This window comes from Microcystis flos-aquae FACHB-1344 (assembly GCF_014698375.1).
In the GTDB taxonomy this organism is placed as follows: Bacteria; Cyanobacteriota; Cyanobacteriia; order Cyanobacteriales; family Microcystaceae; genus Microcystis; species Microcystis aeruginosa.
Window position 1 is genome coordinate 1 of record NZ_JACJSW010000141.1, and the last position, 42,758, is coordinate 42,758.

Here is a 42,758-nt window from a genome sequence, read left to right on the forward strand (position 1 = left end):
TACTTACTAAAGGCATGGTTCTTTCCTCCTCAAATTGTTTGATTTTACTCTCTAAACTTGACTGTAATTCAGGGGATAAAGTCATCATATTATCGATGATTTCAAACAGTTTAATTATCTGTTCTCTCTCGAACTCCTTTTCATATAATCCCCTGATTAACTTCCATTTCCACTGTTCCCGTTGTGGCAGCTTCCCAGTAGTCGCTTTTGTTTTCAGGTGTGCCATGACGATTATAGCAAAGGGATTGCTACTTGTTTCTAGTTCTGTCCATCTTTCCTCATAGTCCAGTAATTTGACTGTTGGGAATTTGAGGCTGACTTCACAGCCAGCGATAGTATAATTATAGGAATCTGGTCGCCAATTTACTCGTTCATCTCCTAATATAGCGAGACTGATAACTGGTTTCTGATACAAATCAAAGGCCCGATAGTTATAAATATACATCCTCTGAGGGAAATTTTCTTCGTATTGGCTTTGAATTTCAATATGAATCAAAATCCAGACTTCTTCACCCCTGAGTAACCAGACTTTATAGAGTTTGTCAGCGAAACGTTTTTTTGTCTTTGCTGAAGCGGTAATCCGTTTGAGTTCTTTTTCTAGGGATTCGGGAATTTTTGTCCAATCAATTAATTGGTAAACTTCAGGAAAGAAGAAATGTAAAAACGCTTCAAAATACTCGGTTAATGCTTCTTTCCAGGGTTCATCATAATTGGCGGTTGTTTGGTTCATTGGAGAAGAAAGTTACTGAGACTATTGTTATAAAAGTTGATGCAACTCATCAAAAGAATTAACGGTTAATGCCGATTTCAGTAACTCGTCTAAAATCGATAATACAGAAATTTTATCAACAGCTTGCTCAATTTCTATTGGAATATCACCCAATCGCGTTTTCAGCACCGTTTTAACATAGTTACGAGCCTTTTCTAACGCTCCAATTTCCTTACCAATTTCCTTACCAATTTCCTTGCCGCGTTCTATCCCTCGTAACTCCATATTACTCATTAAAGGCATGGTTCTTTCCTCCTCAAATTGTTTGATTTTACTCTCTAAACTTGACTGCAATTCAGCGGATAAAGTCATCATCTGGTCGATGATTTCAAACAGTTTAATTATCTGTTCCCTCTCGAACTCCTTTTCATATAATCCCCTGATTAACCTCCACTTCCACTGTTCCCGTTCTGGCAGCTTCCCAGTAGTCGCTTTCGTTTTTAGGTGTGCCATGACTATTATAGCAAAGGGATTGCTACTTGTTTCTAGTTCTGACCAGTTTTCCTCATAGTCCAGTAATTTAACCGTTGGGAATTTCAAACTCACTTCACAGCCGGCGATAGTATAATTATAGGAATCTGGTCGCCAATTTACTCGTTCATCTCCTAATATAGCGAGACTGATAACCGGTTTCTGATACAAATCAAAGGCACGATAGTTATAAATATACATCCTCTGAGGGAAATTTTCTTCGTACTGGCTTTGAATTTCAATATGAATCAAAATCCAGACTTCTTCACCCCTGAGTAACCAGACTTTATAGAGTTTGTCAGCGAAACGTTTTTTTGTCTTTGCTGAAGCGGTAATCCGTTTGAGTTCTTTTTCTAGGGATTCGGGAATTTTTGTCCAATCAATTAGTTGGTGAACTTCAGGAAAAAAGAAGCATAAAAACGCTTCAAAATACTCGGTTAATGCTTCTTTCCAGGGTTCATCATAATTGGCGGTTGTTGGGTTCATTTGAGTTGTTTGCTTACTCGTAGGCTGTGAAGCGCGATAGCGTAACGCACCAATTTAATAATAGAAGTGGTGCGTTACGTCGGATTGTTAATTTTGGTTTTTTGACGGAATTGATAGTCGCCTAACGCACCCTACACCTACTTAATTAAACAAAGAAATTACCCCCTGTCATGCTCCCTAAAGCTGGTAAAGTACCAGTAAATCCGGTGATATTTATTAATAAATCATTGCTGGATTGGAAGCCCGCCATGCCACCATTAATCAGAAACGGCAATGAGTCCTGTGGGGCGACAAATGACGGTGATTCGCAGTTAGAAAAAGACAACCACCGGCAACTCCCAGAGGAAATGGTTTGTCAAACCAGCAAGGGATGATTAACCAATAAAATTAAACGCCAAAATCCCATCATTAAAATCGTTATCGCTGATATTGGGTAAGTTCCCCGGTAAATCCTCAAAGCCAAAGATATTATTCCCCCTTGACCGTAAATGTTCCGCCCCATCGGGATTTGCCGACCCAAAGGAGAAGTAGGCCACTTCATGACTTATATAGTTTTCTAGGGTAGCCGCCACGTTATCGGGATTCTTGGTCAAAAATGCCTGAATACTCCCTTGCAGACTTTCTCCCAGATTGCCCCCATTGGCAATGACAAAGGGTGCGTAGCGTCGCCCCCCTTCCAACAACACATCCCCAAATTCAGCGGCGGTGGTGCTTTGGTTTGCCCCTTCCCCACTGGCCTGCAAAATGAAGTTATTCACCGCTTGACTTAAGGCGGTACGCGCATAACCCGCTTGACCGGGTTGAATTAACTCTGTCACGTTGCCATCTCCATCTAAATCGAGGCTATCAAAAACGGCTCCGTTATCATCGGCCACTGGATAGAGACCGACAACGTTATTGAAGAAAGCTCCCGTCTGTCTAAGTCCTTCCTCAATGGCTTTGACCTGTATGCTACCGGGCAAGTTACTGAAGTTGAAAACCAGAGAACCTTGTCCATTACCCGTATCTTTAAATTGGATGGTTTGGGGATTAACGGCTTGGTCGGGTAGATTGGTAATTTCTAGGGTGAAATTAACCGTTGCGTCTGGTGTGGCATTGGGAGCCGGGTTGAGGGTGGTATCCGTCACCGCAACTGTCAAGTTATAGAGGGATTGGGCTTCAAAATCAGCCTTACCGATGAAGAATAATTCCCGGCCACGAATCTGGAAACTGCTCTGATCACTGCCCAACAACGAAAGACTATTTGTCCCCAAGGCATCATCGCTGATCTGAATATCGGCAACTTTGACACCTTGACTGGTATCGGTATTTTCAGCGATCGCCTTAGTGCTATTGGCAAGAATTAGGGCTGTGGGAGCCTCATTGATATCGGTGATGTTTAAAGTTAAGGTTTGGGTGAGATCGGGGGTGACACCAACGGTTGGATCATCGACATTGACGGTGACTTCGTAACTATTTTGGGCTTCAAAATTAGGAGTAAAACCGACATAGAAAAGAGCCGAATTCTGAATTAAGAAGCGCTCCCTATCCCGTCCCGTGAGGAAGAGATTATTGGTTCCTAAACCATCATCTTCAATCAGGAGATCGGCGACTTTAAATTCTGGTGTGACATTGACATTTTCAGCTAACTCGGTGACAGCATTTTGGAAAATTAGGGCTGTGGGAGCTTGGTTACTAGGATTTTCATTAACATCATTGACAGTAATTGTCAAGGTTTTCTCAAAACTTAGTCCCCCTTGGTCTGTGGTTTTTACCCGAATACTGTAACTATTTTTGGTTTCAAAATCGGGAGAATTATTAATCTGTAATTGATTCCCTACAATCGAGAAGGCAGTATTATCTGTATCTCCTGTTCCTGCTATCAAACTATAGGTAAAGCTATTACCAGTATCGGGGTCTGTGGTAGAAAATGTTCCAATCACTGTATTAACAGGGACATTTTCATTTACTGTGGTCGCACTTAATGCTAAATTTGTCGGAGCTTGGTTACTAGGATTTTCATTAACATCATTGACAGTAATTGTCAAGGTTTTCTCAAAACTGAGTCCCCCTTGGTCTGTGGTTTTTACCCGAATACTGTAACTATTCTTGGTTTCAAAATCGGGGTAATTATTAATCTGTAATTGATTCCCTACAACCGAGAAGGCAGTATTATCTGTGTCTCCTGTTCCTGCTATTAAACTAGGCTCTTCGGGAATTGTTATGCAAATAATTAACTTAAAATAAAATTCGATGAGAGCGCCTACGCTCAAAAGTAGCTGAAATCCATATAGGGAAGGACTTAAGGCATCAACAGGTTAATACCAAAAGATAGACAATCGAGTTAAAATTTGATATAATAGCCAAAAACGAGATTATTTTACTTATGATACTTGACAAATTTGGTTCTTCGGTTTGTCTTATGCAATGGACGGGGTTATAAGGAATGAAACCCTTATAGAGACAGACATTGCTGCGATTTTTGTCAATTGTTTTCGATCTAGAGCGAACTAATCAATTAAATCTCTTGCCAGATAAGGATTTAGTCGATTTATGCCCCCCTATCGAACCATACCAAGTAACGAAGAACCCCGTAGTATAGTTTATTGACCATAGAGATTGGGGGGATTGACTGCATTCTCAATTGTATTAGAGCGTTTTTCAGTCGGCTGAGGTACAAAAGTTATGGGTTTTAGGCAAAAGGCAAGAGGCAAAAGGGAAGAAAAATAGGTGTACCTCACTAGCTTAGGAAACGCTATATTATTCCCCCTGAAAGAGGACGAATACAATCGCTCCAGAGAATAATATGATTGTACTAATTACAATAAGCGCATCATGTGCGCTCAAAATTTAATTTTCCTAAGTCTATCTTGCCTGAAAATGAGGGGTTCGCAGGCAGGCACGGATTCCGATTATATAAATAAGTATATTTCAAGTGCTGGGATTTTGTCAAGAGGAATTATCGTCACCGTCAAATTAATTTCGCCACTAAAATCAAAGGTTCTTTCCAATCAACTAAAACCCTTGTGTTTGGTGAGGTGGGAACCCTAACCGTTGTATGATTGAACAATGCGAAGACTCACAATGACTCGACCCGACGACTGGCACCTTCATCTCCGCGATGGTGCGGCAATGAAAGCGGTTCTACCCCATACGGTGCGTCAGTTTGCCCGTGCCATTATCATGCCGAATTTAAAGCCCCCAGTGCGCTCGGTGGCTGATGCTGCCTCCTATCGCGAGCGCATTCTGGCAGCAGTTCCAGAGGGTCAACAGTTCGAGCCACTGATGACAATATATCTCACCGATAATACCAGTCCCGAAGAAATCTTGGCGGCGAAAGCCTCCCAGTTTGTCAAAGCGGTGAAATACTACCCGGCCGGTGCGACAACTAATTCCGACTTGGGGGTGACGGACCTTCGTAGGTGCGATGGCGTTTTTGCCGCCATGGAGCAGGTAGATATGCCGCTACTACTGCACGGAGAAGTTACCGATGGTGATATTGATGTGTTCGATCGAGAGAAAGTGTTCATTGAGAAGCACTTAATCCCACTGATAACAAGATTTCCCAAACTGCGGGTGGTGTTTGAACACATTACCACTGCCGATGCGGTCAAGTTTGTTCTATCTGCTAACAACAATGTCGCCGCCACAATTACGCCCCAACATTTATTGTTTAGCCGAAACATTCTCTTTACCGGGGGCATTCGTCCTCATTTTTATTGCCTGCCGATTTTGAAAAGAGAGGATCATCGTTTGGCACTTTTGCAAGCGGCAACATCGGGCAATCCCAAGTTTTTTCTAGGGACCGATAGCGCGCCCCATTCTCGCTACAGCAAAGAAAGTTCCTGTGGCTGTGCGGGTTGTTATTCGGCTCTGCACGCCCTAGAGTTGTACGCAGAAGCCTTTGAGAGCGTTGATGCAATTCAGCAACTAGAAGGGTTCGCCAGCTGCCACGGTCCAGATTTTTATCAACTCCCCCGAAATACCGAACAAATCACCTTAACCAAAACCCCTTGGCGCATTCCCGATGAATTGCCATTTCCCGAATCCGGACTGGTGCCGTTACGAGCGGGTGAAGAGATAACCTGGCAATTAGGGGAATAAAAACCGCCAGTTTTAGCTTGCATATAATGTTTGTGGCTTTTATGCTCCCGTCTTATTTTGATAATAATCGCGGGTTCCCTTGGCATCTAGGGCTTCTCCGAGACGAGTAATGGCCTGGGCGTAGGCGGCGTTACGCAGAGACGTATCGAACTCCTGGGCGAAAGACCAGACTTTTTCCGCTTCTGTCACCATTCTTTCTTTTAAGCGCTCATTTATCTCGTTTAATCGCCAATAAAGACCGCTGCGATTTTGCACCCATTCAAAATAACTCACCGTTACCCCACCTGCGTTAACCAGAATATCGGGGAAAACGAGAATCCCTTTTGAGTCTAAAATGCGATCGGCTTCTGAGGTAGTGGGACCATTGGCCACTTCAAAGATATATTTCGCCCGCACGCGATCGGCATTTTCGGCGGTAATTTGGTTTTCTAGGGCTGCTGGAATCAAAACATCCACATCTAGGGCTAATAATTCTTCATTACTAATCCCATCGTGTTCCACGATATGACAGACGGTATCCTGACAGTAAATAGCAGTAATCTCGCGGTGTTCCTGTTTATACTGACGAATGCTGGCAATATCTAGTCCTTTTTCCCGATAAATGCCGCCCTGGGAATCACTTACCGCCACCACTTGATAACCGGCTTTGGCGAGGAGATCCGCCACTATGGCCCCGGCGTTACCGAATCCCTGAACGGCTACGGTAGTATTAGCGGGTTTTTTGTCTAATTTCGGCAAAAGAGAATGAATAACATGAAAAGCTCCTGTTCCCGTCGCCGTATCGCGACCGCGACTGCCTCCCATGGTTAAAGGTTTCCCCGTCACCACCGCTGGACTAATTTTACGCTGAATGATGCTGTACTGGTCCATCATCCAACCCATGATCATCTCGTTGGTATAGACATCGGGGGCAAGAATATCGACATCGGGACCAATAAAGTCGGCTATACCCTCGATATAGCCCCGGCTAAGGCGTTCTAACTCGGCTTTTGACAATTCTTTCGGATTGAGGGTAATGCCGCCCTTAGCCCCACCAAAGGGCAAATCCAGCAGGGCGCATTTAAAGGTCATCCAAAAGGCCAAGGACTGCACCTCATCAATGCTGACGTTGGGATGATAGCGCACCCCTCCTTTGCCGGGGCCGCGGGTGTCATCGTAGCGGACGCGGTAGCCTTGGAAGATTCTCAGAGTGCCGTTGTCCATACGGACGGGTATGGAGACGCTGAGACTAGCTTTGGGATATTTTAACCGCTCGATCGCATCATCGGAAATGGAGACATACTTAAGGGCGCGTTCTAGGCGACTGCTGGCATCGGTAAAGAGTGATTTCGACATGATTTTTTTCCCCCTATCTATCCCCATTAGAACATGAAAAAACAGTATATTTCGCTACAGTTTATTTTTCTTAATTAACCATAGACAGGAATTGCCAACAAGTATTCTCAAACAAGGTTACTTGAGAGATTTTCCAGTACATCAACTACCCTACACCCCACACCCCACTTCCCTATCACCCCACTCCCCCATCCCCAACCTGCAACTAAAAAAGGGAAAGAGCGATGCTCCTCCCTTTTTTGATAATTTATTCAAGACGATTGTAGATGCACAGCAATCGAGGCTGAAATTACATTAAGCCTAATTGAGCAAGGATACCTTTGTGGGTTAAGTATTCCGTAGCTACGCCAATAACGAAACCGAGCATGGCTAAACGACCATTCCAGTTTTCAGCGAAAGCGGTGAAGCCGAGTTTGTTTTCTTGCTTATCCATGGTGAATTGCCTTCCTATAATAAAATTGCGTTTGATTCAAGTGCTTGATATTAAATGTAACATAACTTCCCAAACTATGCAACATTTGTTTACATAAATTTTATTAATGTTGACCATAAACTTTTATGGGGGCAGGGTCAAGGGTGGGCAATGGCGGCCGAAAATCAAACCTGATCTTAGTTCTAGGGCTAAATAACGGTTTTCCCATCCCTGACCGAAAAAGATTACAATCAAGCGAAAGGTCAAGAATCGATCGCCATCGAGCGAGGAGTGAATATGCGCGCCTTACTGATTTATCCCGTTTTTCCGCCGACTTTCTGGTCTTATAACAAAATTCTGGAATTAGTCGATCGCAAAGTCTTACTTCCTCCCCTGGGTATGGTGACGGTGGCGGCGATTTTACCGCAGCAATGGGAATTTAAACTGGTTGATCGCAATATTCGGGCGGTGACAGAAGCAGAATGGGATTGGGCCGAAATAGTGATTCTTTCCGGCATGATTGTGCAACGTCAAGATTTAATCGAGCAAATTCACGAAGCCAAGCAACGGGGTAAACTGGTGGCCGTGGGTGGTCCCTATCCCACTTCTATCCCCCACGAAGTGGCCGAGGCCGATTTTCTGATTCTCGATGAGGGAGAAATCACCATTCCGATGTTTGTGGAAGCATTGGCAAGAGGAGAAACTAAAGGTGTTTTCCGCACCACAGAAAAACCCGATGTGACAATTACCCCGATCCCACGCTACGATCTGCTCGATTTTGAAGCTTATGATTCCATGTCGGTACAATTCTCGCGCGGATGTCCCTTCCAGTGCGAATTTTGCGATATTATCGTTCTCTACGGTCGTAAACCCCGCACCAAAACCCCCGCACAATTATTAAAAGAATTAGATTATCTCTACGAGTTAGGTTGGCGCCGGGGCGTGTTCATGGTGGATGATAATTTTATTGGCAACAAGCGCAACGTTAAATTACTCCTCAAAGAATTAAAAGTTTGGCAAGAAGAACACCAGTATCCTTTCCGGTTTAACACGGAAGCATCGGTAGATTTAGCCGCCGATCCCGAATTAATGGAAATGATGGTCGATTGTTACTTTGATGCCGTCTTTTTAGGTATTGAAACCCCCGACGAAGAAAGTTTACAATTAACCAAAAAATTCCAAAATACCCGTAGTTCGTTAACCGAGACGGTAGAAAAGATTATTAAAGCCGGATTGCGCCCTATGGCGGGATTTATCATCGGTTTTGATGGCGAGAAAAAAGGAGCGGCCGATCGCATTATTAATTTTGTCGAAGAAGCGGCCATTCCCACGGCTCTATTTGGAATGTTACAAGCTTTACCCAATACTGCCCTATGGACTCGCTTGGAAAAAGAAGGACGACTAAGATTAACGGGGAAACAGGACATTAACCAAAGTACCCTGATGAATTTCGTTCCCACCCGGCCGATCGAAGATATTGCCACGGAATATATTGAAGCCTTCTGGAAATTGTACGATCCGGAGGTATTTCTCGATCGCACCTATCGCTGTTTCCTGAAATTAGGGGCACCTAAAGCGAAACCTGCCTTTAAACTGCCTCGCCGGGCCGATCTCTATGCCCTAGCGGTAATTATCTGGCGACAGGGCTTTAAACGTTCCACTCGCTGGAAATTCTGGCAGAATTTATTCGGTATTTTGCGCCATAATCCCGCCAATGCCGAACACTATATCACTGTCTGCGCCCACAACGAGCATTTCCTGGAATACCGTCAGATTGTTCGGGATGAAATTATGGCACAATTAGCCGAATTTCAACGCCAAGAGGCATTAACAGCGGAAAAAACCGCCATAGCGGCCTAATTATTCCGAGGATGGGTTATTTACCCATCCTGAACATTTTCTGTCCTGATGGTGGACGATCGATAAATCAATAATATTCCTAGTTTTCTGGTTAAAAATTCCCTCAATCTCTGCCAAAGCAATTCAGTATAAATTCTTAATTTTCTAGATATAATTACATTTTTTCCCTAAAATGTTAGCTGGAATACTGAATAAATCGAGAAAATCTGGATAAAGCCAGTATTTTTAGCTCCTTAACCCTATAAATCAAGGGAAAGTCAATGATTACTCGTCAAGAACTTAAGAAACTACAATCCCTAACTCAAATACCCGCCCTTTCCATTCTCTTACCTACCCATCGCACCTCACCGGATAACAAACAAGACCCTATTCTCGTTAAAAATTTGGTCGATGAAGCAAAGCGCCGATTATCGGCAGAATTCTCTAAACGTGAAATCGAACCTTTGTTCGAGCGCCTCGATAGTCTAGTGGCTGAAATAGATTATCCTTATACTCTAGATGGATTAGCTATCTATATTGGTCCGGATATTGCCAAGCTTTATAACCTGCCTTTTTCTGTCCAGGCAAGAGTTGTCATCGATAAAACCTTTGCCACACGGGATTTAGTTTATGGATTACATCGAGAACAACCCTATTGGCTGTTACTATTAAGTCAGGGTTCTACTCGTTTAATCTCAGCTACAGGAGAAACTCTCGAAGAAATTCGCGATCAAAATTTTCCCTTAGAAATGACTGGACCGGGGGCCACCGCACCACTGCCCTTTGATGCCGATACCAGTTATCTAGATGATAGAATCCGGCGATTTTTCCAGCAGGTAGATAATGCTCTGGGTGAATACATTGACATTGATGATTCTTCCCCTTTGATTGTGGGTGGAGTGGTTCGTCAAATTTCCTTCTTTCAAGAAGTTTCACAGTACACATCAGCAATTGTTGGCACTTTAACCGGCAATTTTGACAAAACCTCAATGTCGGAATTAATTCCGCAAGTATTGCCGATTATGCATTCAGTGCGTCAGACTCAAAAAACTGAAGCTCTGCAAGCTTTAGATGCGGCAGTCAGCGCTCAAAAAGTTATCTCTACCCTGGGAGAAGTGTGGCGTTTAGCGCAGGAAGGTCGAGGAAAATTGTTATTAGTGGAGAAAAATTACCATGTACCCGCAGTTTTAAGCGAAAACGGTGATTTGATACTGGTGGAAAACGTCGGTGGTACGGAGGTAATCGATGATGCAGTGGATGAAATTATCGAAGTGGTATTGGCCAAGGGAGGACGTGTAGCTTTAGTCGATGAAGATTCCTTGAACGATTACCAAAAAATTGCCTTAATTTTGCGTTATTAGACCTAATGGGCCGTTTCACAAGCCCCAATACTAACCCATTGACTAGAACCATCAGACCAGTATTCTTTTTTCCAGATGGGGGCATTATGCTTGAGAGTATCAATAGCATAACGACAGGCTGCGAAAGCTTCCCCCCGATGGGGACAACCCACAGCTACTAAGACGCTAATTTCACCGATTTGTAGCTTACCGGTGCGATGGTGAATGACAACTCGATTGGTATCGGGCCAGGTTTGCCGAATTTGCCCGGCAATTTGCCGGAAAACCTCGATCGCCATGGGTTCGTAGGCCTGATAATCAAGATAAATAACCGGTTTACCGTCGGTTTGCTCCCGTACAGTGCCACTCATTAGTACAATAGCACCATTAGCCCCATCATCGGCTAATTGATATACTTCCTGCAAAGATAAGGGAGCAAAACTGACGCGAAAACTATCTGGTGTCATGGATGAGGTGATGGGGGTTGGGTGTGGGGTGTAGGGTGTGGGAATTAGGAATTAGGAAGTGGGGGGAATAAATAAAATAATCTCCTGACTACTGCCTTCCTTAACAACATAGCTATCGCTTTTTCGGAGTCAAGAGATGTTTCTATTTTTTCATCTTCATAAATATACTCAATCTCAAACCAGCGAGCCGAGTATTTTGGATGTATTTGTACTTCCTTGATATGTTTGTCTTTGAGTCTTTCAGTCAATGGGAATTTTAAGGAACCCATCCTTAACTTTAATCCTGGCAATAATCAGGGGGAAATGTCCGTCCGATCCAAAGCAGTCAGGGAGTTAAAAGTTTTCACTGTAGCTTTAGTGTATAGTGAAATATTCTCAACGTCAAGCCGTCCTAAAAGGCCGGGGTTTCAAACCGATTATTTTCGATGAAAAAATTAATTCTAGCCACGAGTAACCCGGGTAAATTAGCAGAGATAGGGGAATACTTAACTGATATCGACCTAGAATTGCAGTTAAAACCCGATGATTTAGAGATAGAGGAAACCGGGGCGACTTTTACTGAAAATGCTTATTTAAAAGCTGCTCAAATTGCCCTAACATTGGGAGAATGGTCGATCGCTGATGATTCGGGATTGGAAGTAACTGGGTTAGGAAATGCCCCAGGGATTTACTCGGCCCGCTACGGTGAAAATGATCGAGAAAGAATCGAGCGCTTGGTCAGAGAATTAGGAGATAATCAGGATCGCTCGGCCCGTTTTGTCTGTGTAATTGCGATCGCCCGTCCCGATGGTGAGATTGCCTTGACTGCTACAGGAATCTGCACGGGAGAAATTTTAACCAGTCCTAGGGGTGAAGGTGGTTTTGGTTACGATCCGATTTTTTATGTTCCCGAATACGCTTTAACCTTTGCGGAAATGTCTCCCGAATTAAAAAGAAAAATTAGCCACCGAGGACGAGCTTTTCAGCAATTACTGCCCCATCTCAAGACTCTCGCGGGTACAAATTCATTAAAGCCCTGACTTGTTCAGCATGATAAGAGCTTCTTGTCAAGGGACTCGCAACAATTTGTAAAAATCCCAGAGATTCCCCATATTCGCGCCAAGCGTGGAACTGTTCGGGGGTGATAAATTCCTGCACACCGAGATGTTTTGGCGATGGTTGCAGATACTGCCCGATGGTGAGAATATCACAATCGACGGCCCGTAAATCGCGCATTACTTGGCGCACTTCCTCGTCGGTTTCCCCCAATCCCACCATAATGCCCGATTTTGTGTAGGTAGCGGGAACAATGGCGCGAGCGCGCTGCAATAATTCTAGAGAACGCTGGTAATCACCCTGGGGACGCACGCGACGATAGAGACGGGGAACAGTTTCGGTATTGTGGTTTAAAACTTCAGGTTTAGCGGCAAGAATTAAAGCTAAAGCCTGCCAATTGCCGCAAAGATCGGGAATCAGCACTTCGATGGTGGTTTTTTGGGAAATGCGGCGAATTTCCTCGATACAACGGACAAATTGACTAGCGCCACCATCGGCCAAATCATCGCGATTGACAGAAGTGATCACTACATGATTAAGATCAAGACGTTGCACGGCTGCCGCTAGTCGCTGGGGTTCCGTGGAGTCTAAAGGTTGCGGTTTTTTCTCAAAATCGATATCACAGTAAGGACAGGCGCGAGTGCAAGCAGGACCCATAATTAAAAAGGTAGCCGTCCCCGCGTGGAAACATTCGCCGATATTGGGACAGGAAGCCTCCTCACAAACGGTATTTAAGCCTAAATCGCGTAAAACTTCCTTAACACTGCCGACTCGCTGCCATTGCGGTGCTTTCACCCGTAACCACTCTGGTTTGACCGTCACGCCTGAACTACTCCGATAATTTTTGCCTATATCTGTAATATCCTAGCAAGTCTCGACCCAATCAAGGCCGAATATGCTATGATGATTTAGCTAAAAACTTTCGGGATGTAGCGCAGCTTGGTAGCGCACTTCGTTCGGGACGAAGGGGCCGCAGGTTCGAATCCTGTCATCCCGATTAAAGACAATCAAGGTGTAATCTGTTCTATGGTTAAGTAGATAGGTGTTAAAAATTGTCAGTAAGTAGCTGGTTATAATTAAATTAAAAATGGATTTTAGGTTCGATCCCCCCTGCCCCCCTTGATAAGGGGGGTGCCGATAGGCGGGGGGATCTCCCCTTGATAAGGGGGGTGCCGATCCCCCCTTAATCCCCCCTTGATAAGGGGGGTGCCGATCCCCCCTTAATCCCCCCTTGATAAGGGGGGTGTCTGACAACTTTTAACGCCTACCTACTTAGATCATGAAAATTGAGGAATTACTCAAAAACAAACGAGAAAAAATCATTGCTATTGCTGCTAAACACGGCGCAAATAACGTGCGAATCTTTGGTTCTGTCGCACGGGGAGAAGCTGACGAAAAAAGCGATATTGATTTATTAATTGATTATTGTAGCGAACGTCGGAGTCCCTGGTTTCCTTTGCCGTTAATTCGAGAACTCGAAGCTTTGTTAGGCTGCAAAGTTGATATTGTTACCGAACAGGGACTTAAAGATAGAATCAGAGAGCGGGTACTTAAAGAAGCAATACCACTATGAGAGATGATACCGAACGCTTGCGGGATATTTTAGAAGCAATTGAGCGGGTAGAAAAGTATGCTCCACAGGGAAAAACCGTGTTTGAACAACAAGAATTAATTCAAACTTGGATTGTCTATCATTTACAAATTATTGGTGAAGCAGCTAGAGCAACTTCTCAAGAATTTCAAGCAAGATACCCCGAAGTTCCTTGGCGAGATGCCAGCGATCTAAGAAACTTAACTATTCATGAATATTTTCGTATCAATCTAGAGATTATTTGGGATATTGTTGAAAATGACATTCCTCCTCTAAAACAACAAATCGAAGCTATTTTACAGGAATTGATTTGACGAAACCCATTCCAATTATTTAAAACTGTTGGGTTTTAGGTTCGATCCCCCCTTAATTCCCCCTTGATAAGGGGGGTATCTGATAATTTTTAAAGCCTACCTACTTAGTAGGTTGATTCATGAATCAATCTACTAAGCACGACGTTTTGACAAATTTTCAGCTATTTATTCCGAGAAATCGAATTAAAACTTTGCCAGATAAGGAAAGGCAAATAATCGTGAGCCGCCGTTAGGTGATGAGTTTTTTACTCAAAAAACAGTATCTTTTTCGCCATCAAAGCAGTAATTAGCTATTCAACTAGGTCAAGATCAATTACAATGGTTAAAAGCTCAAGGAAAGGGATATGAAACAGGAATTGACCATATCTTGCGGGAAGTGATGGCACGCCAGCACCAGTGAAAAACATCGAAATAAAAATTGTCAGATCCCCCCGCCTATCGGCACCCCCCTGATCAAGGGTAGATCCCCCCGCCTATCGGCACCCCCCTGATCAAGGGTAGATCCCCCCGCCTATCGGCACCCCCCTGATCAAGGGGGGCAGGGGGGATCAGAGTCCAAAATCTATCTTCTCTTTGATTATAACTACTTAATTTACCTCCTCTAAGCCCATGTCTAGATTATTAATCAGCCAGTATCAGGCGGAAGTTGAGAAGATTGTCCAATATGGCGGCAGTCGCAAGGAAACTTCGATTAGAGTCGCTTTTCAGAATTTGTTAAATGACTATTGCAAGGCGCGGGATTTTTTGTTAATTCCGGAGTTGGATTATCGCACTAAGTCGGGAAAAGTTGTCTATCCTGACGGGACGGTAAAGGATGCTTTACGGTTAGATTGGGGATATTGGGAAAGTAAGGATCAATACGATAATTTAGACGAAGAAATTGAGAAAAAGTTAGCGAAAGGCTACCCTAATGACAATATTTTATTTGAAGATTCCCAGACGGCGGTTTTAATTCAAGGAGGAGAGGAAAGACTGCGCGTCTCCATGCGCGATGATGAGGCTTTGGATGGGATTATTAATGCTTTTATCAATTATGTACGTCCGGAGGTTGAGGATTTTCGAGAGGCGATTGCTAGTTTTAAGGAAGATTTACCAACAATTTTAGAAGCGTTGCGGGATTTAATTGCGTTGCAGTCGGAGACGAATCGGAATTTTGTGACAGCGCGGGACAATTTTTTAGAGATTTGTCGCAAGTCAATCAATCCAGAAATTAGTCTGGAAGATGTGCGGGAGATGATTATTCAACACATCCTGACAGAGGATATTTTTATCAATATTTTTAATGAGTCCCAGTTTCACCGGGAAAATAATATCGCTAGGGAATTACAGGGAGTGATTGAAACTTTCTTTACTGGTAATACCAAGCGCAATACTTTAGGGACAATTGAACGTTATTATGCGGTAATTCGGCGGACGGCGGCGAATATTTATAACCACCACGAGAAGCAGAAATTTCTCAAGGCGATTTATGAGAATTTTTATAAAGCATACAATCCGAAAGCGGCGGACCGGTTGGGAATTGTCTATACACCCAATGAAATTGTCCGTTTTATGATTGAAAGTGTCGATTATTTAGTTCACAAGCATTTTGGTAAGTTGTTGGCGGATCCAGGAGTAGAAATTTTAGATCCGGCGACGGGGACAGGAACTTTTGTGACGGAGTTAATTGAGTATTTACCGAAGGATAAGTTACGGTACAAGTATAAGCATGAGATGCACTGTAATGAGGTGGCAATTCTGCCTTATTATATTGCGAATTTGAATATTGAGTTCACCTACAAGCAGAAGATGGGTGAGTATGAGGAGTTTGAGCATATCTGTTTTGTCGATACCCTGGACCATGCTGCTTTTCATCTCAAGCAGATGGATTTGTTTGCTATGTCGGTGGAAAATACCCAACGCATTCACAATCAAAATGACCGCAATATTTCTGTAATTATTGGTAATCCTCCTTATAATGCCAAGCAGGAGAATTTTAATCAAGGTAATGCGAATCGAAGTTATGAAGCGATTGACAAGTGCATTAAATATAGTTATGTCAAAGAAGGTAAGGCACAGAATCAAATTGTCGTCTATGATATGTACACTCGCTTTATTCGTTGGGCTTCTGATCGATTAAATAAAAATGGTATAATAGCGTTTATTACTAACTCTTCTTTTATCGATGCGTTGGCTTATGATGGATTTAGAAAAGTAGTAGAGAATGAGTTTAGTGAAATTTATATCATTGATTTAGGTGGTAATGTCAGGAAAAATCCTAAACTTTCAGGGACAACTCATAATGTTTTCGGTATTCAGACGGGGGTGGCGATTAGTTTGATGGTGAAGCGAGAAAGTAATAATCTTCCTTGTCGAATTTTATATACTCGCCGTCCTGAATTGGATACAGCAGCGCAAAAATTAGAGTTTTTGTCATCGACAAAACTTAATCAGCTTGATTTTGAGCATATCATCCCAGATAAAAAACATAATTGGCTCAATCAATCAGATAATGACTTTTATCAACTGCTACCCTTGATTGATAAGGATGTCAAAAGTGGCAAGTCTGAGAAAGCTGTGTTTAAGTTGTTTTCAAGAGGTATTGGTACTTATAGAGATGAATGGGTTTATGACTTTTCAAGAGATACGCTAGAAGCAAAGATGAGGTTTTTTGTAGATGTTTATCAGAGAACTTTTAAAGATGAAAATTATCAAGAACGAAATCAGATTAAGTGGGATGGTGATCTAACACAATATCTTAGCCGTAAGATATTTAAAAAGTTTGACAATGAAAGTATTTTGATAAGTATTTATCGTCCATACATTAAACAATGGCTCTATTTTGACAAGCATTTTAATGGAAGGACTTATCAATGGTATGATATTTTAAATGCCGAGGATATTGAAAATAAATATATTGCTTTTCTCGCATTAGGAAATTCAAAGCCTTTTCATTGTCTATCTAGCAATTCAATAATTGATTTACATTTAACAGGTGACTCTCAATGTCTCCCCCTCTACTACTACGAGAAAGAAGGAAACCGCATCGACAATATCACCGATTGGGGATTGCAACAATTCCAAAAACATTACAACGATAAAACCATCACCAAACTCGATATCTTCCACTACACTTATGCAGTCCTTCACTACCCGGAATATCGCAGTAAATACGAATTAAATCTTAAGCGAGAATTTCCCCGGCTTCCCTTTTATGATAACTTCTCTCAATGGGTAGAATGGGGAAGCAAACTAATGGAATTACATATCAACTATGAAACCGTCGCACCCTACCCACTAACCCGCATTGATACTAATAATAACCTCAAACCCAAAACTAAACTAAAAGCTGACCGAGAAAAAAATTCTATCAACCTCGATGATGTCACCTTCCTACAAGATATTCCCAAAATTGCCTGGGAATATAAACTCGGTAATCGTTCGGCCCTAGAATGGATATTAGATCAATATAAGGAAAAGAAACCCAAAGATAAAACCATCGCCGAAAGATTTAATAACTATCGCTTCGCCGATTATAAAGAAACAGTAATTGACTTATTACAACGAGTCTGCACTGTCAGCGTCGAAACCATGAAAATAATAGAAGCGATGAGACATTAAAAAGATTGCTTCCGGGAAATCTTATTCTACACTCTGCCTCCAGGAAAAACTTTTTGCCGCAAACCCTAACTAAATTAGTTTGGCTCCTTTTTCTTCCAGAGCTTTATTGATGTCTTCACTAAAATTAATGGGACGGTTAACGGCTACATCCCGCACTTTATCCTTTGTATTCTTGTCTAAGTTTTTGTACTCTTTCTGTCTCTCTTGCGGGTGGGTGTAGAGTTTTTTTGCGGGTTATTCCCAAGCGTTCGGCTATTCTTGCCACTGTCGCCACACTTAACACTATACCAGTTCTTTCTAGGAATAGTTTCGATAGTTGAGCAAGAGTTGCGTCATTATTTTCCTCAATTAACTCACCGAGGACGAGCATTTGTTCTGGCGTGAGTTTTAAATGACGTCCACATCGATAAGTCTTTGGTCGAACATCTCCCGTGTCTCGATATTGTTTCAAAAGCTTTTGTACGAAACTTAGGGTTACGCAGAATCTTTTCGCTAATTGTCTTTGAGAGATGGGTTCGTTATAATAACAGTCGAGGATTTTCTGACGGAACTCTACTGGATAGGATTTCATTTTTTGTGCGGTTTAGCTATCGATGACATTATACTTCATATTTGTGAGAAAGAAAGAAAAATGTTATAGTGGGTTTTCTGGCGCGACCCAAGCGATCGCTAAAGATGTTATTATCTAGGGTCTGCTGAATAAATCTAAAAACCTTATCCAACAAGGTTTTTAGACTTTTTTTCCCTCAAAAAGTGCCGACCCTTGGAGTGATTGGGGGGAAAATTCAGGGACTTTTTCCCTGAAAATTAGGTAGTTGACCACCTGAAAATCGGTAAAACCCTACACCCCACACCCCAACCCCCAACCCCCAACCCCCAACCCCCAACCCCCACCGAAAAACTTTTTCAGCAGACCCCTATCTAGGACAGTCAACTGAAAATTCCCGCAACCTTCCTAGCCACCGATGAGAGCGATCGCTAAAGATGATATTCTTTATATTCACCATGAGGATGTGCCGGTTTACAAAAAAGGCGGTTCAGTGGTGAGAAATAGTTATTTTTGGGCGCTAAAATCGATCGCCTGTGGAGCGCGTCGGGGACAGGATTGGGAGTTCGATGCGGAGGTGTGGGTGGCGCTGGTGCGGATGTTGCTCTGTTTTGCCAATTCTGGCTATTTGGGGGATGGTGAGACAATTTTAGAGTTTACTGTCGATTCTCCTATTCCCGAACCTTTGCGGGGGATATCTACTTACTTATAGCCTCGCTGAGATAGTTAGCGGTGGATTCCACCAGGGGAATAGTATTTTCGTATAACATTCGCGTCGGTCCGATAATGCCAACACTACCGACGGGAGTATCTCCCTGTTTATAAAAAGCGGAGATAAGAGTACAAGGGCGCATGGATTCCAGAGGATTTTCGGAACCAATAGTGATTTTGACTTTTTTAGCTGATTTTTCTGGTTCTGGTCTTTGTAAAATCAGGGGTAAAAGGCGATCCTGTTCTGCTTCCAATAGATGCAGTAACATTTGTACTTGTTGCCATTGGGCGAATTCTGGCTGTCGAATGACTTCAGCGACACCATGGACGATAATCTCCGGGGTGGCAGTGGATTGGAGACTAGCGCCGATTTCTTGGCTTAATTGTTGGAGAAAATGGGTATAACGGGCAAATTCTCGCTCGATTTGCCGCCAATCGAGGTTAATTAAATCTGCCAAGCAATAACCTTTTAATTTTTCCCCGAGAAAATTAGAGAGGATTTGTAATTCTTCTGCTAATCCATCCTTCTTGTCCGTTGCCATAGACTCAGGAATTTCTATCATAACCGAGCGTGTTTGTAAACTATCTGTAACAATAATTAACATTATCTGCTTGGCTGAGACAGGGATTAATTGCAGATGACGCAGGGTATTGGTGAGGGTGTGGGGAAGAGTAACGATAGCGATATAACCGCTTAAACTGGCTAAAAGTTGGGTGGCCCGTTGCAGCAGACTTTCGAGACTCCAAGCGGGAGATTTAGCATTTTGATGCAGATAATAGCCGATTTTTTCGCCGATACGGTCATCGGGAGTCATCAACTCATCGACGTAGAGACGATAACCCCAATCGGAGGGAATGCGTCCGGAGGAAGTGTGGGGTTGATAGAGTAAACCTTCTTTTTCCAGTTTACCCAGAGCATTGCGAATCGTGGCGGAACTAACAGTAAACTTGTACTCATCGAGTAGAGTTTTCGAGCCAACCGGTTCGGCCGTGGCGATATAATGTTGGATTGTCGCCTTTAAGATATGTTGATAGCGATCGCTGAGATGGGTTCTAGCGGACATAGGGGAATAATCTTAAGATAAAGATTTATAACATTTTTTTAGACAGTATAACGCTTAATCAGTTATCAGTTATCAGTAATCCATGGTGAGAAAGGGGATAGTTTGCCTCTCTCTTTTCCCGATGGTGGCCATGAAAATTAGTAACGGGGAATATTAGGGTCGACGAGGAGGGAATAAGCATCGATGCCACCGTTAATATTCTTAACATTAGTAAAACCCTGACTTTGTAGCCATTGGCACATTTGCAGGGATCTCATGCCATGGTGACAGATAACGAGGGTTTCTGCTTGGGGGTTGAATTGGCTGGCAATAGTGGGCGACCATTCTTGGTATTGACTCAAGGGTAAAATGGTAAAATTGGCTACAGATGCCATGGCAACTTCCTCTGGTTCGCGCACATCAATAAGTTGTAAATTAGGATCATGATCGGCTAAACGGAGAGCGAGTTCATGGACGCTAATTTCGGTAATGCTCATAGATTTGGTTTTAAGAATCGGTTATCTTTCCTTTAGAGTAGCAAATCGGGGGACCCTGAGCGGTTAGGGACTTGCGTAGGAATAATATCCCAGCCAAGTGGGGGGATTTGGTCAGTGCCAGAGCGGGGGGGGTGATATGATGGGGAAAGGGCAGGTATTGAAGAGATTGATGCTTTTTAGTACGCCGATTAATCGACCAGCTGAATTTTGATGAATATTGAACAAGCCGTTATCGAAAACTTGCGAAAACTTCCTTTAGAAAAACAACAAGAAGTCTTAAACTTCAGCCAATTTCTAACTCAGATAACTTCGCCAAAAATTGAAGAGATGACCTCCCAAGAAAAAGCAGAAGATTGGCTAAAATTTCTGGAAAGTCAACCCAAGGATACCCCCGGATTACCCGATGAAGCATTAGGGCGTGAAACTATCTATGACTAATGGCTAAATATCTATTTGATACTAATATTTTACTGAGGCTGAGTGACCGAATTTCCGCTAATTATGCCTTGTACTGTATTCTCCCCACTTCCCCACCTCCCCACTTCCCCACTTCCCCACCTCCCCACTTCCCCACTTCCCCACTTCCCCACTCCCTAGCTTATGATTCCCCTACAATTAACCCTAAAAAATTTTCTCAGTTATCGCGAGGCAGTGCTAGATTTTCGCGGATTACATACTGCCTGTATTTGTGGTGCCAATGGTGCGGGAAAATCCTCTTTACTCGAAGCAATTACTTGGGCAATTTGGGGAGAAAGTCGCGTCTCGATTGGTGATGATGTGATTCATGCGGGCAGCGATTATGCGCGGGTAGATTTTGAGTTTAGTTATGGGGGAGAAATCTATAAAATTATCCGTAGTCGTCACCGGGGAGGGAAAGCTTCTGGTTTAGATTTTCAGGTGATTAATGATCAGAGTTTTCGTCCTTTATCGGGTAAAAGTATTAAAGATACTCAAGCACAGATTAATACTTATCTGAAAATAGACCATAAAACTTTCATTAATTCTGCTTATTTACGACAGGGACAAGCGGACGAGTTTATGAAACAGCCTCCCAGTGGTCGTAAACAGATTTTAGCAGAATTATTACAACTCGATCGCTATGAAATTTTAGCAAATAAAGCCAAGGATATATCGAAACAATTTGATGGACAGTCCCTCCAGATCGAGCAGCAAGTAGAAACTATCAAACTCCGTCTTCAGGAGAAAAATTCTTATCAAGAACACCTGCAAGAGTTAAGCAGCCAAATTAACCAAATTAATCAAGAACAAGAGGTAAATAATCGGCGTTTACAGCAACTACAGGGGGAAGAAAATCAGCGTCAGAATTGGGAAAAACAGCTGCAGTGGCAAAGAGAACAGGAGCGAGCTTTATTAGCAGAAATCGAGAGATTAGACAGGGAAAAAGTTAGTCTAGACAATCAATTAAATCAAATAAGGACTATTCTTCATCGCAAAAATGACATTATTACTGCACACGAGCGCCTAATCAATTTAGACAAGAAAGAGGCCAGTTTGTCAAGTCAATTGCAAGCTTGGCAACAGGCCCAGTATGATAAACAACAATTAGAACAGAAATTACAGCAAAAAATTAACGAATTTACCCTTCCCATCCAACAAACGAGCGCTCGTTTAGAAGAATTGGGAAGACAGGAACAAGAAACTCAAAAAATTATCGAGCAAGCGGGGGATATTCAAGCAGGATTAGAGAAATTAAATTATCATCGTCAACGTCTTCAGGAATTGGATAGATTAGCTTTAAAATATGCTCCTTTAAATAGCCGAAAAGCTGATCTAAATATGCAGTTGGAACGGGAAAAAGCTAAGATCAATGCTCGTCGGGAACAACTGCAAAGAAATCGGCAACAATTAGAGACAGAAATCGCTCGTATTCCTCTACTAAGAGAGGAAGCTCTCAATTTAGCCAAACGAATTAAGGAACTAGATAAAAAACAAACCTATTGTGAACGAGTTGAAGAAAAGGAAACTCTTAAACAAGTGGATAAAAAAAGTTTATTGGATCAACAGAAAAGATATGAAGAACAACTTTTAGAGTTAACTGATAAATTGGAAAAATTAAATATTCCCGATTCGGTTTGTCCTTTGTGTGAACAGAATTTAGACAGTCATCACCGTCATCAAGTAATCAGGAAAACCCATCAACATCAAGAACACATTCAAGAGCAAATCTGGTCCCTACAGGAACGGATGGCAGACTGCGATCGAGATTTAAAACGTTTAGGGGAGGAATTAGCCCAAATTAAACAAGAATTGCCAGCAAGATCGAATCTACAACAAAAATATGTGCAGTTGGAAGTCAAGTTAGAAACTATTGAAGAAAAGGAAATAGAACTAGAGAAAACCGAGGAGATGCTTGTCGAGTTAGAAGCACTTTTAAGCAGTGGCAATTATGCCCTAGAATTACAGCAAGAATTACAAATTGTCAATCAAGAAATCGCCTTTTTAAACTATGATGAACAAAGTCATGCTTTAGTCAGAGGAGAAGAAAAAAGATGGCGTTGGGCAGAAATTCAAGAATCAGAACTTAAGCAAGCAAACCGTCGTTTAGCTAATATAAAGGCCGAGAAACCTAATTTAATTAATCAATTAGCTAGACTAGAACAAGAGAAGCAAGAACTAGGTCAAAACTCCCCACTTAAACAGGAAATTAAACGCTTAGAAAAGTTTATTCAAAACTTAAATTATGATCGCAGTGAACATCAGAATATTCAAAATCTGATCCGACAATTACAGGGGGTAAGATTACAGTATCAAGACTGGCAACAAGCAGAAAAAAATTATCCGGAAATAGCCGCTAAAATCGCTGAGATTGAGCAAAGATTACAGCTGCGAAATCAGGATCGCCAGAAGCTGAATCAGGAGTTAGCCAATATTAGTCAAAAGATTGGTACTTTGACCGACTATCGCCAAGAAATAGCCGCATTATCGACTAATATTCAACAGCGAAGACAGATAATTGATGGATTGCTCTCCCAAAAAGGTCGGGTTGAGGAGAAATTACATCAACTAGAAACTTTAGGTAAACAACTGACAGAAAAAGAGGGCGATTTAGCTAAAGTTAAAAAACAATATATAGTTTATAAAGAGTTAGCCATAGCTTTCGGTAAAAATGGTTTACAAACTCTGATGATTGAGAATGTTTTACCTGAGTTAGAAGCCCAAACTAATTATATCTTAGCTCGCTTAACTGGTAATCAATTTCATGTGCAGTTTTTAACCCAAAAAAGCGGTAAAGGTACGAAGAAACAGCGACAAAAGTTAATCGATACTTTAGATATTATTATTGGCGATACCCGGGGCTCTCGTCCCTACGAAACCTATTCAGGAGGAGAAGCTTTTCGGATTAATTTCTCGATTCGATTAGCTTTAGCGAGATTATTGGCACAAAGAGCCGGAACAGCCCTACAAATGCTCATTGTTGACGAAGGATTCGGAACTCAGGATGCGGAAGGATGCGATCGCTTAATTGCGGCAATTAACGCTATATCCGCTGATTTTGCCTGTATTTTGACTGTAACTCATATGCCCCAATTTAAAGAAGCTTTTCAACATCGCATCGAAGTCCGCAAAACCGAACAGGGTTCTCAATTAATGTTATTATCCTAGGAAAAATATTGATGTAAAGATGGAAAAGATTACGATCACAGTCAAACTATTTGCTATTTATCAAGAAGTCTATCAAACTTCACAATTAAACCTCGAATTTCCTGCCCACACTTCCGTTACAGAAGTGTTACACTATATTATAGCCCCCTATCCTCAATTAGAAAGATGGCGCGATGTTACTCGTTTTGGAGTTAATCTTCAGTTTGTTTCGGGAGAGAAAATCCTTGAAAATGGCGATGAGATAGTTTTAATTCCCCCCGTTAGTGGTGGCTAAATGGGGTTTGCTGAAAAAGTACGGGCGAAGCATTCGGATAGAAAATCTACGGTTTCACCGATAGGTTATTGTCCGAATGCTTCGCCCCTACAGGACGCGGGCTGATGAAGACGCAAGGTTTTGAAGCACGATTCTCTCAAAATCTTGCACCTGTTTCGCTCGTAAAGCCACAAAACCCTTACCTTGCCTACATTTCACATTTATTCAGCAAGCCCTAAATGGAGATAGGGAAAATCACAAAAACTGCCACCTTTTTTACTTTTTCCTTGATATCCCGTGTCTAGCTGGCAAATTCCCCCATCGGTAGAGCTTCCCCAAGAGTTTTTAAAAATAGTCCAAGACTACACCCCAGAGTCGGATGGCAGCGTCGTGGCACAAATATTATGGCATCGCGGTGTCCGGGATATGGCGACTCTGGGGACGTTTCTGGATGAGAAAGCTTATCAGTCAAAAACTCCCTTTGATTTTGGGCAAGAAATGAACTTTGCCGTCAAAAGACTGGAAAAAGCCCTCAATAAAGGGGAAAAAGTGACTATTTGGGGTGATTTCGATGCCGATGGTGTCACCGCTACCAGTGTACTCTGGGAAGGATTGGGGCAGTTTTTCCCACCCTATCAACAGTTAGATTATTACATACCCGATCGCCAAAAAGAATCCCACGGCCTCAATTGTCCTGGTATCGAGAAACTAGCGCATCAAGGAACCAGTTTAATCGTCACCTGTGACACGGGAAGCACGAATATCGCCGAAATTGACTATGCAAACAGTCTAGGTATCGATATTATCATCACCGATCATCATACCCTACCCGACGAGCGCCCCGAGGTGATTGCCCTGATTAATCCCCGCTACTTTGTGGAAACCCATCCTTTCTATCATCTTTCTGGGGTTGCCGTTGCTTATAAATTAGTGGAAGCGATGTATTTAACCCTGGCAGATATTCCCAGAAAACCCCTAGAAAATTTACTCGATTTAGTGGCGATTGGTTTAATTGCCGATTTAGTCAAATTGACGGGAGAATGTCGTTATTTAGCCCAAAAAGGTCTTAAAAAACTGCAAAACACTCAGCGTTTGGGAGTTAAAAAATTACTGGATTTATGTAACAAAACCGGAGATAGACCGATGGATATATCCTTCGGTATTGGACCGCGCATTAATGCCGTCAGTCGCATTTATGGCGATGCCAGATTTTGTGTGGAATTACTTACCAGTGAAGATGAAAAACGTTGTCACGAATTAGCTGAACAAGCGGAATTGGCCAATATTCGTCGCCAAGAAATCCAACGGGATATTATTAAACAAGTTCAGAAAAAACTAGAAAGAATTGATCTTTCCACCACTAATGTAATTATTTTAGATGATCCCCAATGGCTGGCGGGAATTTTAGGATTAGTTGCGGGACAAATTGCCCAAGAATACCAGCGACCAACAATTTTATTAAGTACCAGTGAGCCACCTTTTGCTAAGGGTTCCGCTCGGTCAATTCGTGATATCGATCTCTATCAATTAGTATCCTCTCAATCCCATCTTTTACATCGTTTTGGTGGTCATCCTTTGGCCGCAGGTTTAAGTTTAACTATAGAAAATTTACCGCTATTTATTGAGGGAATTAATCAACAATTGCGACGCACAGGAATTGATTTAACTTCCCTTTCTTCCGAGATAGAAGTGGCTGCGGTGGTGACGGTTTCCCAATTGGGAAAAAGTCTATTTAGAGAATTAAAATTACTGGAACCCTGCGGGATGGGTAATCCGACACCGAAGCTATTAATTCAAAATTGTTATTTTCACAATCTTTGGCATAAAAATCTTGAAGATTTCAAAGGCAGAAAAATCGCTTATCCCCGGACAACTTTTGAGATCTGGGATAGTTCAATCGAGCAGGGATTCCCCGGTATGTGGTGGGGTCATCACAAAGACGAAATTGCTGCCGATACCCGTTATGATGCCGTAGTCGAATTAGATTTTAATACCTACAAAAATCGCTATGAAGTGCGCTTAATTGCCCTGCATCCCTATCAACAAGAATCCCTAACCTATAGCGATAAAAAAGATTTTTTAATCGACAATCGCCATCGAGAAATTAATCGAGAAGTTAGCCAATTAAATCCCCTTTTTCTCTGGGAATGTCCCCGGGATTGGACAAAACTTTCCCGGGAATATCAACAGGCAATTTTACGCGATAAAAAGTTAGTTCTTGCCTATGGTAGTCCTTTGAAAAAATCCGCTCACACTACATGGATAAACCTTGTCGGGATCGGGAAATATTTAGCTAGAACTAAAACCAGTATTTCCCGTCAACAATTACAAAACCGCTTAAACCTCAGTTATCATACCCTAGAATTAGGATTAATTTCCCTAGCAGAAAATGGCTTTAAAGTCAAGAAAAATCAAGAAAATTTATCCTTTGAATTAGTCAATCATGAGGCAAAAATTAATAAGATTGAGCAATTTCTAGAAGCGGTGGCCCTAGAAAACTTTCTCCAGCAATACTTTGCTACTGTTCCCCTAGAAATTCTGCAAACAATTCTTAATCATGAAGACTCGATCGATTTCTAGTTATAACCCTTATTTACTGATTACTGATTACTGATTACTGACTCCTAAATCCCTATCACCCTATCACCCTATCTCCTGACGACCGACTCCTGACTCCTGATTACTGGTCACTGATTACTCCTTGACCGAAGAATTTCGGGGGTTTTGCCAGGGTATAAACTTCCGTATTTTGTGCGATTGCTTGACGAATATAGAGAGGAGTTTGTAACATTCCTAGTAAACTCATGCCATCAATTAAACGTAATCCTCCCGTAGTTGTATCGCTGATTAATTCATCTACCACGTCCGGATCGGGACGAGTATTTAAAGGATGATTAGCACAGAGAGTAAAACCCCAAGGGGAACCATAACTAGGAGTGGGAGCGCAATAGGAATGAACGTAGGGAAAAACTGCTTTTAAAGTATTCACCAAACGCGCATGATACATCACCGAAGGAGGAGAAACCGGGCCAGATTGGACAACAACAATGCCATTTGCTGCCAAAACTCTTTGTAGTTTTTCAAAGTATTCTTTCGTGAATAGGGGGAAAGAAGGACCCTCTTCGATGGGATCAACCAGATCGGAGATAATAATATCCCATCGATCGTTAGTGGTGTCTAAAACTTCTAAAGCATCAGCGACAACTAACTCAAAACGAGGATCATCAAAAGTGCCTTGGTGCATTTCGGGAAGATGTTCCTTACAAGCTGCCACCACATCCCCATCGATATCGATCATCATCACTTTTTCGATGGTTTTCCAACGCAATAACTCCCGCGTTGTCGCACCTTCACCACCTCCCAGAATTAAAGCAGTTTTTGGTTCTTGGTGGGCCATCATTGCCGGTTGCACTAATGCTTCATGATAAATAAATTCATCCCCCGTACAAGATTGCCATTTGCCATCCAGTACCAAGGCTTTTCCATAGGCCCCCGATTCAACAATATACATCTCCTGAAAAGCGGTTTTTTTGTAGGCTAAAATCCGGGAAACCCCATGACTATAAATGTCCCAGGGGGTAATATATTCGTTAACCCATAGATCCGCTTTTAGTTCACTTCCTGCCATAACTAATCCTCCTTGGGGTGAAAAAGGCACGATCTACTATTATACGACAATTGACAAAATTCGATCGATAACCTGAAATGATCTCCCGGTCATCCCGAAGCTGTCGATAATCGATCGCTGAAAAACGGTAAGCTAGAAAAGATTAGCGAACAGTAAACTTCTAGCCACTAACCTATGACTAAAAACGAGACTACCGAGAAAAAGATTTTTCTCCTAGATTTTGAGAAACCCCTCTACGAATTAGAATCCCGCATCGAACAGATTAAAGAATTAGCCCAAGAAAATAGCGTAGATGTCTCGGAACAAATTAGTCAACTAGACGAACGAGCTAATCAATTACGTCGTGAAATTTTTAGCAATCTCACCCCTTCCCAAAGGCTACAATTAGCCCGTCATCCCCGGCGCCCCAGTACCCTAGACTATATTCAAGCAATCACCGATGAATGGTTCGAGTTACACGGTGATCGCAGTGGTTACGACGATCCTGCCCTTGTGGGTGGTGTTGCCCGTTTTAACGGTCGTCCCGTGGTGATTATCGGGCATCAAAAAGGCCGGGATACTAAGGATAATGTGGCTAGAAATTTCGGCATGGCTGCCCCCGGTGGTTATCGTAAAGCCATGCGTTTAATGGAACACGCCCATCAGTTTAATCAGCCAATTTTAACCTTTATTGATACCCCCGGCGCCTGGGCGGGGGTGGAAGCGGAAAAATTAGGTCAAGGGGAAGCGATCGCCTATAACCTCCGGGAGATGTTCCGTTTAGATGTACCGATCATTTGTACTGTTATTGGCGAAGGTGGTTCGGGCGGTGCTTTGGGCATTGGTGTCGGCGATCGCCTATTAATGTTAGAGCATTCTGTCTATACCGTGGCGACTCCCGAAGCTTGTGCCGCCATTCTCTGGAAAGATGCCAAAAAATCCGATAAAGCAGCAGTTGCCCTCAAAATTACCTCAAAAGATTTAAAAGAGTTAAATATTATCGATCAGATCGTTCCTGAACCCTCCAGAGGGGCCCATGCTGATCCGATTAGAGCGGCAGCCAATTTAAAAGCCGCTATTAGTGAAAATTTAGAGGCTTTATCTTTGTTAACTCCCCAACAACGGCGCGAATCTCGTTATCAAAAATTCCGCAATTTAGGCGTATTTTTAGAAGCTACAGCTTAATCAGTGAGCAGTGAGCAGTTATCAGATGTGAGTTTTCAGTGATTAGTTTGTTTTGTAGATTTGGAAGATTTCAGCTTCAGTTTAAGGGTTGCATCGACAAAGCTATAATATTGATGGCAGGTTCAAAGACACACCAGATGAAACGGGACGAGGTGCTGGCAATTCTAGAGGCACACCGAGAACAGTTACAAAAACTAGGGGTGAAATCTTTGTCTTTATTTGGTTCAGTGGCCAGGGATGAAGCTGATGCCGATAGTGATGTAGATTTGTTAGTAGAATTCGATCGACAAGGTGGTTTTTTTCAACTTCTGCAAGTACAGTATTATTTAGAAGATATTCTGGGATGCTCTGTGGATTTAGGAACTCAGGATGCCTTAAGAGAACATTTACGGGAACCTGTGCTTGAGGATCTGATCAATGCCTTCTAGAGATTGGCGACTTCGCCTTCAAGACATTTTAGAATCTATCAGTGAAATTGAACAGCGAACAAAGGCAATGACGTTTGAGGAATTTGCCAAGAATCAAACAAATATCAAAGCGGTTCTCTATGATTTTATTATTATCGGAGAAGCAACTAGAAATGTACCGAAGGAAATTCAGTCTCGCTATCCTCTTATTCCTTGGCGTTTAATGGCAGGAATGAGAAATGTTGCAACTCACGAATATTTTCAAGTTAATTTAAGTAGGGCTTGCTGAATAATGGTAAAACCCTTTTAAAATAAGACTTTTGACCTGTTAAAATCCGATGTTATACTAAATCCAGTTATTAAAGACGGATTATCTATTACCCCTATTGCCTCTCCTCATAAGTAGCCTATACTAAACGGATTTAGTATTATTCCGATTATTTCCGAGTTATTAGTGGTAAATTAATCTTACCAATTAAAAGGTCCCAAAGCCCGATCGTTGTAATCGCCACCCTCGGCAATAAAATGAATGACCATCGATTTACGGGTTAGCAGGGTATTATTAATCTTCCCACCACCATGAATTAACATTCCGTGCCAGAGAAGAATCTCTCCTTTTTTAGCAGTAAATGATTGACAGTCATAATTCTGAGCGCGCTGGTTAACATAATCTTGGTATTGGGGAATTTGAGCGGCAGTAATATTTTTAAGATTGACGGCGGGATAGTCTGGAAAAAAGTCAGTTACTTTGATATTTTTATGAGATTTAGGATAAAAAATTAGCGGCCCAGCATCGGCGGAAATATCTTCCAAGGCAATCCAAACACCGACTAAATGATTAGCAGGATGAACATAAAAAACTGCCATATCCTCGTGCAGCCCCTGCTCTGTACCGTGCAGGAAGTTGATGGAATATCTCGGTTCGCAGGATTTGCCAATAATTAAATTAACTAAATCTCTCAGATTTTGATTGTCAAAAATTGCTCGAGCAGCGGGGGAAATCTCATGAAAGGCATGGAGTCGCCAAATAGAATTAACCAAGGCTTTTCTTTGCTCGATATCTAGGGCTAAAACTTGCTCGTGACTTAAACTCGCCGGTAGATTTTCTGCTTGAATGCCTTCAATTCTTAATCCAGGGATAGCCGATTCTAGGAAAAATAAATCGGCTAATTCCGCTACTAAATTATCGATCGCCGTTGCGGGAATTAAATCTTTGACAATACAATAACCCAATTCTCGCCAATGGTCAAGGAGTTGATATTCTCGTTCGGAAATTCGCCGTTGTTGACGAGCTTTTTGCAGGGATTTTTCGGCTTGCGATCGATCTAACCAGGGTAATTCGGCAGTAGAATTGAAAGACCAGGGCAAATTTTTTAAGATATCGGCAATTTTAAGAATCATGGTGAGTCCATCTTTTCCGAGCTACTTTCGGACTATTCTAATCTATGAGTGTTCGGTCTAGTCTGTCAACAGATATATAGCGTTTTTCAGTCTGCTGAGGTACAAAAGTTATGGGTTTTAGGCACTCATGCAAGAGGCAAAAGGCAAAAGGGAAGAAAAATAGGTGTACCTCACTAGCTTAGGAAACGATATAAATTATCTGAAAAAACCCCCTAGGATGAGTTAGGAGGTTACAGGGAAAAAATTAATCAGGGTTGATGGGATTAACTGGCGCTAACTTCAGAGGGATAAACGCTAACTTGACGGCGACTTTTATCCTTGTATTCAAATTTGACCACACCATCAATTAAAGCGAATAAAGTATCATCGCCACCACGACCGACATTTTTACCCGGGTGAACTTTAGTACCCCGTTGACGGATGAGAATATTTCCCGCTTTTACCACTTGACCACCGTAGCGCTTAACGCCTAGTCTCTGGGAACGAGAATCGCGTCCGTTGCGGGTACTACCCGTACCTTTCTTATGAGCCATAATTTCTCTCCAAATGCTTTTTTGATTCTAAAAGTTATTCTTCTTCATCGCTACTATCTTCTACAACTTCAGCGACGGAGGTAGCAGCAGTGGCGACTAGGGTTTTACCGTTATAATTGATTGAATCAATCATAAAACGGGTAATTTCTTGACGATGACCGCGTTTTTTACGGGTTTTCTTTTTCGGGCGCATTTTATAAACAATAACTTTTTTGCCCCGACGATGTTGTATGACAGTGCCTTCGACGGTGGCCCCTTCGATAAAGGGTTGACCGATGCTAATATCATCCTCATCATGGATTAATAGCACTTTGTCGATGGTATGGGTACTTTGTTCATCGACGGGAAGAAGTTCGATATCGTAATAGCGACCTGGTTCTACCCGAATCTGTTTGCCACCGGTCTCAATAATTGCGTAACTCATGAATTTTCTGCGCTCGTTTTGCCGTACAGGTAGCTGAAAAAAATTCCAGCTTTTGTGCTAATGTCCTCACCTGATCCGAGCAGGAATTGACACAATTTACTATTATCTAATATCTAGGGGGCAATTGTCAAGCTTTTAGCCCACCGATTCGCTATATACTGAAAATAATCTTACGAAAAACTCAATTAAACCGTTATGGAACAGTGGGAAAGCAGAGGACACCTGTTAACCGAACAAATTAACCCAAACAGCCTAAATTTAGACCAATTAAACCCGCTCGAATTGGTGGATCTCTTCAATCGGGAGGATGCCCAAACCCTAAAAGCGATCGCCATAGCCCGGCAAGAATTGGCCTTAGCGATCTCCCTGACCAGTCAAGCTCTGGCTAAAGGTGGCAGACTCTTTTACATTGGGGCGGGAACCAGTGGCCGGCTGGGGGTTTTGGACGCGGCCGAATGTCCCCCCACCTTCTGCACTCCCCCGGAATTGGTACAGGGAATTATTGCCGGTGGAGCGGCGGCGCTGGTGCGTAGTTCCGAAGATTTGGAGGATAAAGCGGAAGATGGAGCGGCGATTATTGCCCAGCGAGAAATTCACGAATTAGACGTGGTAGTGGGGATTACCGCCGGGGGGACAACCCCCTACGTTCACGGGGCTTTACAGGCGGCAAAACAGCGGGGTGCGACGACGATTGCCATTAGTTGTGTCCCCGCCGAACAGGTGGAGATCGCGGTGGATGTGGATATCCGGTTATTGACTGGACCAGAACTTTTGGCCGGCTCCACCCGGCTGAAAGCGGGAACGGTGACGAAAATGGCTTTAAATATCCTTTCCACAGGGACAATGGTAATGTTAGGCAAGGTTTACGGCAACCAGATGGTCGATGTGGCAGTTACTAATCATAAACTCCATGACCGCGCCCTGCGGATTATCTGCAACCTTACCGATGTTAGTCGCGAGGAAGCGGCTATTTTACTGGAAAAAAGTGGCCGCCGGGTTAAACTGGCTTTGTTAATGCAGAAAACGGGACTTTCGGCGGCCGCAGGACAAGAATTGTTACAAAAGCATCGGGGTCAATTACGGGCCGCCCTGCAAGCTTATAATCAAATTGATTGATAAAAACCTATTGATTTTGACTTTCCTATGGTTAATATTTCTTCGGAAATTGCTGCGGTCGCTGTTATTTTCCTCGTCGCTGGTGCTATCTTGACTTGGAGTTTTTATCGGGCTAAACCCTACGGCCAACTGGGAATTTTAGCTTGGTTACAATCCTTGGTACTCATAGCTCCTTGGTTAATTTTTTTCTGGCTATTTGCAGCGAGAATTTATCTCAATCTAGCGGTAATTCTCTTTTTACTGGTTGCTTCCACCATTATCTATATTTATTTGGGCAACCGTTTACGCTTACTGAAAACCAATCAGATAATTGAACCGAAAGTTAACCCGGCAGTTAGCCAGTCCGTTACTCCTCTAGAAACCACGGCAGCGGTGACAGTAATTGTACCGGATGTGATGCCAATTCCCGAAGAGGATTTAAAAGTTATTCAGAGTATTTTTGGGATAGATACTTTTTTTGCCACCGAAACTATCTCTTTTCAGGAAGGGGCAATTTTTAAAGGCAATTTACGGGGAGACCCGGATATCGTTCACTCTCGCTTAACCCAGAAATTAAGTAATCATTTTGGCGACAAATATCGTTTATTTCTGGTGGAAGGAACCGAGGAAAAACCAGTGGTAATTATCCTTCCCAAAACTAACGATCCTAGTCCTGCCACTCTTGCTCAAAAAAATCTCTCTTTAGTTTTGTTAGTAGCCACCATTGTCACTAGCTTAGAAGCGGCTGGAATTTTATTGGGTTTTGATTTGTTTGGTAATTGGCAGAGATATCGAGAAGCAATTCCCCTGAGTTTGGGTTTATGGTCGGTATTAATTGCCCACGAAATCGGTCATCTAATTATCGCTAAACGCCATAATGTTCGTCTCAGTTTACCCTATTTTCTTCCCACTTGGCAGATTGGTTCTTTTGGGGCGATTACTCGTTTTGAATCTTTATTACCTAACCGCAGTGTTCTATTTGATATAGCTTTCGCTGGTCCTGCTTTGGGAGGTTTGGTTTCTTTAATCTTATTAATTGTTGGACTAACTTTATCTAATTCGGACAGCCTTTTTCAAATCCCTAGTAACTTTTTCCAAAGTTCAATTTTAGTGAGTTTTTTAGCGCGGATAGTTTTGGGCGACGAGTTACAAAATGCTGTTATATCCGTGCATCCTTTAACTGTTATCGGTTGGCTAGGATTGGTGATTACTGCCCTTAATTTACTGCCCGCCGGACAGTTAGATGGTGGTAGAATTGTTCAGGCTATTTATGGTCGCAAAATTGCCCGCCGCACCACTGTGGCTACTTTGGTTATTTTGGGCATTATTTCCTTAGTTAATCCCAGTAATCCGATTCCTCTCTATTGGACAATTTTAGTCGCTTTTTTACAAAGAGAGTTGGAAAGACCGAGTTTAAACGAGTTAACCGAACCCGATGACACCCGCGCCGGTTGGGGTTTATTACTACTCTTTTTAATGTTGGCGACTCTGATTCCTTTAAGCCCTAGTTTAGCGGGACGGTTAGGCATCGGTGGCTAAATACTTCCCCGAAATTCTTGCCATTGATTGCCGTCAAAAAAAAGCTTGACAAAAACTCAAGTCTTGACTTATAATTTTCTTATAATGGGAATCCGTGTCCGCCTATAGACCCCTGATTTTTCCGTAAAATATAGCCTCCAGCATTTACCCCTGAAGATTTAACTTTTGGAGTTGCTTAAATGTCTAACGAAACTGTCACTTATTCCCTAGAAGCTGTCCTGACAAGGATTGAGGGGAAAATCGACTCTCTGGAAAAACGTATTGACGAGAAAATCGACTCTCTGGAAAAACGTATTGACGAGAAAATCGACTCTCTGGAAAACCGTATTGATGAGAGATTTGACAAGGTAGAAGACCGGTTAACTAAAGTAGAAATAGGACAGGCCGAACTCAAGGGAGAAATCAAAGCTCTGGATGAACGAGTAAGCACAAAAATCGAGGGATTAACTGCAAGGGTTGCCTATCAGGAATTCACCAATCGAGGAATTCTGATAGCATTGGTAGTCGCTATTTTAGGAGGTGCCGCTAAACTTTTTGGTTTTTTCCCTAATCCTTAGAAGTTGCCGGTAGCCGTACCTAGTAGATAGGCTCTTCCCCAAAATTTTTCGCTCATTACCCCGATCATTCGTTAGAATAGATTCAGAATTTAAGGATAAAATCTCATCTATGAATCCCGTTGTTTTGGTGCATGGTTTTCTGGACACTACTGCTGTTTTTAAACCGATGAGCGAGTATTTAAACTATCATGGTTGGCAGGTGCATAGTTTTAATCTAATTCCCAATCATGGTTACAAAAAGTTAGAAGTTTTAGCTGGTCAGGTGGAGAATTATATCGAGAAAAACTTTGCTAAAGAGCAGAAAGTAGATCTGATTGGGTTTAGTATGGGAGGATTAATTACCCGCTACTACCTGCAAAGATTGGGAGGAGTGGAAAGAGTGCAACGTTACCTAAATATTTCTGCTCCGAATCGAGGCACGTTAACCGCGTATAGTTTACCCTTAGATGGGATTAGACAAATGCAGCCCGGGAGTCAATTTCTAGAGGATTTAAATCAAGATTGTCAACAAATTTTAAATAAAATTAAAACCACAATTATCTGGACTCCCTACGATTTAATGATATTTCCTGCCCATAGTTCCCGTTTATCGGTGGGCAAAGAAATTTCCATTCCGGTATTGCTCCATGCTTGGATGGTCAAAGATAGCAAAGTTTTAACAACAATTAAAGAGACTTTACTAGAATAGAAATACTGGTTCTCTCCAATACCCGAACAAGGTCAAAATATCACCAACAAAAAAGTTAATTATCATCAAAAAAGCTTGACTTATGGTTATAATTGTGCTAATTCAAAAATGAAACGCATCAGCGGCGGACTTCGGGATTTGTATCATTAGAAGATTATTAAACCTCTAGGTTTAATCACTTAAATTAGCAGTTTCTAGCCATTTTTTACCCATTTCAATGGGAATACCGAGGGGAGGACAGAGAACTTTAATTAATTCAATTCCTCCCGTGATTAAAATGCTTCTTAAGCGAGAATTTTTCTGGATTTCTGCGTCAACTTGTGCGACAAAAGTTTGTTTTTCAATTTCGGTATTAGTGGGATAAGTTTGGGCAAGTTGGCTGATAAGTTGTTGGATTTCTTGAGCGGCTTCGGCTAAATTTTGGGGTGTGGCGTAATTATGAATAATGCCATCACCCTGTTCAATAATCTGGACGTTTTGGGGTTGAACAATGTTGTATTTAGAGCCTTGAGTATTTTCTGACATAGGTGTTTCTGAAGTTAAGTTATCTATTAAGACTATAGCATCCATAATAGAGAATTGAACAGCGAGATCATTTTCTGCTTCTAAGGCCTGACATAGGAGAGGAATTATTGATTCATCACCCATTTTTCCGAGACATTGAGCGGCTTTTATTCGCATTTGAGCATCGGAATGTTTTAGCCTTTTGGAAAAGGCTTCAATAACTAGCTGTAAATAGTCAGGCTTGAGTGCCATTTTAGGTTAAGGCATAACGAGAACCAATTTTACCGATTGCATCGGTGGCACTGAAACGAACGCTATCTTCTTCATCGGATAAGGCATTGATTAAAGCGGGAATAGCTTCTTCTAGTCCAATTTCACCTAAAGCCTCGGCTGCGTTCCTACGAACATCTTTATTAGAGTCTTCTAAAGCCTTGAGTAACTCCGCAATCGCTGTTTCCGAGCCAATTTTACCCAAAGCCTCGGCTGCGGACATACGAACATACTCATCAGAGTCTTCTAAAACCTTGAGTAACCCCGGAATGGCTATTTCTGAGCCAATCTTACCCAAAGCCTCGGCTGCGTACATACGAACATACTCATCAGAGTCTTCTAAAGCCTTGAGTAACCCCGGAATGGCTATTTCTGAGCCAATCTTACCCAAAGCCTCGGCTGCGTACATACGAACATACCAATGAGAGTCTTCTAAAGCCTTGAGTAACCCCGGAATGGCTGTTTCTGAACCAATATTACCCAAAGCCTCGGCTGCGTACCCACGAACCTCAAAATAAGAGTCTTCTAAAGCCTTGAGTAACCCCGCAATGGCTGTTTCTGAGCCAATATTACCCAAAGCCTCGGCTGCTTTGATACGAACAAACCCATCAGAGTCTTCTAAAGCCTTGAGTAACCCCGGAATGGCTGTTTCCGAGCCAATTCTCCCCAAAGATTCAGCCGCTTTAGCGCGAATTTCGGGGTGGTTATCATCTAGTTTTTTAGAGAGGGAATTAACGGCGATTTTGGTATATTCATTAATTTTAATCATATTGTTTTCTATTTGGTGATTAGTTGTTAAAAAAATTGATTTTATTTATCAATTTTTGCCCTGAGAAATTTTTCTAATTTCTTCATGTCTTCCGGACTAGGAGTCAGGGTAAATCGAGTTACACCTGGTTCAGTTCGCATTCTATCCATATAAATTCTTAAGGCTTCATCATCTTCTCGATGGGAGAGGACATATTTTCTTAATTCGGGGCGAGACATTTGGCAAAAATCAGGTTGATGATTCATCTTCAAACTCCACATTTCCGTTAGTTAATATGATAAAGCTAAGAGTTTCACCTGCTAGTATATAAATTTCCTTGCGTTTTTCATCATAGCGAAATAGATGAATATCGGTGTAGAAATTAGACAGGGTTTAACACATTCTAAGGCAAGTAAGCATCTGTTCGGGGGTGGGTATCATTATTGATGGATTTTTCCTCCAATTTACCAGTTTATCCCTGTGAGAAGTATAGCATCCTACAGTCCTTGAGATTGAGTAGATGATGAGGACGAGGTTTTTGTAGTAGAATTAGGAATATTTTGACTATCCTCTCCAAAACTGGCTATCTCTGAAAAAGTAATAGGTGTATATCTGACGATTCAGCAAGAACCTATTGGTTTAGCAGTTACCAACCGAGTTGTTTTTTAGCATCTTCCCAAGTAATTCTTTGTCCTGATTGATCCTGTTGAATTGCTTCAGATAGGATTTCGGCAAACTCTTTGTCTTGTAAAATATCAAGAGTTTCTAACCAAGATTCAATTTGAGCGTAATTCAGGGCAACCATAATGGGTTGACCTTCTTTGGTAATAATAATAGGTTCGTCAGTCATTTGCTCAGACCATTCAACCAGCTTTTGTCCTGTTTCAGTAATGTTTAGATATTTAGTCATGTCAGCAATTAACAGTTATCAACTAATGATTATAGCAGTTATCGTTCAAATGAGTTACAGAGAACAAATTGGGTATAGTCAGGAATATCACCTTTAGCCTTTATCTTTTAAAACAATCATTCTGGGATTTAGTTAAATATTTTGACTATCCTCTGCAAGCTTAGTTTCTACTGCTTTAATCATAGCTGCAAATTCCGATTGGCGGTGTAAGTCGATATTGAGAGTATTCATATCTTTAAGAATGTTAGTTAGATTATCAATATTGCCCCTGATTTCATCATATAAGTTTACTGTCTCTAGGATACTATTAGTTTTAGCTAAATCAATTTGTTTGTATTTGGCTTGTAGTTTTGCTTTTTCGTCTTCCCAATATTTCAGGTAGTCTATGCGCTCGAAGTCTTTATAAATTCTGGCATCTGGTAAAATAATCGGGAATATTCTTTTATAAAAGTCACCATTTCTGGCAATTTCCACTAATTCAAACATACAGTTTTCTGATTTTAAGTATCTATCGCTGATGACGACGACGACACATTTCCCCTGTCCAATTTGCCGCATAAAGTTTTTGATGGAGTCTTTATAGCTGGTGTGGGTTTTATCCCGAATAATCTCAATTCCTTTAGCGGCAAAAGCTTGGACGAGTTGATTAGCCATTTCGTTGCTGTCTTCTTGCCAGTTGTAGGAGATGTAAACTTGTTGATTCATGGGTTGGGAGAGGGGGTGATAGTATTTAAGTTTGTTTTGAATTGTGTCTAGTGCTTTTCTAGCTTGAGAGAGAGTATCGCCATTATTTAATGTGACAAAATCAGGATTTTTCAGGCATTTGATAAGTTCAGTCATCGCCGCTTCTGTGCCAATATTACCCAAAGCCTCGGCTGCCTTCCTACGAACAAACTCATCAGAGTCTTCTAAAGCCTTAAGTAACCCCGGAATGGCTGTTTCTGAGCCAATCTTACCCAAAGCCTCGGCTGCCTTCCCACGAACATCCTTATTAGAGTGTTCTAAAGCCTTGAGTAACTCCGCAATGGCTGTTTCCGAGCCAATCTTAGCCAAAGCCTCGGATGCCTTCCCACGAACATTGGGTACCCCCACAAGAATAGCTTTTTCTGACCCATCAGAGTCTTCTAAAGCCTTGAGTAACCCCGCAATGGCTGTTTCCGAGCCAATCTTACCCAAAGCCTCGGCTGCGTTGCTACGAACATACCCATCAGAGTCTTCCAAAGCCTTGAGTAATCCCGGAATAGCTGTTTCCGAGCCAATATTACCCAAAGCCTCGGCTGCGTTCTTACGAACATACTGATTAGAGTCTTCTAAAGCCTTGAGTAACCCCGTAATGGCTGTTTCCGAGCCAATCTTACCCAAAGCGAAGGCTGCGTCCCCACGAACATAATCATCAGAGTCTTCTAAAGCCTTGAGTAACCCCGGAATGGCTGTTTCTGAGCCAATGTTACCCAAAGCGAAGGCTGCGTTCTTACGAACATAATCATCAGAGTCTTCTAAAGCCTTGAGTAACCCCGGAATGGCTGTTTCTGAGCCAATTTCACCCAAAGCGAAGACTGCGTTCCTACGAACATCCTTATTAGAGTCTTCTAAAGCCTTGAGTAACTCCGCAATGGCTGTTTCTGTGCCAATCTTACCCAAAGCCTCGACTGCTTTGATACGAACATACCAATTAGAGTGTTCTAAAGCCTTGAGTAACCCCGCAATGGCTGGGGACTTGCGCTTTGATAATGCACCATTTAGCTGGACTTCCCCGTTGACAAAAGACCATTTTAGGGCTTGTCTGATTCTTCTACAGAGCGATTGTCTGACTGGGATATTATTCCTACACAAGTCCCCTGTTTCCGAATCAGGATTTTCCAGGCATTTGATAAATTCAGTCATCGCCGCTGCCGCTTCTCTGCCAAAATTAAGAGCCTCGGGTGCCTTCCCACGAACATGGCCAATATTACCCAAAACCACGGCTGCGTTCCAACTAACATCCTTATTAGAGTGTTCTAAAGCCTTGAGTAACTCCGCAATGGCTGTTTCCGAGCCAATATTACCCAAAGCCTCGGCTGCGTCACTACGAACAAACACATTAGAATCTTCTAAAGCCTTGACTAACCTAGAAATCGCTGCTTCTGAGCCAATTTTACCCAAAGCTTTTACTGCATTGCTACGAACACGCCAATCAGAGTCTTCTAAAGCCTTGAGTAACCCCGGAATGGCTGTTTCTGAGCCAATCTCAGCCAAAGCCTCGGCTGCACTCCTACGAACACCCCAATCAGAGTCTTTTAAAGCCTTAAGTAACTCATTAACAACTTGATTAGACTTTGTTAATCCCAATAACTCCACCTTAAACCGTTTCGGCACATCCAACCCAAGCACTAACCCCACTGTCTGCTTTTGAAACTTAAAGTTGACTTCTCCTGCTAACCTCGCTCCTAATTTTAAATCAATCTCTAACCCTAATTTAACCACCCGTTTTGCTTGGGTTTCATTATCCAATAACCCCAACAGCAACGCCATAGGTTCCGTCCATTTGAGATAATTCAAATAGTCCCACTGTAACTGCTCATCCCTGAGATGGGGTAACTTTTTCTTTAATTCCTCAGCCGTGTAATATTCTTGAATCAGTTGATGGCGAAAAGCAATTTTATCATTACCTTCTAGGTGAATTAGATGATATTTCAGTAAATCCTTTAACCACTGCTTACTGTAATATTCTGGGAATCCTTTATTTTTGATAAATTTGCTTAATTCTTCCTCTGCTTCTGTTCGGGAAATAGCCACCTGAATCTCAGTTTTTGACTCCCCTTGGGTCATTTTCCAAGCTAACACTTGCAGCAATTCTCGCCACCAATCCCGCGATTCTTGGTAAGTAGTAACATCTGCTTTTAATTTCTTGTCATAAATTTCGGTAAAAATCTGGAAAACTAAGCCCAAATTAGCAGGAATTTTGTTCTGATTATTATCAAAAACTGAACAAAGCATCCACAAAAGCAGGGGAGTTTCTGCCAATTCCTTGAGACGATTTCCCAACTGTTTAAGCATTTCTTCGCCTTTTTCAGGCAAATAGACCTTGACAAAATCCCGCATCTGTGCTTCGCTCAGGGGGAGCATTTCCAGCTTTTTTTCAATATCTAAGTCGTCGCTGCCTAAATCCCTTGTGGTGAAAATCATCGGAATTTCTGCATACTGCTGGCGAAAGTTTTTTAAATTCTGTCGCGCAGCTTCCGAGGGCAATTCATTGATACCATCAAATAATAATAATGGTCTAAAATTATGATTTTCTAACAGCCAACTTTCTAGGGTATTACTATCAATAATTAATTTATGGCGTTTCAGGAATTGTAAAATTAAATCAAGAATTGAGGTTTCATACAAGCGTAATTCGATGAGAATAGGAATTTGAATGATTTTAGCTTGATTTTGTTGATTTAGGCGCAAGCTTTGGGTCCCTACGGATTCTTCTAATAATAATCTGGCTAAAGCGGTCGATTTTCCTGAACCGGGACGACCTTTTAAAAGAACGTGATTAGTTGCATACTTGCGTAAACCATCTAAAACAGTGAATCTTTCGGGTTTTTCTGGTCTTTCTGGTCTTTCTTGTCGGTTTTGTGGTTCTTTTTCAATCGTCTGTACCCACAAATCCCTTAGCAAAGGTGCAGTTTTCGACGGGCGTGTTTTTCCCTCTACGTCCGTGAGGGTGTAAAATGTCTCCCACTGGGCGTACTTTTCCGAGTCCGAGATTGATTTGAGATAGGGAGTCCAGTCAATCATTGATGCTGTCAAGTATTTAAATTACCTGTTGAGACGAGGAAAAAGGCAACCCCCCAACCCCTAGCAGGGGTTGGGTTGATTCATGAATCAACCCTACTATGAATCAACCCTACCTTGCTTATTTTTAATTGTAGGCTAAGAAGATTTGGTCATGACCTACAAGATAGAATCGGAGTTTCTGCTTATCTCTCTCCTGTCAGACAGGGAAAACCCCATCCGAATATAAACACTCACGCTGCCGTCGTACCTTGTTCCAAGCACTTTAGCGTATATCTGGCACGAGTTTTAAGAATTGTTAATTGATCTGTTTTTGCCAACAACTCATCTAACTCAGCTACTTCATCAGCGCAGAGTAAAGATTCTGCATTTCTCGTCACTAAATCATCTAAACGGGTTTGCTCTACGAGGGACAATTGACAACTTGCCAGCGCTTTTAATTCATCCACACTCAAACCAGAAGTGTTGAACGGGGAAAAAAGTCGTACAAAATTTGATATTATAGATAAGAAAACAAAGTAAATATACACCAATAAATGTGAATAAGCCATGCTAACAATTTTCCCAAAACTAATGAAAGAGCTTCTCAAGCCACTCCCCAAAAATGACTATCCCGCATTAAGTACATTTACTTTTGTGTCCTGTTGGATAGGTTTTGCACTGGATAAAAGTATCGTCAGCATGAGAGACTTAAGCGCACGCCTGAAAATG

At 42.0% G+C, this 42,758-nt stretch carries 42 protein-coding genes, 1 tRNA gene and 1 pseudogene; 22 read left to right on the forward strand and 22 right to left on the reverse strand.

Annotated elements, in window-relative coordinates; translation table 11 throughout:
* The 3 genes and pseudogenes from H6G48_RS12490 to H6G48_RS26840 form a co-directional block, all read right to left on the reverse strand.
* The coding region (locus H6G48_RS12490; RefSeq protein WP_190722009.1) for an RpnC/YadD family protein at nucleotides 1–730 on the reverse strand (730 nt) is incomplete at its 3' end.
* A gap of 27 nt (nucleotides 731–757) precedes the next feature.
* Entirely contained in the window at nucleotides 758–1,726 is a 969-nt protein-coding gene (locus H6G48_RS12495; protein ID WP_190722010.1) for an RpnC/YadD family protein, read from the reverse strand.
* A 145-nt stretch (nucleotides 1,727–1,871) separates the two neighbouring features.
* Nucleotides 1,872–1,991 (reverse strand): annotated as a pseudogene (locus H6G48_RS26840) (bluetail domain-containing putative surface protein); the annotation flags it as partial.
* Here H6G48_RS26840 and H6G48_RS26845 point away from each other — a divergent pair.
* Nucleotides 1,975–2,100, forward strand: a complete 126-nt coding sequence (locus H6G48_RS26845) for a hypothetical protein (protein WP_271939132.1) — start codon at nucleotides 1,975–1,977, stop codon at nucleotides 2,098–2,100. The pseudogene H6G48_RS26840 and the gene H6G48_RS26845 overlap by 17 nt on opposite strands.
* Here H6G48_RS26845 and H6G48_RS12500 read toward each other — a convergent pair whose 3' ends face one another.
* Nucleotides 2,101–3,978: a cadherin domain-containing protein gene (locus H6G48_RS12500; protein WP_242034628.1), complete on the reverse strand. Its 1,878-nt coding sequence runs from the start codon at nucleotides 3,976–3,978 to the stop codon at nucleotides 2,101–2,103. It lies immediately after the preceding gene.
* 796 nt (nucleotides 3,979–4,774) lie between these two features.
* On the opposite strand from H6G48_RS12500, the gene pyrC reads away from it, so the two are divergent.
* Nucleotides 4,775–5,809: a dihydroorotase gene (gene pyrC, locus H6G48_RS12510; protein ID WP_190722011.1), complete on the forward strand. Its 1,035-nt coding sequence runs from the start codon at nucleotides 4,775–4,777 to the stop codon at nucleotides 5,807–5,809.
* A 39-nt stretch (nucleotides 5,810–5,848) separates the two neighbouring features.
* Here the strand turns inward: pyrC and H6G48_RS12515 are convergent, their stop codons facing one another.
* Both H6G48_RS12515 and H6G48_RS12520 read right to left on the reverse strand, forming a co-directional pair.
* Nucleotides 5,849–7,144 carry a Glu/Leu/Phe/Val family dehydrogenase gene (locus H6G48_RS12515; protein WP_190722012.1) on the reverse strand — a complete coding sequence of 432 codons (1,296 nt, stop codon included), beginning with the start codon at nucleotides 7,142–7,144 and terminating at the stop codon, nucleotides 5,849–5,851.
* Nucleotides 7,145–7,433: 289 nt separating this feature from the next.
* A complete protein-coding gene (locus H6G48_RS12520; RefSeq protein ID WP_002734821.1) occupies nucleotides 7,434–7,577 on the reverse strand; it encodes a high light inducible protein in 144 nt (47 codons plus the stop codon).
* Between the two features lie 276 nt (nucleotides 7,578–7,853).
* On the opposite strand from H6G48_RS12520, the gene H6G48_RS12525 reads away from it, so the two are divergent.
* Both H6G48_RS12525 and H6G48_RS12530 read left to right on the forward strand, forming a co-directional pair.
* Complete coding sequence (locus H6G48_RS12525; protein ID WP_002762021.1) at nucleotides 7,854–9,416, forward strand: B12-binding domain-containing radical SAM protein; 1,563 nt, start codon at nucleotides 7,854–7,856, stop codon at nucleotides 9,414–9,416.
* A 260-nt stretch (nucleotides 9,417–9,676) separates the two neighbouring features.
* Nucleotides 9,677–10,756: an AOC03_06830 family ribosome hibernation factor gene (locus H6G48_RS12530; RefSeq protein WP_190722013.1), complete on the forward strand. Its 1,080-nt coding sequence runs from the start codon at nucleotides 9,677–9,679 to the stop codon at nucleotides 10,754–10,756.
* A 2-nt stretch (nucleotides 10,757–10,758) separates the two neighbouring features.
* Here the strand turns inward: H6G48_RS12530 and H6G48_RS12535 are convergent, their stop codons facing one another.
* Nucleotides 10,759–11,202 carry a molybdenum cofactor biosynthesis protein MoaE gene (locus H6G48_RS12535; RefSeq protein ID WP_004163195.1) on the reverse strand — a complete coding sequence of 148 codons (444 nt, stop codon included), beginning with the start codon at nucleotides 11,200–11,202 and terminating at the stop codon, nucleotides 10,759–10,761.
* A 425-nt stretch (nucleotides 11,203–11,627) separates the two neighbouring features.
* Here H6G48_RS12535 and rdgB point away from each other — a divergent pair, with 425 nt between their 5' ends.
* The gene (rdgB, locus tag H6G48_RS12540; protein WP_190722014.1) at nucleotides 11,628–12,221 is read left to right on the forward strand and encodes an RdgB/HAM1 family non-canonical purine NTP pyrophosphatase; all 594 of its coding nucleotides are present in this window, start codon (nucleotides 11,628–11,630) and stop codon (nucleotides 12,219–12,221) included.
* Here rdgB and lipA read toward each other — a convergent pair.
* Nucleotides 12,184–13,089, reverse strand: coding sequence for a lipoyl synthase (gene lipA / locus H6G48_RS12545; RefSeq protein WP_190722051.1), 906 nt, complete (start codon nucleotides 13,087–13,089; stop codon nucleotides 12,184–12,186). The genes rdgB and lipA overlap by 38 nt on opposite strands.
* Before the next feature lie 71 nt (nucleotides 13,090–13,160).
* On the opposite strand from lipA, the gene H6G48_RS12550 reads away from it, so the two are divergent.
* From H6G48_RS12550 to H6G48_RS12570, 5 genes are all read left to right on the forward strand, one after another.
* Nucleotides 13,161–13,234: transfer RNA gene (locus tag H6G48_RS12550), tRNA-Pro, on the forward strand.
* Between the two features lie 282 nt (nucleotides 13,235–13,516).
* Nucleotides 13,517–13,810, forward strand: a complete 294-nt coding sequence (locus H6G48_RS12555) for a nucleotidyltransferase family protein (protein ID WP_002760266.1) — start codon at nucleotides 13,517–13,519, stop codon at nucleotides 13,808–13,810.
* The gene (locus H6G48_RS12560; protein ID WP_002760267.1) at nucleotides 13,807–14,142 is read left to right on the forward strand and encodes a HepT-like ribonuclease domain-containing protein; all 336 of its coding nucleotides are present in this window, start codon (nucleotides 13,807–13,809) and stop codon (nucleotides 14,140–14,142) included. Before H6G48_RS12555 ends, H6G48_RS12560 begins: the two co-directional genes overlap by 4 nt.
* Nucleotides 14,143–14,434: 292 nt before the next feature.
* A complete protein-coding gene (locus H6G48_RS26320; RefSeq protein ID WP_265795881.1) occupies nucleotides 14,435–14,542 on the forward strand; it encodes a BrnA antitoxin family protein in 108 nt (35 codons plus the stop codon).
* Nucleotides 14,543–14,751: 209 nt separating this feature from the next.
* Nucleotides 14,752–17,742, forward strand: coding sequence for a type ISP restriction/modification enzyme (locus tag H6G48_RS12570; RefSeq protein ID WP_190722016.1), 2,991 nt, complete (start codon nucleotides 14,752–14,754; stop codon nucleotides 17,740–17,742).
* Between the two features lie 157 nt (nucleotides 17,743–17,899).
* Here the strand turns inward: H6G48_RS12570 and H6G48_RS12575 are convergent, their stop codons facing one another.
* Complete coding sequence (locus H6G48_RS12575) at nucleotides 17,900–18,313, reverse strand: helix-turn-helix domain-containing protein (RefSeq protein ID WP_190722018.1); 414 nt, start codon at nucleotides 18,311–18,313, stop codon at nucleotides 17,900–17,902.
* A gap of 394 nt (nucleotides 18,314–18,707) precedes the next feature.
* Here H6G48_RS12575 and H6G48_RS12580 point away from each other — a divergent pair, with 394 nt between their 5' ends.
* On the forward strand, nucleotides 18,708–19,001 hold the full coding sequence (locus H6G48_RS12580) for a hypothetical protein (protein ID WP_072927475.1): 294 nt from the start codon (nucleotides 18,708–18,710) through the stop codon (nucleotides 18,999–19,001).
* Here the strand turns inward: H6G48_RS12580 and hrcA are convergent.
* Both hrcA and H6G48_RS12590 read right to left on the reverse strand, forming a co-directional pair.
* Nucleotides 18,988–20,064: a heat-inducible transcriptional repressor HrcA gene (gene hrcA, locus H6G48_RS12585; protein ID WP_190722020.1), complete on the reverse strand. Its 1,077-nt coding sequence runs from the start codon at nucleotides 20,062–20,064 to the stop codon at nucleotides 18,988–18,990. The two genes, H6G48_RS12580 and hrcA, sit on opposite strands and share 14 nt — an antisense overlap.
* Nucleotides 20,065–20,201: 137 nt before the next feature.
* On the reverse strand, nucleotides 20,202–20,540 hold the full coding sequence (locus H6G48_RS12590; protein WP_190722022.1) for a rhodanese-like domain-containing protein: 339 nt from the start codon (nucleotides 20,538–20,540) through the stop codon (nucleotides 20,202–20,204).
* 210 nt (nucleotides 20,541–20,750) lie between these two features.
* Between H6G48_RS12590 and H6G48_RS12595 the strand changes: the two genes are divergently transcribed.
* From H6G48_RS12595 to recJ, 4 genes are all read left to right on the forward strand, one after another.
* Nucleotides 20,751–20,978 (forward strand): hypothetical protein, encoded by a 228-nt coding sequence (locus H6G48_RS12595; protein ID WP_004163204.1) that lies wholly within the window; start codon nucleotides 20,751–20,753, stop codon nucleotides 20,976–20,978.
* A gap of 162 nt (nucleotides 20,979–21,140) precedes the next feature.
* On the forward strand, nucleotides 21,141–24,164 hold the full coding sequence (gene sbcC / locus H6G48_RS12600; RefSeq protein WP_190722024.1) for an exonuclease subunit SbcC: 3,024 nt from the start codon (nucleotides 21,141–21,143) through the stop codon (nucleotides 24,162–24,164).
* Nucleotides 24,165–24,183: 19 nt separating this feature from the next.
* On the forward strand, nucleotides 24,184–24,438 hold the full coding sequence (locus H6G48_RS12605) for a MoaD/ThiS family protein (protein ID WP_190722026.1): 255 nt from the start codon (nucleotides 24,184–24,186) through the stop codon (nucleotides 24,436–24,438).
* A 276-nt stretch (nucleotides 24,439–24,714) separates the two neighbouring features.
* Nucleotides 24,715–26,997, forward strand: a complete 2,283-nt coding sequence (gene recJ / locus H6G48_RS12610; RefSeq protein WP_190722028.1) for a single-stranded-DNA-specific exonuclease RecJ — start codon at nucleotides 24,715–24,717, stop codon at nucleotides 26,995–26,997.
* A 100-nt stretch (nucleotides 26,998–27,097) separates the two neighbouring features.
* Here the strand turns inward: recJ and H6G48_RS12615 are convergent, their stop codons facing one another.
* Nucleotides 27,098–28,045 (reverse strand): fused MFS/spermidine synthase, encoded by a 948-nt coding sequence (locus H6G48_RS12615; protein WP_190722031.1) that lies wholly within the window; start codon nucleotides 28,043–28,045, stop codon nucleotides 27,098–27,100.
* Between the two features lie 174 nt (nucleotides 28,046–28,219).
* Here H6G48_RS12615 and accA point away from each other — a divergent pair, with 174 nt between their 5' ends.
* From accA to H6G48_RS12630, 3 genes are all read left to right on the forward strand, one after another.
* Complete coding sequence (gene accA, locus H6G48_RS12620; protein ID WP_190722033.1) at nucleotides 28,220–29,209, forward strand: acetyl-CoA carboxylase carboxyl transferase subunit alpha; 990 nt, start codon at nucleotides 28,220–28,222, stop codon at nucleotides 29,207–29,209.
* Nucleotides 29,210–29,346: 137 nt separating this feature from the next.
* Entirely contained in the window at nucleotides 29,347–29,637 is a 291-nt protein-coding gene (locus tag H6G48_RS12625; RefSeq protein ID WP_002736589.1) for a nucleotidyltransferase family protein, read from the forward strand.
* Nucleotides 29,627–29,905, forward strand: coding sequence for a HepT-like ribonuclease domain-containing protein (locus tag H6G48_RS12630; RefSeq protein ID WP_012264355.1), 279 nt, complete (start codon nucleotides 29,627–29,629; stop codon nucleotides 29,903–29,905). The genes H6G48_RS12625 and H6G48_RS12630 overlap by 11 nt, the downstream gene beginning before the upstream one ends.
* Before the next feature lie 179 nt (nucleotides 29,906–30,084).
* On the opposite strand, the gene H6G48_RS12635 is transcribed toward H6G48_RS12630, so the two are convergent.
* The 3 genes from H6G48_RS12635 to rplU form a co-directional block, all read right to left on the reverse strand.
* Nucleotides 30,085–31,017 carry a phytanoyl-CoA dioxygenase family protein gene (locus H6G48_RS12635; protein ID WP_190722035.1) on the reverse strand — a complete coding sequence of 311 codons (933 nt, stop codon included), beginning with the start codon at nucleotides 31,015–31,017 and terminating at the stop codon, nucleotides 30,085–30,087.
* Between the two features lie 263 nt (nucleotides 31,018–31,280).
* A complete protein-coding gene (gene rpmA, locus H6G48_RS12640) occupies nucleotides 31,281–31,550 on the reverse strand; it encodes a 50S ribosomal protein L27 (RefSeq protein ID WP_002760283.1) in 270 nt (89 codons plus the stop codon).
* Nucleotides 31,551–31,584: 34 nt separating this feature from the next.
* Nucleotides 31,585–31,974 (reverse strand): 50S ribosomal protein L21, encoded by a 390-nt coding sequence (gene rplU / locus H6G48_RS12645; protein ID WP_008196982.1) that lies wholly within the window; start codon nucleotides 31,972–31,974, stop codon nucleotides 31,585–31,587.
* Between the two features lie 195 nt (nucleotides 31,975–32,169).
* Here rplU and murQ point away from each other — a divergent pair, with 195 nt between their 5' ends.
* The 4 genes from murQ to H6G48_RS12665 all read left to right on the forward strand — a co-directional run bounded on the left by murQ (nucleotide 32,170) and on the right by H6G48_RS12665 (nucleotide 35,853).
* Nucleotides 32,170–33,090 (forward strand): N-acetylmuramic acid 6-phosphate etherase, encoded by a 921-nt coding sequence (gene murQ / locus H6G48_RS12650; protein WP_190722037.1) that lies wholly within the window; start codon nucleotides 32,170–32,172, stop codon nucleotides 33,088–33,090.
* A 27-nt stretch (nucleotides 33,091–33,117) separates the two neighbouring features.
* Nucleotides 33,118–34,608 carry a site-2 protease family protein gene (locus tag H6G48_RS12655; RefSeq protein ID WP_190722039.1) on the forward strand — a complete coding sequence of 497 codons (1,491 nt, stop codon included), beginning with the start codon at nucleotides 33,118–33,120 and terminating at the stop codon, nucleotides 34,606–34,608.
* A gap of 179 nt (nucleotides 34,609–34,787) precedes the next feature.
* On the forward strand, nucleotides 34,788–35,165 hold the full coding sequence (locus H6G48_RS12660; RefSeq protein WP_190722041.1) for a DUF4164 domain-containing protein: 378 nt from the start codon (nucleotides 34,788–34,790) through the stop codon (nucleotides 35,163–35,165).
* A gap of 109 nt (nucleotides 35,166–35,274) precedes the next feature.
* A complete protein-coding gene (locus H6G48_RS12665) occupies nucleotides 35,275–35,853 on the forward strand; it encodes an esterase/lipase family protein (protein WP_004163225.1) in 579 nt (192 codons plus the stop codon).
* A gap of 171 nt (nucleotides 35,854–36,024) precedes the next feature.
* Here the strand turns inward: H6G48_RS12665 and H6G48_RS12670 are convergent, their stop codons facing one another.
* From H6G48_RS12670 to H6G48_RS12695, 7 genes are all read right to left on the reverse strand, one after another.
* The gene (locus H6G48_RS12670) at nucleotides 36,025–36,609 is read right to left on the reverse strand and encodes a HEAT repeat domain-containing protein (protein WP_190722043.1); all 585 of its coding nucleotides are present in this window, start codon (nucleotides 36,607–36,609) and stop codon (nucleotides 36,025–36,027) included.
* Between the two features lies 1 nt (nucleotide 36,610).
* A complete protein-coding gene (locus H6G48_RS12675; RefSeq protein WP_190722045.1) occupies nucleotides 36,611–37,396 on the reverse strand; it encodes a HEAT repeat domain-containing protein in 786 nt (261 codons plus the stop codon).
* A gap of 41 nt (nucleotides 37,397–37,437) precedes the next feature.
* Nucleotides 37,438–37,641 (reverse strand): DUF6887 family protein, encoded by a 204-nt coding sequence (locus tag H6G48_RS12680; protein ID WP_190722047.1) that lies wholly within the window; start codon nucleotides 37,639–37,641, stop codon nucleotides 37,438–37,440.
* Entirely contained in the window at nucleotides 37,625–37,765 is a 141-nt protein-coding gene (locus H6G48_RS27485; protein ID WP_423202542.1) for a DUF6888 family protein, read from the reverse strand. The genes H6G48_RS12680 and H6G48_RS27485 overlap by 17 nt, the downstream gene beginning before the upstream one ends.
* Nucleotides 37,766–38,021: 256 nt before the next feature.
* Nucleotides 38,022–38,285: a type II toxin-antitoxin system Phd/YefM family antitoxin gene (locus H6G48_RS12685; RefSeq protein ID WP_002750215.1), complete on the reverse strand. Its 264-nt coding sequence runs from the start codon at nucleotides 38,283–38,285 to the stop codon at nucleotides 38,022–38,024.
* Between the two features lie 132 nt (nucleotides 38,286–38,417).
* Nucleotides 38,418–42,050 carry a HEAT repeat domain-containing protein gene (locus H6G48_RS12690; protein ID WP_190722054.1) on the reverse strand — a complete coding sequence of 1,211 codons (3,633 nt, stop codon included), beginning with the start codon at nucleotides 42,048–42,050 and terminating at the stop codon, nucleotides 38,418–38,420.
* Nucleotides 42,051–42,280: 230 nt separating this feature from the next.
* On the reverse strand, nucleotides 42,281–42,598 hold the full coding sequence (locus H6G48_RS12695) for a hypothetical protein (protein WP_242034630.1): 318 nt from the start codon (nucleotides 42,596–42,598) through the stop codon (nucleotides 42,281–42,283).
* Nucleotides 42,599–42,758: the final 160 nt, after the last annotated feature.

Bases quoted from the DNA above. Each gene is read 5' to 3' on its own strand.
- H6G48_RS12495 (WP_190722010.1), bottom strand. From the start codon at position 1,726: ATGAACCCAACAACCGCCAATTATGATGAACCCTGGAAAGAAGCATTA.
- H6G48_RS26845 (WP_271939132.1), top strand. From the start codon at position 1,975: ATGCCACCATTAATCAGAAACGGCAATGAGTCCTGTGGGGCGACAAAT.
- pyrC (WP_190722011.1), top strand. From the start codon at position 4,775: ATGCGAAGACTCACAATGACTCGACCCGACGACTGGCACCTTCATCTC.
- H6G48_RS12515 (WP_190722012.1), bottom strand. From the start codon at position 7,144: ATGTCGAAATCACTCTTTACCGATGCCAGCAGTCGCCTAGAACGCGCC.
- H6G48_RS12520 (WP_002734821.1), bottom strand. From the start codon at position 7,577: ATGGATAAGCAAGAAAACAAACTCGGCTTCACCGCTTTCGCTGAAAAC.
- H6G48_RS12525 (WP_002762021.1), top strand. From the start codon at position 7,854: ATGCGCGCCTTACTGATTTATCCCGTTTTTCCGCCGACTTTCTGGTCT.
- H6G48_RS12530 (WP_190722013.1), top strand. From the start codon at position 9,677: ATGATTACTCGTCAAGAACTTAAGAAACTACAATCCCTAACTCAAATA.
- H6G48_RS12535 (WP_004163195.1), bottom strand. From the start codon at position 11,202: ATGACACCAGATAGTTTTCGCGTCAGTTTTGCTCCCTTATCTTTGCAG.
- rdgB (WP_190722014.1), top strand. From the start codon at position 11,628: ATGAAAAAATTAATTCTAGCCACGAGTAACCCGGGTAAATTAGCAGAG.
- H6G48_RS12555 (WP_002760266.1), top strand. From the start codon at position 13,517: ATGAAAATTGAGGAATTACTCAAAAACAAACGAGAAAAAATCATTGCT.
- H6G48_RS12560 (WP_002760267.1), top strand. From the start codon at position 13,807: ATGAGAGATGATACCGAACGCTTGCGGGATATTTTAGAAGCAATTGAG.
- H6G48_RS12570 (WP_190722016.1), top strand. From the start codon at position 14,752: ATGTCTAGATTATTAATCAGCCAGTATCAGGCGGAAGTTGAGAAGATT.
- H6G48_RS12575 (WP_190722018.1), bottom strand. From the start codon at position 18,313: ATGAAATCCTATCCAGTAGAGTTCCGTCAGAAAATCCTCGACTGTTAT.
- H6G48_RS12580 (WP_072927475.1), top strand. From the start codon at position 18,708: ATGAGAGCGATCGCTAAAGATGATATTCTTTATATTCACCATGAGGAT.
- hrcA (WP_190722020.1), bottom strand. From the start codon at position 20,064: ATGTCCGCTAGAACCCATCTCAGCGATCGCTATCAACATATCTTAAAG.
- H6G48_RS12590 (WP_190722022.1), bottom strand. From the start codon at position 20,540: ATGAGCATTACCGAAATTAGCGTCCATGAACTCGCTCTCCGTTTAGCC.
- H6G48_RS12595 (WP_004163204.1), top strand. From the start codon at position 20,751: ATGAATATTGAACAAGCCGTTATCGAAAACTTGCGAAAACTTCCTTTA.
- sbcC (WP_190722024.1), top strand. From the start codon at position 21,141: ATGATTCCCCTACAATTAACCCTAAAAAATTTTCTCAGTTATCGCGAG.
- H6G48_RS12605 (WP_190722026.1), top strand. From the start codon at position 24,184: ATGGAAAAGATTACGATCACAGTCAAACTATTTGCTATTTATCAAGAA.
- H6G48_RS12615 (WP_190722031.1), bottom strand. From the start codon at position 28,045: ATGGCAGGAAGTGAACTAAAAGCGGATCTATGGGTTAACGAATATATT.
- accA (WP_190722033.1), top strand. From the start codon at position 28,220: ATGACTAAAAACGAGACTACCGAGAAAAAGATTTTTCTCCTAGATTTT.
- H6G48_RS12625 (WP_002736589.1), top strand. From the start codon at position 29,347: ATGAAACGGGACGAGGTGCTGGCAATTCTAGAGGCACACCGAGAACAG.
- H6G48_RS12630 (WP_012264355.1), top strand. From the start codon at position 29,627: ATGCCTTCTAGAGATTGGCGACTTCGCCTTCAAGACATTTTAGAATCT.
- H6G48_RS12635 (WP_190722035.1), bottom strand. From the start codon at position 31,017: ATGATTCTTAAAATTGCCGATATCTTAAAAAATTTGCCCTGGTCTTTC.
- rpmA (WP_002760283.1), bottom strand. From the start codon at position 31,550: ATGGCTCATAAGAAAGGTACGGGTAGTACCCGCAACGGACGCGATTCT.
- rplU (WP_008196982.1), bottom strand. From the start codon at position 31,974: ATGAGTTACGCAATTATTGAGACCGGTGGCAAACAGATTCGGGTAGAA.
- murQ (WP_190722037.1), top strand. From the start codon at position 32,170: ATGGAACAGTGGGAAAGCAGAGGACACCTGTTAACCGAACAAATTAAC.
- H6G48_RS12655 (WP_190722039.1), top strand. From the start codon at position 33,118: ATGGTTAATATTTCTTCGGAAATTGCTGCGGTCGCTGTTATTTTCCTC.
- H6G48_RS12660 (WP_190722041.1), top strand. From the start codon at position 34,788: ATGTCTAACGAAACTGTCACTTATTCCCTAGAAGCTGTCCTGACAAGG.
- H6G48_RS12665 (WP_004163225.1), top strand. From the start codon at position 35,275: ATGAATCCCGTTGTTTTGGTGCATGGTTTTCTGGACACTACTGCTGTT.
- H6G48_RS12670 (WP_190722043.1), bottom strand. From the start codon at position 36,609: ATGGCACTCAAGCCTGACTATTTACAGCTAGTTATTGAAGCCTTTTCC.
- H6G48_RS12675 (WP_190722045.1), bottom strand. From the start codon at position 37,396: ATGATTAAAATTAATGAATATACCAAAATCGCCGTTAATTCCCTCTCT.
- H6G48_RS12680 (WP_190722047.1), bottom strand. From the start codon at position 37,641: ATGAATCATCAACCTGATTTTTGCCAAATGTCTCGCCCCGAATTAAGA.
- H6G48_RS12685 (WP_002750215.1), bottom strand. From the start codon at position 38,285: ATGACTAAATATCTAAACATTACTGAAACAGGACAAAAGCTGGTTGAA.
- H6G48_RS12690 (WP_190722054.1), bottom strand. From the start codon at position 42,050: ATGATTGACTGGACTCCCTATCTCAAATCAATCTCGGACTCGGAAAAG.
- H6G48_RS12695 (WP_242034630.1), bottom strand. From the start codon at position 42,598: ATGGCTTATTCACATTTATTGGTGTATATTTACTTTGTTTTCTTATCT.